This window comes from Streptomyces sp. NPDC001002 (assembly GCF_053599215.1).
This window is the reverse complement of sequence record NZ_JBSFLV010000040.1, coordinates 1-56876: the sequence shown is the minus strand read 5'-3', so window position 1 is coordinate 56876 and position 56876 is coordinate 1. Positions and strand designations below refer to the sequence as shown.

Sequence of the window (56876 nt, the reverse complement as noted above, 5' to 3'; positions counted from 1 at the left end):
TCCAGCATCGACGTCATACCGCGCCGCCGACGGCCAGGGCGGCGGTGTGGATCAGATCGGCGACCCGCTCCGGCCACACCAGCGTGGTGTAGTGACTGCCCGGCACATGCTCCACGGTCGCCTTCATCCGTGCCGCCATGTCGTTCTGGATCTCCGGCCGCAGTGTCCGGTCGTCGTCAGCGACCAGGTACCAGCTCGGCAGCGTCCGCCAGGCCGGCACACCGGTGGCCTCGGTGAAGATCAGGTTCTCGGCCCGCCGCCCCTCCGCCTCGACGATCTCCCGCTGCTCGGCCGACAGGTCCGGGCCGATCTCCGCCCAGAACTCCGGACCGGTCTCCGACTTCCAGTCGCCGTTCGGGCCGCGCCGCATGTACTTGGAGATCTCGGCGGGCTCGTACCGTTCCACGATCCGGTTGACCGTCTCGCCCTCGTCGGGCCCGAACGCGGCGATGTAGACCAGCCCTTGGACCCGTGGATCGCGCCCCACGTTCGTGATGACCGCACCGCCGTAGGAGTGCCCGGCCATCAGCACCGGCCCCTCGGTCTCGTCCAGTACGGACGCGGTGTTGGCGATGTCGTCCGTGAGGGAGGTCATCGGATTGGTGACCGTGAACAGCCGATGGCCGAGGGCGGTCAGCAGCGGCTGCACCGCCGACCAGGTCGTGGGCCGTCCGCCCGCGCCGTGGACCAGCACGATGTCCATCCCGATCATCCTTTCCGTATCCGCGGATCGAGGACCGTGTAGAGCAGGTCCACCGCGTGGTTGACGAGCGTGAACAGCAGGGCGATGGCGAGCGCGGCGCCCTGCACCACCGGGTAGTCGCGCTGCAGCACGCCCTGCACGAGCAGCCGGCCGACACCGGGATAGGAGAAGACCGTCTCGGTGATGACCGAACCGCCGAGCAGCGAGCCGAACTGCAGCCCCAGCACGGTGACGATCGGCAGCCACGCGTTGCGCAGCACGTGCCGGCGGACCACCACGCCCTCCGACAGGCCTTTCATCCGGGCGGTGCGCACGAAGTCGTCGTCGAGCACTTCCAGTACGGAGGCGCGCACGATCCGGGTGATGAAGCCGGCCATCGACAGCGCGAGGGTGACGGCGGGCAGGATCAGATGCTGGATCCATGGCCAGACCAGCTCGGGCCGGTCCTGGAGGATCGCGTCCAGCAGCACGAAGTTGGTGGTGGGGGTGTAGTCGAGGGAACTGGGCAGCCGCCCGAGCACCGGGAGCCAGCGCAGCCACACGCCGAACACCACGATGCCCAGCACGCCCAGCGCGAACCACGGCAGCGAGAAGCTGACGGTGGCCACGGCCCGGGTCGAGGTGTCGACCCAACTCCCCTTGCGCAGCGCGGCGATGACCCCGCTGAGCACACCGATCAGCACGGCGACGGTCATCGCCGCGAGGGTCAGCTCGACGGTGGCGGGGAGGGCGTCACCGAGCAGCCCGAGCACGCTGTTGGAGCCGTAGAAGGAGGTGCCCAGGCGCAGATGCACCAGGTCGTCGAGGAAATGGCCGTACTGCGTCAGCAGCGGCTGATCGAGGCCGAGCGCCTTGGTGACGCGTTCCTGGTTGATGTCGAACTGCTGGGCGGAGGTGGAGTTTCCGCCCGCCGCGAGCGAGGTCGCGGGGGAGCCCGGCAGCAGACGTACGGCCAGGAAGACGAGCGAGGAGAGCGCGAACAGGACGACCGGGATCACGGCGAGCCGGCGCAGGAACACCCACACCGACCCCGACAGCCACCTCGGGCGCGACAGCCTGGGCAGCCGCGGGCGTACGACCGTGCTCGTCCCGGCGCTCATGCCGTGCCCCGCGGGTCGAGGGCGTCGCGCAGGTCGTCGCCGACGAAGTTGCAGGCGACGACGAACAGCAGCGTGAACAGGGCGGGCAGGACCACCAGTCGGGGCGCCGAGAAGAGGAACTCCTGGCCCGCCTGCACCATGTAGCCCCAGTCGGGCGTCGGCGGCTGGATGCCGAGCCCCAGATAGGACAGTCCGGCCGCGAACCCGGCCGCGATGGACAGCGTCATGACGACCTGTGCGAGCAGCGGACCGCCGATGTTCGGGAGCAGTTCGCGGACGAGGATGCGGGGGACGCCGGTGCCGCCGATCCGGGCGGCGACGACGTAGTCGCGGGCGGCCTCGCGGGCGGTGAGCGCCCTCGCCAGCCGGGCGAGCCCCGGCGCGAGCGAGATGCCGATGCCGAAGACCAGACTGACCGTGCCCGGGCCGGCGGCGGCCACCAGCAGGATCACGAGCAGGATGGACGGGAAGGCGAGCGCCAGATCGACCAGCCGCATCAGCACCTGCTCGACGATCCCGCCCGCATACCCGGCCACCAGACCGATCAGCGTGCCGACCCCGGCGGCCAGCGCGGTCGCCGCGAACGACACCAGCAGCAGCGGCCGGGCCCCGTGCACCAGCCGGGCCAGCTCGTCGCGGCCCAGGTCGTCGGTCCCCAGCGGATGCCCCGCCGCACCGGGCGACAGCAGCGCCGAGGACGTCTGCCGCAGCGGATCGGCCGATACGAGGAGAGGCCCGACGAGCGCGACGAGGGTCAGCCCGATCAGCAGCAGCCAGGACAGCATGGCGGGCCAGGACCGGGCCAGCTTCCGCCCGCGCAGCGACCGGATCACGCTCCGGCCCGCAGCGCGTGAGGACGGGACGGGCGACGCCCCCACGAGAGGCGCCGCACCACCGGCCGTATCGCCTGCGGAGCCGGTCGTATTGCCTGCAGAGCCGGTCGTATCGTCTGCCGTGCCACCCGCCGCGACGGCGTCCGCCGCGGCCCGGGTGTCAGACACTGGCTTTCTCCATGTAGCAGCGGTGGTTGGCCAGCGCGTCGGTGTTCATGCCCTTCACGCGTGAGCCGCTGACGACCAGGTTGCTGAAGCAGGCCAGCATCGACAGGACCATGTACTCCTCGGCCCAGGTGCGCTGGATCCTCGTATAGGCGGCCGTGCGCTTCTTGGTGTCGGTGAGGTTCTTGGCCTCGTACAGGTCGTCGGCGAGCGAGGTCGCGCCCGCGAGGGTGTCCATGCCGGAGAGCTTGGAGCCGTAGATGCTGGTGGGGCTGGCCATGGCGCCGACCATGTCGTCGGGGTCGGGCACGTAGGTATTGCGTTCCCAGATCATCAGGTCGTGGTAGTCGTCGTCCTTGTCGAGCAGCCGGCTGAAGTAGGTGGCCGGGTCGACGGAGGTGGTGGCGACCTTGAAGCCGACGTCGGTGAGGTTCTGGGCGATGATCTGGGCCGCCTTGGGGTGCCACGAGTCACTGGCCGCCATGAGCCGGATCGTGCGACCGCTGGCGCCGGCCTCGGCGACGAGTCTCTTGGCCTGCGCGGTGTCCTGGGTGCTGAGGTCGGCGAGCGCGGTGTCGTAGCCGGCCTGGGCGGGCGGGATGGCGTAGCCCTTGGGTTCCGCGCCGACGCCGTAGAAGGCCTGCTGGAGGATGGCCTTGCGGTTGATGGCGAGGTTGATGGCCTTGCGCACCTTGAGTTCGGGGATGCGGCGGGCGTCGATCATCATGATCGCGTCGGCGTTCTGCGGGGTGTCGTACACCTTCACGGAGGTGTCCTTGCGCAGCTGCGAGACAGCGGAGTACGGCGCGAACTGCGTCGCGGAGACATCACCACTGAGCAGCGAACTGACGATCGTGGACGGGTCCTGGACCTGGCGCAGCACCAGCCGGTCGATGGGTGGCTTGCCGAGCCGGAAACCGTCGAAGGCCTTGAGCGTGATGGACTGCCCCGAGGCGGCGGTGGAGAACGCGAACGGCCCGGTGCCTACGAGGTGTTTGCCGATGTCGGCGCCGTACTTGTCCAGCGCGGCCTTCGAGATGACCCGCCCGCCGATGTCCGACAGCTTGCCGAGCACGGTTCGGTCGGGCTTCTTCAGGACCATCTTCACGGTCAGGTCGTCGGGCGCGGTGAGCGAGTCGACGTTGGCACCGAGACTGGCGAGCGGCCGGGTGGCGCCCTTGGGCAGCGTCTTGTCGTCGGGGTCGAACTGCCGCCCCAGGCTGGCCAGTACGTCGGCCGAGGTCAGCGTGGTGCCGTCGTGGAACTTCACGCCCTCGCGCAGGGTGAAGGTGTACGTCAGCCGGTCGTCCGACAGCGTCCAGCTCTTCGCCAGGTCGGGAGTCGGCTCGTTGGTCTCGAAGGAGATGAACGTCAGACCGCGACAGATGCAGTCGACGGCCATCCAGTCGCCCAACGACGTATAGAAGGCAGGGTCGTTGACGGCGCTGGTCGCATCGATGGCCAGCGTGAGCGTGCCGCCCTTGCCACCGGCCTGCGCGTCGTCGGCCGCGGCACCGCAGGCGCTGAGCAGGGCGGGCAACCCGAACCCCACGCCCACCCCGAGCAGGCTCGCCCCCCGGAGCATCGTCCGGCGCGATACCGCCTGCGAGGGCGATCCAGGTGATTGGTCGGGCATGGGAGCCTCCTCGGGCACCGAACCTGAAAGTGGATTTAATCTGCGCTGGATTGGATCCAAAATCATGCTCAGTGGTCCCGGATTCCCCCTCATGTCCCGCGAGTTAAAGCCGTGTGAACGGGGTGACGGGGGCGTGGAGGGTGCCGGGTGGCAGGGTGAGGCCTCTGAACAGGCCAGAGCGGGTGGCCTGTTCAGGCCACCCGCCCTGTCGTGCGTTCCGCGTCGGTCGCCTCAGCTTGTTCCTTGTCTTCCGTCCGCGTCGTAGGGCGGGGACGGAAGGTCCCAGACGGCATCTGACCGCTTGACGATCTTTCGAAGTTCGCGGGCGCTTCGTGGCGATAGGGCCTGCATCACGGTGTCGAGGAGGGCTCGGGCTTCGAGAGGGCTGCCGCAGCAGTACCAGTGGACATTGCCCCGCTCGAAGTCCTGCCACAGATCGCGCTCGGGCTGGTGGACGTAGTCCTTCCACAGGCCCACAGCCGCGCTGACGTCGCCTGGCTGCAGATAGTTGCGGGTGTGCTCGAGCCGGATGATCTCGGACAGCGCACGCGAAGACAGGCCGTCGATGACTGGACTCGCACCCGTCGTCCCGTGGGCGCCGGCACGGATCTGTCCTGGCCGTCTACGCGGCATGGACCTTTCGGTTCGTCGTCATGCGGTACATCGTGCCACGGTCTCGAACGGCGTTTCGAGCGGATTCGCCGGATCCGGGGAGGCGTAGGGCGCAGACTTGAGTCTCCCGCAGGGGGAGACGGGAGGGTGGGGTCATGGACGGCGGCACCCTCTATTCGATCGGTGAACTGGCCCGGCGCACTGGGCTGACGGTCAAGACGATCCGGTTCTATTCCGATCGCGGCATCGTGACGCCTGCCGACCGCACTCACACCGGCTACCGGCGCTACGCCCCGGAGGCCGTCGCTCGCCTTGCGTTCGTGCGGACACTTCGAGAACTGGGGCTCGGCCTCGACACGATCCGGCAAGTCGTGGATCAAGAACTCACGCTCGGTGAAGTCGCCGCGGAGCACGCCGCCGCACTGGACGTACAGATCAGCATCCTGCGTCTGCGACGGGCGGTGCTGACGGCCGCCGCCGAACGCGAGCCCACCCCCGAGGAGATGGAACTCATGCACCAGCTGGCCACGCTGTCCGAAGCCGAACGCCGACGCCTGATCGACGACTTCCTCGACAGCGTCTTCGGCGGCCCGCGCAGCGACTCCCGCCTTGCCGGAGCTCGGCGCTCCATGACACCCGAACTGCCCGACAACCCAACAGACGAGCAGGTCAGCGCGTGGGTGGAGCTGGCCGAGCTCTCACTGAACCCGGACTTCCGCGCCAGTGTGCGGCGTCTGACCGAAGACCATGTGACCGGCCTGCCCGACGGCGCCCCCACCCGACCGCGCCCGGACATCGTCGCCTTCACTCGCGATCTCGTCGGACCAGCCGTGGCGTCCCGCATCAGCCCGGATTCGCCCCAGGCCGATCCGGTCGTCGCGGCGCTGACCGCTCAATGCGCGCTCGTCCACGGCCGCCCCGACGACCTCACACCGTACGGGTGGCTGCTGCGCCGTCTGGAAGCCGCGAGCGATCCACGCAGGGACCGCTACCTCCAACTGCTCGCACTGATCAACGGCTGGCCGGCGCCGGACCGCCTCGCCCCGCTGATCGACTGGTCCGTCACAGCTCTGCGCACACGGGCGGCGTGATGACGCAACAGCCCCAAAGCCCCACACCGTCAGCCTCGGCCCTCATCCTGCGTCCTTGGAGCCTGGCGGATGCCGCCGAGCTCGTTGAGCTGTATCGCGATGACGTCCTGCGCCGTTGGACGAGCTCGGCTGTGAACGACGAGGCGAGCGCGGCGCGGTGGATACAGGAGCAGCAACGGGGAAGGGAGACGGGGGAGCGTTTCGGATTCGCCGTCGTGGAATCCCAAGCCACCGGTCATGAGGAGCAGTTGGCGGGGCACGTGGTCCTCAAGAACGTCACGCCGGGTGCTTCGTCCGCCGAGGTCGGCTACTGGACCGCGGCGCACGCGCGCGGCCGGGGTGTGGCGCCCAGAGCACTGCAGGCCCTCACGGACTGGGCCTTCACCGCCTTCCCCGGTGAAGGCGGTGAGGGACTGACGCGCCTTGAACTCGTGCACCAGTTGGACAACACGGCCTCATGCCGCGTCGCCCAGAAGAGCCGGTACGAACTGACCGCGCTCTTGCCTGCGGCCCCGCCGGCGTACCCCCTCGCCGGTCACGTGCACGTACGGACGCGTGAACTCTGACCGCTGCAGCGGGTGTTGGAGGCTCAGCCGCAGTTCCTCAGGCGGCCGGCGCGTCCAACGGCCGCAGTTCGTCCGCGTACGAGACGGAGATGCGGCGCATCAGCCCGTCCTCGGTGATGTCGTACTGGCCAAGACGCCACAGCGGCGGCGAGTACGCGTGGATGGACACCGCGTCGTCCGTCGCCCCGGTGAGGCGGTGGATGTGTTCCGGGCCGAAGCAGAAGGACTGGCCCGCGGGGACGGTGACGGACAGATGCGTGCCGCCGATGCGCGGGTTGGACTCGTTGAGCGCGCCCTGGACGACGCCGACGGCGCCGGAGGAGATGTCGTGGTCGTGCCACCCGGTGTCGTTCTGCCTGGTCCAGCAGAGCAGCCAGACGTCGACGTACTCGTCGCGGTACAGAGAGGCGTAGTGCCGCTGTTCGTCGGAGAACGCGACCTGCTCGCGCCACAGGTCAGGGCGCGCGGCGAGTTCGTCCACGAGCGCCTGGAGTTCGCGCTTGTCGAGTGAGCGGTCGGGCAGGGCGTCGTACGTCATCGGGTGGCTCCCTTCAGGAGGCGGGCGGGGTTGACGGTGCGCACGGCGTGGGCGGCGGCGTCCGCACCGAGGTCGGCGGGGGTGGCGTAGGGGCGGTCGCTGCCGGCGACGAGCACGTCGATGCCGACGGCCCGCACGAGCGCGTCCACCGCGCGCGTGCCGTACGACGAGGTCTCGTAGAACGCGTCGAAGTCCACCTCGCCGCGTCCGCCCCCGCGGGCTGCGAACCGTTCGCCGTGCAGCGGCGCCAGACCGGCGAGCGCGGCGAAACAGACACGCAGGCGCGGGTGACGTGCGCGGCCGAAGGCCCGGAAGGCGAACCAAGCCGCGTGCATCTGCTGGAGATAGGGGACCAGTGCGGCCCACCACGGGGGAGCGCCGGGCGTCGGCGGGGCGACTCCGGGGTGCACGAAGAGGGGCTTGTCGTGACGGGTGAGGACGTCCAGGAGCGGCGCGCAGTGCTGCCAGCCGGCCTCGTCCAGCAGTGCGGTGGCGGGGAGTTGGAGTCCCACGCAGCCGCGCCGGAGTTCGCGCTCGACCGCTTCCGGATCCGGCGTCGACAGGCAGACCGAGGCCCAGGCGCCGAACGGTGGCGGGAGCGCGAGGACGCCGTCGTGGAACGCCGTGAGCAGCGGCTCGGCCTCGGCGAGCGGCAGGTACTCGATGCCCAGCGCGCTCGAGAGCGACACCAGCGCCAGGTCGAGGCCGTCGGCGTCGGCCAGGCGGGTGCGGGTCGCGAGGTCGTGGTCCGCGGGGTCGACCTCGTACGGCGGCTCGCCCGTCAGGTGCAGGGTCCAGCCGTCGAGGTGCGGGGGTGTCGTGCGGGCGCGGAGCAGTTCGGTGAACTCGGGTGGCCAGAAGTGCTGGTGGACGTCGGTGGGCACGGGGCGGTCCTTGTGAGCGCGGCGTGAACGGGGCTCGGTCGATATCTAGTTAAGCGCTTCACTGATGCGGTTAAGTTAAGCGATTAACAAGAGTGTGTGTCAAGGGCACGAGTAGACGCGCGGGCGCGGCGGCCCGACCGGGCGGAACGGCCCCGGTAGGCTTCCGTACATGGCCAGGCCCGCAAAGCGCACCACCCTCCGGGAGGTGGCCGAGGCCACCGGTCTCTCCACCGCCGCCGTCTCCTATGCCCTGCGCGGCAAACAGGTCTCCAAGGAGACGGAGGAACGGGTCCGCAGGGCGGCCGCCGAACTCGGCTACGAGGCAGACCCCATCGCCCGCGCCCTGGCGAGCGGCCGCACCAGCATGGTCGGCGTGCTCGCGGGCGACCTCAGTGACCTGTGGCAGCAGCAGCTGATGGCCGCCATCGGCCGGGAACTGCTGGCCTGCGATCGCTACGCGCTGACCGTCGACGCGGGCGGCGACCCCCACCGCGAGTTGGCGCTCGCCAAGCAGTTGCGCGACCAGCGGGTCGACGCGCTGCTGGTGTCGCCGGTCGACCCCTCGGCCGAGGAGTGGGCCGCGCTGGCCGAGGCCCTTCCCGTGGTGGCCGTCGGCGACTCCCTCCAGAAGGCCCGCACGGCCGGGCAGGTCATCTTCGACAACCGCGCCGGCATCGACGCCGTCCTGGAGTACCTGCACGGACTCGGCCACCGCCGGGTCACCGTGCTGACCCCGACCCGCCCCAGCACCCCCGACCGGCCCGCCGACGTCTACGTCTCCGAAGCGGCCGAGCGCCTGGGCCTGCATACCGAACTCGTCCCCTGCCCCCAGGAGTTGGGCGAGGCGACGGCGGTGGCTCGCCGAGTGCTGGAGGGCCCGCGGCCCGCGACCGCCGTCTTCTGCTTCTCCGACTCCCTGGCCTACGGGGTCTACGCCGCCGCGGCCGAGGTCTCGCTGGAGGTCGGCCGTGACGTCTCTGTCGTCGGCTTCGACGACCACCCCGTGTCCCGCGTGCTGACCCCGCCGCTGACCACCGTCGGCTGGGGCCAGGCCGGCATCGCCGCGGAGGCGGCGCGGCTGACGGTCGCGGCGATCGAGGGGAAACGGGTGAGGCGGAAGCGGATCCTGTGCGCGCCGGTGATGAGCGAGCGGGGGTCGGCGGTGCGGATCTAGGCGACCCCGGTTGGCCCGCCCCGAATGACGCACGGTTGGATTGCGCGCGAAACGGATTCCGTGGACGGCCTCTTGTCGTGCCGCCACCGACTTCACCGCATCGCACCGCATCCAGGAGACACGCATGCCGCAGTTCGAAGTCGACGGCGCAGCCCTGACGTACGACGACGAAGGTCCCCGCGAGGGCGACGGTGTGCCCTTGGTGTTCGTGCACGGCTGGACGGCCGACCGGCATCGCTGGGACCACCAGTTCGCGCATTTCGCCGGGCAGCGGCGGGTCGTACGGCTGGACCTGCGCGGCCACGGCGAGAGCACGGGCGCGGGAGTGCGGACCGTGGCGGAGCTGGCGCGTGATGTCCTCGCCCTGCTCGACCACCTGGAGATCGACCGGTGCATCCTGATCGGCCACTCCATGGGCGGGATGATCGCCCAGACCATCACCCTGGACCACGCCGAGCGGGTCGAGCGCCTGGTGCTGGTCGACTCGATCAGCCGCATGACGTACAGCTGGGCCCGGGGCCTGCTGATGGGCGTGTCGACGCTCCTGCCCTTCAAACTGTTCGTCGCCACGAACATCCAGCGGGCCTTCGCCCCGGGCTACCCGCGCGAGGAGATCCGCAAGTACATCGCGGCCTCCGAGGCCACGCCCAAGGAGGTGGTGATGACGTTGTACGGCGCCATGCGCGCCTTCGACGTCCTCGACCGGCTGGGCGAGATCCAGGCGCCTACTCTCATCGTGCACGGCTACCACGACATCCAACTGCCGCTGTCGCAGATGCTCCGGATGGCCAAGGGCATCCCGGACGCGGTCGTCCGGATCATCGACGCAGGCCACGAACTGCCGGTGGAGAAGCCCGCGGAGCTGACCGCCGCACTCGACGCCTTCCTCGCCGACCGGGTCTGAGACGCCGACGGTCCGGCCACGCCCACCGCACCACGGACGGGTCATTACCGCTCGATCGGGCGTACTGGTGCTGGGATGGTCACGGCGGAAGGGGAAGGTGTTGGACGGTGACCGGATGGCCGGGACCGCGGCGGACGAGGCGGATCGATTCGCCCTCGCGCAGCGGGCCGTCGGCGTGATCGGAACGACGCTCGACGAACGCAGGACGGCGGCTGAGTGCGCCGGGTTCCTCGTCGAGGAACTGTGCGACGCGGCGGCCGTGGACCTCTTCCCCGACGAGTTCAGGGAACCGTTCGCGGACAAGCCCGCGCAGGAGGGCGACCGCGGCGCGCTGCGCGCCGTCGCGTCCGCGGGCCGCCGCACCCTCCTGGACAACCTCCAGCACGTGCCCCGCGGCGACATCCTGGTCCGGGCGCTGGACGCGGGCCGCCCCATCACGGCCTCGTTCACCCCCGACGACGAGGAACCCGTGGCCGCCCTGTCCGTCCCGCTCCTGGCCTGGGAACGGGCCTACGGCGCACTCCTCGCGGTCCGTACCGGCCCGGCCTTCGACGACGACGAGGCCGCCGCGATCCACTACACGGCCCGCCTGACCGCCGCCCACCTGCACCACGCGGCGGAACACCGACGCCTCAGGGACACGGCGTTCAACCTCCAGGAGGTCCTGCTCGCCGAACCCAGCCGCCCCCACCCCAACCTCGACATGGCCACCCGCTACCTGCCGACCGGCAGCAACGCCGTGGTCGGCGGGGACTGGTTCGAGACCGTACGCCTGCACTACGGCCGCACGCTCCTGGTGATCGGCGACGTCATAGGGCATGGCCTGGACGCGGCGGTCGACATGAACGCCTACCGCTCGATGCTGCGCTACGTCGCCTCCACCGACCTGCCCCCGCATCGCATCCTGCGTCAGATGGACGCGGCCATGTCCAAGGACGGCAACCGCCGCCCCGCGACCTGCCTGCTGGCCCTGGTGGACCCCGCGCGCGGCACGGCCGCCTTCGCCACCGCGGGCCATCTGCCGCCCGCCGTCTTCCACCGCGACGGCACCGGCGAGCTCATCACCCTGCCCGTCGGCCCACCGCTCGGCACGGGCTTCGCCGACTACGAGACCACCAGCCTCGCCCTCGCCCCCGACGACACCCTGGTGATGTTCACCGACGGACTCGTCGAACGCCGTGGCGAGGACATCGACGCCTCCCTGTCCCGCCTCGCCCACCTGCACCTGCGCCCCGGCCAGGACGTGACCGCGGTCCTCGACGAGATCCTCACCCACCTCGACGCGGACCGAGCGGACGACGACGTGGCAGTCATGACGGCCCGACTGCACCCTCGCCCGAGCTGAGCGCACCGACTGCCAGACCCCGGCGCGGGCGAGTCGCTCAGCGCCGGCCCCGTCCCCACGGCCTCCGCCGCGCCACCGGAGACACGCGCTCGCGCTCGTATCCCGTATGGGTGAGGAACGCCTCGATCACCTCGGCCGCGGTCCGATGGGGCGCCGCCGCCCTCAGCTCCGCGTCGTACCCGTCCGGCAACGGCGGTGCCACGAGGGCGACTTCGTCCCCGGACCGCAGCCGCAGCACCACCGCCCGCAGCCCCTCCGGATCACCCGGCACGGTACGCAGACGCGCGTGCAGCCGGTCCTGCGAGGGGGCGTACAGCCGCACCCTGGCCAGCAGCGCACCGGACTTGAACTCCGCCCAGCGGTCGAGGCCGAGATCGCGGAACGGCGGCTCCTGCCAAGGCCGTTGCGCGTCCAGGTGCGCCAGCAGTCGCCGCAGGAAGTCCCGGACGGACGGTTCGTCATGCGGCTGCCAGGACAGATCGTCCTCCCAGGACGCTGCCGTGACAGCCGCCTCGATGTCCTCGTACTGCTCCTCGGCGGTGAGGTCGTAGAAGGGCCGTTCCAGGATCATGCGCGCGATCCGCTCGACCTCGGCGTCGCTCAACTCCCGGCTGAACTGCACGCAGTAGAGGACCGCGACGACCACCCCGAGACGCATGCGCACAGTATGACCACGCCAGGCCCGCCGGTCAGGAGGTGAGGGCGTCGAGGAGTTCCGCGCGTGAGGGGCCCGGCGGCATGAGGCCCTTCGCCTCGGTCACCAGGCGGGCGACGGCGTCGGTGAGCGAGGGGGCGCGCAGTTCCTCGTGCGCACCGGGCAGCAGATGCGCCGCGGCCCGTTCGGCGCGCAGGGCGTCCGGGTCACGCTGGGCCAGCCGTCCCAGGGCCCGGGCGCGGACCCAGTCGGGGTGCTCGTAGGGCCGGCCGGCCTCGTGCGCGTCCATCTCGGCGAGCCGGTGCCGGGTGTAGGCGACGGTCTGCCGGTACGCCCGTCCCAGCCCGTCGTTCGTCGCCCTGCCGAACGCCGCCGCGAAGTCCGCCGGGTCGCCCGTGCCCGTCCGCTCGCGCAGCAGATCGCGCAGGATGACGCTGTGGTGCAGGCTCATCGCCAGACCGCGCCCGACCGTCGGCACGGTGAGGGCCCAGGCGTCCCCGATCGCCACCAGCCCGGTCACGAGGGGCTGTTCGACGTCGTACAGAGTCCGCCTGCGGTGGGTGAGGCGGGCCATGGTCTGTACTCCGTCGGTGATGGGCCGTCCCGCCAGCCACGGACCCGCGCCCGGGAACAGGCGTACCGCCGCCGTCCACGCGGCCTCGTCGCGCAGCAGCTCGCGCAGTTCGTGGTCGTCGGTGCGGCTGATGAGGCCCAGCGAGTACGTGCCGTGGTCGGCGGGGATGCGCAGGAGACCGAGCGAGCCGTGCTCGACGACCAGCGGGAACGTGTCGGCGGGCAGGGCGCCGTCTGGGGAGCGGAAGTAGCGGCTGTGATACGTGAATCCGCGCTCGCCGGACTCCTCCAACGCCCCCGGCACGCCGATCTCCCGCAGTCGGGCGGGGAGCCGGGACCTGCGCCCGGTGCAGTCGACGACCAGATCCGCCGGCATCCCGCCCACGGTCGTCTCCACGCCGGTCACGTGCGGTACCCGACCGCCTTCGGTGGCGCGCAGCCCGAGCCAGCTGACACCCCACCGGATCCGGATGCCGGCCGCCTCGGCCGCGTGGAGAGCCGCGGACTCCAGGAGCGGACGCCGGGCGGCGAGGGTGTCGAACCGCGCGTCGTCCGCGCGCAGCCTGCCGTCCAGACCGGGCTCGGGCGCCACCACGTTCATGCGCACCGCGCCGGCAGCGGTCATCCGCTCCACCAGGTCCGGCAGCTGCGACTCGGCCTGCTGAAGCCAGCTGGCGAGCGGGAGATGGACGAGGCGCAGTTGGGGGATGCCGGGGCGCTCCCACTGGGACCACCCCGCCTCCGGGTCCGTCGGCGGTGGCTGCGGATCGCGTTCGAGGACGGTCACGTCATGGCCGTCCTGGGCCAGGAGCAGGGCTGTCTGCAGGCCGCCGAGGGCGGCGCCGAGTACGACGATCATCGACACGAGGACATCTTTTCCCGCGCGGGCACGGCTTGGCGCATGGTCGGACGCCGCGCCCCTCTTCGGGGTTGCTCCCGGACTCCGGAAGGGCCCCTGACCGGCTCCTCAAACCGGTCGGGGACCAGTGAGCTCCATCGGCCCGTCGTCCCCGCCCGCTAGGCCCCGGCGCCCTCCCGGCCGACCGTCTCGCTCCACAACTCCAGGGCCTCCTCGGCCGCTCCCGGTGCGACCAAGAGCAACGGCTCGTCGTAGGACGGGAGTTGGGGCACCGCCACCGCGCCCGCCTCGGTGGCGATGAGGAGAGCGGGCAAGCCGTCCACCGGGTGGAACTCGCCGATCGCGGCGGCCGTCGCGCGGCCTGCCGCGACCTGGGCCAGGGAGAGGGCGGTCGAGCCCATGACGCGGGCCGTGCAGAGGCGGGCCGAGAGCCGCGCGAGCAGGGTGTCCAGGCCGGGCCAGTGCGCGTGTGCCGCCCACTCCGTCATGAAGACATGGCCGGTCAGCGTCGTGTGGTCCGCCGCGTGGATCGGGACGCCGTTGAGGTGGGCGCCGCCGCCCCGGACCGCCGTGAACACCTCACGCCGCCAGGGGTCCGCCACCACGCCCAGCAGCGGTGAGCCGTCCGGCTCCGCCAGGCCCAGCGAGAAGGAGCACCAGCCGAGCCCGTGGGCGTAGTTGGTCGTACCGTCCACGGGGTCGATCACCCAGTGCGGCGCGCCGGACGCGCCCTCCTGGGCGCCGTACTCCTCGCCGTCGATGCCCCACTCCGGGTACTCCCGCCGCAGCACCGACCGGACGTGCGTCTCCACGGCCTCGTCCGTGTCCGTCACGATGTCCGCCGGGCTCGCCTTCTGCCGGACCGGGCCACCGGCACCGCCGTTCCCGCCGCGGATCGCGTCCGACGCCCACTCGGCCAACTCCACGGCCACCCGCAGGGCTCCGTCCAGGTCATGCCCGGTCACAGCTGTCCACCACCTTGCTCACGTCGTCGCTGCCGTCTCGGCCGGTATGGCCAGGGACATCGGACACGTGTCGGACCCGAGTCCGTCGTCCCCACGGCATACATGACCGGAACGATGGGTCAACAACCAGGGCCGAGCGCGCCCCGCACTGAGAAGATCTGTCCATGACGCGATCCGTTCGATCCCAAACAGCCGGCGGCCGCCCCGGCTCCGGTTCCCGGCTCTCCCTCTGTTCGAAGAACTCGGTGCTGTCCATCGGCTCGGTGGACTCGTTCATGTGCATCGGCTCCGCCTCCTCGGTGCTGTCGATCGGGTCGGCCGCCTCCGCGTTGTCGGTCGGGTCCGCCGCCTCCCTCCTCTCCCTCGGCTCCGCCACCAGCGTGCTGTCCATCGGATCCGCGCTGTCGGCCGGCTCGGTGCTGTCGTTCGCCTCCGTGGGCTCCCGGCTCAGCTTCGGGGCGTACTTCGCCGAGCGCCCCTCCCGGGCCCTGGCGACCGGCGCGCTCGCCGTCGGCGTCGTCCTGGCGTTCTCGACCGCTCAGGTTGCCCGCGGACGCCGTCGCCACCCGTAGGCCGGCGGAACCATGGGAAAATACCGCCGGGTCGTCGCGCGGCCCGTCCTACTGTGGCGCGATGACGACTCAGGTGATCGTGTTGAACGGCGGCTCCAGCTCCGGCAAGTCCGGGATCGTACGGTGCCTGCAGGCGGTGCTGCCCCAGCCGTGGCTGGCGTTCGGGGTGGACGCGCTGGTCGACTCGATGCCCGCGTCCCTGACCACCTCGGCCGCGGGCATCGAGTTCGCGCCGGACGGCGGGGTGATCGTGGGCCCGGAGTTCCGGACCCTGCAGGCGGCCTGGCGGTCGGGCGTCGCCGCGACGGTCCGCGCGGGCGCCCGGATCGTCGTGGACGACGTCTTCCTCGGCGGGGCGGCCTCCCAGGAGGAGTGGCGCACGGCCTTCGAGGGGCTGGTCGTGCTGTGGGTCGGCGTGCAGTGCGACGCCGACATCGCCGCGGGCCGCGAGATCGCGCGCGGGGACCGGGTGCGGGGGATGGCCGCCGCTCAGGCGGAGTCGGTCCACCGGGGCGTGGAGTACGACCTGGAGGTGGACACCTCGCACACCGAGTCCCTGGAGTGCGCGCGCATCATCGCCGCCCGGGTCAAGTGAGGTGCGGGGATTCGTCAACCTCGCGCGTCCGGGCGCAAATCCGGTGAGCCGGGCGGCCGCCACTTGTTAGGTTCACCGCAGGCCCACCCACAGGCCGCCCCGAACTCCGCTCGCCCTCCGGAAAGAGCACCATGCCGACGCCCGCAGACCCCGCCACCCTCGCCGCACACCTCGAACAGGCACGCCGTGACTACGCCGATCTCCGCGACCGCAAGCTGTCCCTGGACCTGAGCCGGGGCAAGCCCTCGCCCGAACAACTCGACCTTTCCGCCGAGCTGTTGTCCCTGCCCGGCGACCGGTACACGGCCGCCGACGGCACCGACTGCCGCAACTACGGCGCCCCGCTGGGCCTGCGTGAACTGCGGGAGATCTTCAGCCCGTTGCTCGACGTGCCGACGGACCGGCTGCTCGCCGTCGGCAACTCCAGCCTGGAACTCATGCACGACTGCGTCGTCCACGCCCTCCTGGGCACCACCCTGCCGGGCGCGCAAGGACGTTGGGTCGACGAGGGCCGTATCGCGTTCCTGTGTCCCGTGCCCGGATACGACCGCCACTTCGACCTGTGCGAGCGGTTCGGCATCGACATGATCCCCGTACCGCTCACGGAGACGGGCCCGGACATGGAGGTCGTGGAGGACCTCGTCCGCACCGACCCGCGGATCAAGGGCATCTGGTGCGTGCCCAAGTACAGCAACCCCTCCGGCATCACCTACAGCGACGACACCGCCCGACGCCTCGCCGAGATGCCCACGGCCGCCGCCGACTTCCGCATCTTCTGGGACAACGCCTACGCGGTGCACCACCTCACCGACGAGGAGACCGGGGTCGCCGACATCCTCACGGCGTGCGCGGAGGCCGGTCATCCGGATCGCGCGTTCGTCTTCGGCTCCACCTCGAAGATCACGTTCGGCGGTGCCGGGGTCGCCTTCTTCGGCTCCTCGCCGGCCAACGTCGACTGGCTGCGCGGGTACAGCGCGAAGCGGTCCATCGGACCCGACAAGGTCAACCAGCTCCGGCACGTGCTGTTCCTGAAGGACACCGACGGAGTGCGCCGCCACATGCTCAAGCACCGCGAGATCCTGCGGCCCAAGTTCGACACCGTGGACCGCGTCTTCACCGAGCAGCTCGACGGCACCGGACTCGCCGACTGGGCGCGGCCCAAGGGCGGTTACTTCATCACGCTCGACGTCCTGGAAGGCTGCGCGCGGGAGGTCGTACGGCTGGCGAGCGAGGCCGGCATCGCGCTGACGCCCGCCGGAGCCACCCACCCCCATCGCGAGGACCCCCGGGACAGCGTGATCCGGATCGCGCCCACTTTCCCGACCGCCGACGAGGTCGGACAGGTCGCCTTCGCGGTGACGGTGTGCGTGCGACTCGCGGGCTACGAGAAGCTGGTGGGCGAGGCCGAGCCGGGGCGGACCGGCCCGCACTGACCCGCGCCGGTGTCAGGAGGAGACGTCCTTGTCGAGGTGCCGGCGCAGTTCCGCCGTGACGGCCGGGATCTCGCGGCGGAAGGCAGCCTGATCCAGGCCCTCGTCCGTCACGACCGCGAGCAGCGCCCGGTCGCCGACGGCCGTCACGATGACATGGCCGGTGCTGCAGCGCGCGCTGATCTCGCGGAGCTGTCCGGTGCCGCCCTGGTCGGCGAGCCGGTGGCCGAGGGAGAGCGTCGCCGCCGCCACCGCGGCCATGGACTCGGGGTGGGTCTTGTTGACGTCACTGGCGACGACGAGCCCGTCGACGGTGGCCAGAGTGCTTTCGGTGACGCCCATGACGTTCTCCCGCAGGGCGGTGAGAAGGTCGATCACTGGGTCGCTCATGGCGTCTTCTTCCTGTTGCGGGCGGACGGTTCAGTCCTGAGGCCGATGCGCCGGCGAAGCGGTGCGGCCGGGGCGGCGACGCGGGAGCGATACGGGAGCGGGTGCGGCGGGCGTCGACGCGGAGGGTGCGCCGCGGGCCGCCGTACTCGGTCTGGTGGCGGGCGAGGGCGTGCGCGGTCGGACGAGTCCGCGGTCCAGCAGGTGCCGTAGATCCATCATCACGGCGAACAGACCCCGGCCCAGCGCGAAGGCGATGTCCCGCGCTGTCTTGCGGCCGTCCGCGTGGGCCAGGACGTCCTGGTGCCGAGCGGGGAGCGTGCCGACCGCTCCGGGGAGGTCGGCGGCGGACGCCGTCTCCACGCGTGTGCGGGCGAGCGCCGCCACCGAACCGGGTTCTCCGGCAAGGAGGTTGACACGGCGCGACACCTCGCCGAGGAGTCGCTCGGGGGTGACCCCGGTGTTGCGGTACAGCGTCGGTACGGGATCGGTGACCTCCCAACTGTCGGGTGTGGCGAGGGAGAGCGCGAACGCGGCGTCGAACAGCGCGCTCAGGCTGACGACTTCGAGTTCGCCGGCGCCGACGAGTCCCCGGTGCACCAGCTCGGCGGCGAGATGTTCGTGCGAGGTGTCGGCGGCGCGGACCGACGACCATGCCTCCTCGCTGATCCGGCCGGACCTGAGGAGCAGGCCTTCGACGCTCGGCGCGCCAGGGGTCTCCATCGCGACCACGAGGCCGTCGCGCACATGGATCGAGCCGCCCGGGGAGCCGGCGACGACCACGGTGCAGGAACGGGCCTGACTCCGCAGCGCCGACAGCAGTGCGGGGATGTTCCGGGAATCGGTGCGCGGCTGCGAGGGACCCTCGCTCATGCGAGCAACTCGTCGGCGTACCGGGTCAGTTCGCGCAGCGCCCAGGTGAGGTTGGTGCGTTCACGGTCCACGGTCGCACACAGCAGCAAGGGATCGCCCTGCCGAGGGAGTTGGATCGTCACGATGTGCTGGGTGGAGGTCGTCACGATGACGTTCTCCAGGTCGCCCGACGCGCCCGCCCGCGCGAGCCGGGTACGGGCGAGTTCCGCTATCTCGCAGGAATCCCGACCGGCGCCCACCTCGCCCAGCTCCGCGTAGGAGAGGCCGGTGACGGCGTCGAGCAGTGCGGCTCCGCTGATACCGGGCGTGTTCAGGGCACGGCTGAGCGCAGCGTCGAGCGATGACAAAGGGCCCCCCTTCAGTCACTCTGGCGAGCAGACTACTTTATTTGCCAACTATCGCAACACTGACCAAAGAATGGTGTTGTCTGATCCCGCACGGCTCGCATTGAGACCGTTTTCGGGGCGAGATCCTCAGTCTTGCCCGGTCGTGAAGGAAACGAGGCACCACGTGAACATTGAGGCGACACTCAAGGAAGCGATGACTATCGACGGGGCCCTGGGGGTGTCCCTGGTCGACTACGAGAGCGGCATGACGCTCGGCGTGCTGGGCGGTGGGCCGAATCTCGACCTGGAGGTCGCGGGGGCGGGCAACACCGAGGTCGTGCGCGCGAAGCAGCGGACCCTGAAGTCCATCAACCTGGACGACGAGATCGAGGACATCCTCATCACCCTCGGTCGGCAGTACCACCTGATCAGGCCGCTCACGCAGACGAGCGGCTCCCTCTTCCTGTATCTGGCACTGGACCGCGGGCGCAGCAATCTGGCACTGGCCAGACACCACCTCAAGCGCCTTGAGTCCGGCCTGGAGATATAAACGCCTTCTGGCATATGACAATTGGGTAGTCGCGAGGCCGGTCGGTCTCGGTGCGTAAATGTGCGCCGAGGTCGACCGGCTCTTCGGAATGCCTTATTCCGGCCGCCGTGCGACGGGTCAAACGGCGTTAATTGTCTAGGCCACAAATGTCTAGTCCACTTTCCTCATCCCGCTCAATCAACGGGACCGGCCGCAAAGGCCAGCGGAGGCGCAATTGCCTGGACGTCCGCTCCCTCGCCCACCCACAGGGCGATGAATAGGGCCGCGGTCGCCTCCAGCAGCCCCGCCCTTTCGAGACCGCCGCCGGCCACGGGCGAGCAGCCGACGTCCCGAACCAACTCGCGCACGCACGCGAGGGCAACCTCGTCGTCCCCGCAGAGCGGTACGAGCAGGGGCCGACCGTCGAAGACGGGCGGGCGCATCCGCCACACGTCCTCGTGACAGAGGTTGAACGCCTTGACCACATGGGCTCCCGGTGCCGCCACGGCCAACTGCCGTGCGGCCGAAGGGCCGCCCTCGGTCAGGAGCCGGAACCCCGGCCCGACCGGATTGACGCAGTCGACCAGCACCTTGCCGTCCAATGCCTCCCGCAACTCACGCACCACATCGACCGCCGCGCCGAACGGCAGCGCGACCAGCGCCACTTGACCGAACTCGGCCGCCGCCCGCAGTCCGCCTGACCTCGCGCCGTACCCGATACGCCCCGCGAGCCGCTCCGCCCTGCCCACGTCCCGTCCGCCGACCGTCACCTCGTGCCCCGCCCGCGCCCAGTGGGTGGCGAGCGCGTCCGCCATGTTGCCCGTTCCCAGCACGCCGATTCTCATCACGCGATCCCTCTCCGTACCCGCTACGACTGTTCGGGACTGTTCGGGACGACGCTAGGTCGAGTACGAACTCACCGCGCTGGGACGGACGTTGCTCGCGCCCATCGACGCCGTCGGAGCATGGGCGTTCGAACACGGCGACGAGGTCTTGGCCGCCCAGGAAGCGGCGTGCACCGGCGCCATCGCCCGACGGCCTCCTCGTTCGGGCTGACCGGATCAAGGGGGTGGCTGCACCAACTGCCGTTTCTCTAGGATGGTGGGTCCGGCGGTCGGTCCGTCGGGGCGGTGCGGAACTGGGGGAGACGATGGAGTCCGAGAAGCGGTTGTCCACCAAGATCGATGCCACGGTACCGACGGCCGCGCGGATGTACGACCACTATCTCGGCGGCAAGGACAACTACGCCGTCGACCGGGCCGCCTGCGAGGAACTGGACAAGGTGGTGCCCAGCACTCGCGCGCTGGCGCTGAACAACCGGCGCTTCCTCCAACGGGTGGTCAGGACGCTCGCGGGGGAGTACGGCATCCGGCAGTTCCTCGACCACGGCTCAGGCCTGCCGACCCAGGACAACGTGCACCAGGTGGCGCAGGGTATCGATCCGGCCTCGCGCGTGGTGTACGTGGACAACGACCCGATGGTTCTGGTCCACGGCCGCGCCCTGCTGGAGCAGAACGAACGCACCGCGGTCATCCAGGCCGACCTGCGCGAGACCGAACAGATCTTCTCCCACCCCGACACCCAGCGGCTGATCGACTTCTCGCAGCCGGTCGCGGTGCTCTTCAACTCGGTCTTCCACTGCATCCCCGACAGCGACACCGAGGGACCGCTCTCGGTGATCGGCCGGGTCGTCGAACAGCTCGCGCCCGGCAGCTGTCTGGTGATGTGTCAGCTGGTCAGCGAGGACGCCGAGGTGCGGAAGTTCGTCACCGACTTCATGGACCAGGCGACCCAGGGACACTGGGGCCGGGTGCGCGAGCAGAAGGACGTCGCGGAGTGGTTCGAGGGGATGGAGATCCTCGACCCGGGGCTGGTGGAGGTCTCCACCTGGCGCCCCGACAGCGAGGTGGCACCACGTCAACTCACCCAGGAATGGATCGAGTTCGGCGGAGTGGGCCAACTCCGCTAGGCGGCGACTCCCCAGGGCCAGGCGGCGACTTCCGCGGTCACGCCTCGCCCCTGGTCAGGCTTCCGGGTACCGGCTCTCCACGGTCTCCCGGAGGCGGGCCAGCGATTCGCGCGGGTTGAGCGCCTCGTCCGCGAGCCGGTCCAGCACCACCCGGTACTCCTCCGTCTCGTCGCGATCCTCCAGGAACGTGGCGCTTCTGATCTGCTCCAGATAGACCACGTCGGGCAGGTCGAGGCCGCCGAAGCGCAGATAGGTGACCGGGATGTTCGGCGCGGAGGCGTTCGTGACGTCGAGCGGCACGATCTGGACCGTCACATGCGGCAGTTGGGCCATCGCCACCAGGTGCTGCAGTTGCTCGCGCATCACCTCAGGGCTGCCAAGCACACGCAGCAGCACCGACTCGTCGACGACCGCCCACAGCTGCGGCGCGTTCCCTCGCTCCAGCAACTCACGGCGCCGCATGCGCAGTTCGACCCGGCGCTCGATCTCGCGGGCCGGAGCCGAGGGCAGCCCACGCTCCACGACGGCGCGGGTGTACGCGGGAGTCTGCAGCAGTCCGGGAACGTACTGGATCTCGAACGTACGGATGGCGGCGGCCGCCTCCTGGAGTCCCACGAGCCGGTCGAACCATTCCGGCATCAGCCGCTTGTCGAAGCGCTGCCACCAACCCGGCTCACCGGCCCGGCGCAACAGCTGCAGCAGGACCGAGGTCTCGTAGTCCTCCGTCTTGTACAGCTCCAGGAGGGCGCGGACATCGGCTTCGGTCGGCGGCTTGCGTCCCTTGCCGGCTTCGATGCGGGACAGCTTCGCCGGGCTGAACCCCACTGTGCGGGCCGCCTGTTCCTGCGCGTATCCGGCGTCCTCGCGGATGCCCGCCAACTGGACCCCGACCAGCATCTTCAGCAAGGTCGGGGCGGGCTCGGTGCGATTCAGATACGGTTCGAGGCGGGAGACGCGCGGTGACTCGGAGGGCATCCTGGCTCCCGGTGGGCAGGGGACGACAGCTCGCATTATCGCATTCCGGCCACCGTCGGCGCATCCGTCGGCCGGAGATCTCACAGCAGGTGGTCGAACTCGCCGTCCTTTGCGCCGGCCAGGAACGCGGCCAGCTCGGCCGGTGTGTAGATCAGCGCCGGGCCGTGCGGATCACGGGAGTTGCGCAGCGCGACACCTCCCTCGGCCAGGGCGGCGACCTCCACACAGTTGCCCTCGGCATTGCTGTGGCGGCTCTTGATCCAGTGGACGCCCAGTGAACTCGCTCGCACTCCGTTGGGAACTGCTGCCACAGCACTCTCCTTGCACGTGTTCCGCCACAGCGACCACCCGCCGACCACAGGTCAGACACGTTTCGCGTGACGTCGACTCCCTTGACTCGTACGCAATTTCTCGTGAAATTGCACAGAGTCGCTCTCGTCGTGGATAATAACCAAGGCGTCAACCTCCGTGTCGACGCCCGGTCCTGACATCACCTCAGGGAGGCGCCGTGCCGTTGCCCGCACACGCAGCACCCTCGTTGGGCCCGTCCGTGTCGCCCGCGGAGCGGACCGCACCCGCCGGTGTCCCTCCGCGCAACGCACCGAAGACCGCCACGCTCCGCCTCTCCGGCACCGACCAAGGGCGCGTCCAGGCCAGCGAGTTCGTCGAACGCACCCTTGACGACTGGCAGTTGGACCGCTGCCGTGAGGACGCGCTGACCATCGTCACCGAACTGGCCGCCGGAGCCGTGCGGGACACCCTCGCCGACAATCCGGGCGAGGAGACGGCCCCCGAAGTGTGGCTGAAGCTCACCCTCCGCCCCGCCCACCTCGTGTGCGCCGTGACCGACCGCAGCCGCAGCCTGCCCCGATACCCGTCGGCGACCGGCCCGCTCCAGGAGCACGGCCGCGGACTGCACCTCGTCGAGGCTCTGTCCGAGCACTGGGGCTGGACCCGAAGCGCCCCCACGGGCAAGACCGTCTGGGCCATGCTGCCCACCCGGCCCCGCACCTGAGATGACGGAACGGCGAACACCCGCAGCGATGACCGCACTTGAGAAGAGAGGCGAACCGTCCGCGACACTCGGGGACGTCGGGCATGTGCCCTGGCGTGACATCAAGGACGCCACCGGCTCCGCCGCCGCCATCCCCTTCCTGCTCGCCGCCATCGCTTCCGGCGACCCGGCCGCCGCCACCACCGGCCTCGACCGGTTGCAGAACCGCATCTGTCAGTACGGCTTCGTCGTCGGCCAGGCCACGGCCGTCACAGTCCCCTTCCTGTGGGACCTCGCCCAGCGCCCACAGGTCACCTGCCGGGTGCAGATCCTCCACCTGCTGCGGAACATCGCCGGCGCCCGGCAGTGGGGCACCACGGCCGCCGCCTACCCCAAACTCCGCAGCCACCAGGACAATTACGTCGAGTGGGAGTCCGCGGCCCGCCGCGCGGTGCACGCCCACGGCGGCGCCATCCCGCGCCTGCTCAGCGAACGGGACACCGCACTCGTCCACGCCACCGAGGAACTCGCCGGCGCGCTGGCCGAGTGACAACGCCCTTGTGCGGCGCCCGAGTCATACGCGCTTGGGCAGAGCCGCGTCGATCAGGACCGACGCCGCCGCCCGGGCGGTCGCGCCCGCCGAGGGGTCCCGGTCCATCCGGGCCGACAGCCCGCCTCCGTCGTACAACAGGTGCAACTGGCGGGCCAGCGACTCCGGTTCGGAGGCGCCGGCGTTCCGGGCGAGTTCGGTGAACAGGGTCCGGATGGCGGCGCGGTAGGCGTCGGTGGTCTCTTCGATGGCGCTGCCCTGCTTGGCCTCCGCGCTGGCGGACACGAAGGCGCAGCCGTGATAAGTGGGTTGGGCGAACAGCTCGCTCTGTGCCTCGAAGACCGCCAGAAGTTTGTCGCGCGGGTCGTCGACGCGGTCGATGGCGCGCAACAGCCGACGGGTCACCGAGGCGTGACGTGACTCCAGATACGCGCGGATGAGCTGCTCCTTGCCGCCGAAGGTGTTGTAGAGCGAGGCCTTGGCCACCCCGGCGTGCTCGATGATCCGGTCGATCCCGACCGTCTGCACACCCTCGGCGTAGAACAGTTCGCCCGCGGCCGAGAGCAGTCGCTCCCGTGCCGTCGGAGCCTGCGCGGTCCGCGTCTTCGCCATGCCGCTCACCTTCTCGACAGATAGGTCAAGTCTAACTCGTGACCAGACAGGTCTACTCAATCTCCGCGAGCGCCGCCCGGGCCCGCGCCGCCCGCACGGCCGCGGACAGGGAGGCGACGTCGTACGCGCCGTAGTGCCGTTTGCCGTTCACGAAGAACGTCGGTGTGCCCGAGACGCTGCTCAGATCCGCGGACTCGACATCGTCGGCCACCCGCTCCGCGCCGGCGCGCATCCGCAGATCCCGCCGGAAGGCGTCCACATCGAGTCCGATCTGCTCGGCGTAGGCCAGCAGATCCTTCAGCCGCAGATCTCCCTGATGGGCCATGAGGATGTCGTGCATCTCCCAGTAGCGGTCCTGCAGAGCCGACGCTTCGGCTGCTTCGGCGGCTAGTTGGGCGTTGGGGTGGACGTCCGTGAGGGGCAGGTGCCGCCAGACGTAGCGCAGATCGTCCCCGAAGTCGGCGAGCAGTTCGCGGACCACCGGTTCCGCGAGGCCGCAGTACGGGCACTCGTAGTCCCCGTACTCGACCACGGTCACCGGCGCGTCCAGCGGTCCGCGCACGTGGTCGCGTGCGGTGTCGACGGGCTCGCTGAGATCGACGATGGGCTGGCCCCGGCCGAGCAGGGCGCGGGTGCGGGCCGGCCCGGGCAGCAGCGCGATGACCCACGTCACCACCCAGGTGATCAGGAAGGAGGCAACGACGGCCGCCAGAATGCCGATCTTCGCCTGTTCCAGCCGTGGTCCGTCGAACGCGAGCGTGGCGATCAGGAGGGACACCGTGAAGCCGACGCCGGCGAGGGTTCCGCCCGCGGTGACCGCGCCCCAGCCGACCGCCGGGCGCAGCCGCCCCCGGCCGAGACGGGAGGCGATCCAGGTGGCGCCGAGGATGCCCACCGGTTTACCCACGACGTAGCCGAGGAGGATGCCGAGCGTGATGGGTGAGGTGAAGGCTTCCTTGAGTGCGTGGGCGCTGATCGTGATGCCGGAGTTGGCCAGGGCGAAGAGCGGCACGATGACGTAGCTCGTCCAGGGGTGGAACATCCGCTGGAGGCGCTCGTTGGGCGACAGCGCGGTGGCCAGGCCGCGGCGCAGGGTGCGTTCCAGCTCGGGCGTCGGCTGTTCCCGGAAGCCCAGGAAGAGCCGGCTGACCCGTTCCAGCGCACTCCGCTCGGCGGGATGGGCGTACGTGAGCAGGCCCATGGCCAGGCCGCTGACCACGGGGTCGACCCCCGACCGCAGCAGCGCGCCCCACAGCGCGATGCCCAGCACCGCGTACACCGCGCCGTTGCGTACACCGGCGCTGCGCACCGCGAGCAGGACAGCGAAGATGCCGACCGCCGTCAACAGCGCGGGCAGGTAGACCGAGCCGCTGTAGGCGAAGGCGATGACGGCCAGGGCCAGGAAGTCGTCGGCGACCGCCACGGTGAGCAGGAAGACGCGCAGCCCGCTCGGCAGCCGCGAGCCGAAGACAGCCAGCATGCCGAGGGCGAAGGCCGTATCGGTGGACATGGCCGCGCCCCACCCGTGCACCGAGCTCTCGCCGGCGTTGATGGCGAGATAGATCGCGACGGGTACGAGCATGCCGCTGACGCCCGCGACCGCCGAGAGCATCACGCGCCGGCGCTCACGCAGTTCACCCAGGTCGAACTCCCGGCGGGCCTCCAGCCCGACGATGAAGAAGAAAAGCGCCATCAGCCCGCTGTTGACCCACTCGCGCAGATCCAGGGACACGCCTTCCGAACCGATACGGAACGACATCGCCGTCCGCCACACCGACTCGTACGAGTCCGGGGCGGCGTTGGCCCAGACGAGCGCGGCGACCACCGCACTCAGCAGGACCGCGGCGCTGCCGGTCTCGGTCTCAAGGAAGGCACGCAGCGGACCGTGCGATCCCTTCGGGCACTCGGTCTGCCCGGTCATGGGGTCGTTGGTGGAGCCGTTCGCGGAGCCGTTGATGGACGACGCGGTCGTCCCTGGCGCTTCGTCTTGCACGCGCATCCCGATCACTCGTCGTGTCTGCGTCAGTGTAGTGAGCAACGGTTCAGGACACGCGTTCCGCGTTCTCCGCCTCCGGCCGACGTCCGGTGACCGCGGGTCCGGAGGCCACTGTCAGCCCGCGGACGGGCTGCGGCCTGCCGCGCAGCAGCAGAGCCACGAGGGCCAGCAGCGCGAGGACGATGACCAGTGCGCCGTACTCCTCCGAGGTCTGGATCAGGCCTCCGCCGTGGACGACCAGGATGCCCGCGACGACGGAGGGGATGCCCATGCCGAGGTAGGAGGTGACGAAGAGCAGGGACAGGACGCCGGAGCTCTCGTGCGGCCGGGTCAGCGGAAGCACGGTGCGGATGCCGCCCTGGAAGCCGCTGCCGAAGCCGAGGCCGGCCACGGCCGTGCCGACGAAGAACAGGGTGGGCGAGCTCTGGTGGATGGCCAGCAGCGTGAGCGCCACGCCGGCGACGAGTGCGCCGATGCCGGTGTACATCACCGTGGTGGTCTGCGCCTTGCGCAGGGCGAGGACGGACATGGCCGCGACGATCGCGAGGACGAAGAGGCCGAGGCCGCCGTAGACGGCGGAGCTGGAGCCGACCAGGGAGCGGACCAGGGCGGGGCCGAGGGAACCGTAGAACCCGGCGAGTGCCCAGACGGCGAAGATGACGGGAGCGGCCGCCAGGACGGCGCCGCGGACCGTGCGCGGGAGCTTGATCTCGGGCACCAGGCTGGCCAGGGCGCCGCGCTCACGGGCGACGGTCTCGTCGATGAGCGAGACGGCGATCGCCTGGAGGACGAACACGGCGAGCAGGCCGAGGTAGATCGCGTGGGTCGGAGCGGGCAGGTACTGCACGACGAAACCGCTGACCAGGGCGCCGGTCGCGGTGCCCAGGCCGGGGACGAAGGCGTTCGCCATCGTGCCGCGCGGCCGGTCGATGTCCATCATCGCGGCCCCGACCGCGCCCAGCGCGGCTCCGGTCGACAGGCCCTGGATGACGCGGGCGAGGAGCAGCTCGTCGACCCCGCCGGCGGTGGAGAACACCACCATCGCCACGGCCTGCGCCGCGATCGCGCCGATCAGGACCGGACGGCGACCGACGTGGTCGGAGAGCTTTCCGAAGACCAGCAGGCTCGACAGGACGGCGATCGCGTAGATGCCGAACACGACCGTGGTGGTGATGGGGGTGAATCCCCATTCGGCCTGGTAGGCGGCGTAGAGCGGGGTGGGTGCGCTGGAGGCGGCGAGAAGGGAGATCACGATGGAGGCGAGGACGTAGAACGCGGCCCGGGGAGGTATGGGGCGGCTCGACGTCGTGGTGCGGTCGGATGATTCGACGGGGTTCATCGGAGGCCCTTCGCGAGGACGAAGACGTGGATCATCGGAGTCCTGGGCTGTCTGCGCGGCGGTGAGTAGACAGGTCTGTCTGTGTTGCCGGGCAACAAGGTAGACAGCTCTGTCTATTCCCGTCAATGTCCGTGGGTGCGCGCCGGTGTGCCCTCGGCGTCGTCCCGCGGCTCCGGTTTCAGCGAGCGGGCCTCCCGGTTTCAGCGGGCGAGCCTCGCTGTTTCAGTGGGCGGGCTCCCCTGAGAACAATCTGAAACCGCGCTGAATCCGTGGTCGGTCACGCTCTGCCGCATGAAGACGACGTCCCCGCCGGGGGCAGCGGTCAGGGAGGGGGTCACCATGAATAGCCTGAGACTCGTCCGTCGGCACGCGGCGGCCTTCGGGCGCTTCGCCGGGCTGGGCTGCGGGGTCACGCTGGCGGCCTCCGCGGCACTGGTCCTGCTCGCGCAGTGGATCCCGTGGATGGCGGCGAACGCGCTGACCACCGTCGCCTCCACCGTGCTCGCCACCGAGTTGCACGCCCGCGTCTCGTTCGGCCACGGACGGCCGGGCCTGGCCGGCCATCTGAAGAGCGCGGCCACCATGGTCGCCGGCTGGCTGGTCACGTCGGCCGCGGTCGGCGCGCTGGACGCGTTCCGTCCCGGCAGCGGACTGGTCCTGCAGCAGGCGGTGTACCTGTCGGCAACCGCGCTCGTCGGGATCGGGCGCTATCTCGTGCTGCGGCTGGTCGTGTTCGCGGAGCGTGACCCGCGACCGCCGAGTGGTGGTGTCCGGCTGCGGGTCGCGTACGACGCGGCCGCGTGAGGGGCGGTGCTGTGTGAGGGGCGGCGCCGCGTGAGGGGTAGCCGCGTGAGGGGCGGCGCTGCGGAGGTGCGGCTACGTGCGGGGCGGTGCTGCGTGGGGGCGGCTGCGTGAAGGGTCGCCGCGCAACTGGCTTGGCTCGCCGCTCACTTGAGGCGCTGGGGGCAAGTCTCGGCAAGTTGGTCGGCCACCTCCTGCATGTTCATGACGCACGACTCTGGCGACTCCGAGATCTCCTGGGCTACCGTCGGTAACACCTGGCTGCCGCAGCAGGCTCCCGTGCATCTCCCACCCCCCTCACCTCCTCTGGAAGGCAGTCCATGGAGAACTCGTCAGCCCCTGCGGCGATCACCCGTCGGCACGCCCTGACCGTCACGGGCGGCGTCATCGCCGGTGCCGCCCTCGCCGCCAACGCCGTCCCCGCCTTCGGCGCCGAGTCGCAGGACGCCGACGCGATCGTCGTCGGCCACGGACTCGCCGGACTCGTCGCGACCTCCGAACTCGTCGCCGCAGGCCGCAAGGTGCTGCTGCTGGACCAGGAACCCGAAGCGAGCATCGGCGGCCAGGCCTTCTGGTCCTTCGGCGGGCTGTTCTTCGTCAACTCCGACGAACAGCGCCTGATGGGCGTCACGGACACCTATGACCTCGCCTGGCAGGACTGGCAGGGCGCGGCCGGCTTCGACCGCGGTGTCGACGACCCGAACGGCCAGGACTACTGGGCCGCCAAGTGGGCCAAGGCATATGTGGAGTTCGCGTCCGGCGAGAAGCGGTCCTGGCTGGCCGGACTCGGCGTGCAGTGGTTCCCCATCGTCGGCTGGGCGGAGCGCGGCGGCGGCCTCGCCACCGGACACGGCAACTCCGTACCCCGCTTCCACGTCACCTGGGGCACCGGCCCGGCCGTGGTCGAGCCGTTCGAGAAGAAGGTGCGCGCCGGCGTCGACGCGGGCAAGGTCACCTTCAAGTTCCGCCACCGCGTGGACGAGTTGGTCACCACCGGCGGAGTCGTCACCGGCGTCCGCGGCGCTCTCCTGGAGCCCTCCACCGCGGCCCGCGGCACCTCCAGCTCCCGCACCGTCGTCGGCGACTTCGAACTGCGCGCCCCGGTCGTCGTCGTCACCTCCGGCGGCATCGGCGCCAACCACGACCTCGTCCGCCAGAACTGGCCCGCCCGGATGGGCACTCCGCCCAAGTTCATGGTCACCGGCGTTCCCGCGCACGTGGACGGCCGGATGCTCGGCATCACCCAGAAAGCGGGCGGCCGGATCGTCAACCCGGACCGCATGTGGCACTACACCGAGGGCCTCAGGAACTACGACCCGATCTGGCCCAACCACGGCATCCGCATCCTCCCCGGCCCGTCCTCGATGTGGTTCGACGCCACCGGCAAGCGGTTCGACTCACCCGACATCCCGGGCTACGACACCCTGCACACCCTGAGATCGATCACCGCGTCCGGCTACGACTACTCCTGGTTCGTCACCACCCAGAAGATCATTGCCAAGGAGTTCGCGCTCTCCGGCTCCGAGCAGAACCCGGACCTCACCAACAAGAACATCTGGCAACTGCTGTCCCGGATCTGGCAGACCCCGGAGCCGATCGAGAAGTTCAAGAACAAGGGCGCGGACTTCGTCGTCGCCACCACGCTCACCGACCTCGTCACCGGCATGAACAAGCTCACCGGCGACAACCTGATCGTCCTCGACGACCTCAAGCGCCAGATCGAGGCCCGCGACCGGGAGATCACCAACTCGTACTCCAAGGACGCCCAGGTCATGGGCATCCGCAACGCCCTGAATTACACGGGCGACTCCCTCAGCCGTACGGCGGCCATCCACCGCATCCTCGACTCCAGCGCAGGGCCGCTGATCGCCGTCCGCCTCAACGTCCTCACCCGCAAGACCCTCGGCGGCCTTCAGACCGACCTCTCGGGCCGCGTTCTCAACGCCGCGGGCAGCCCGATTCCCGGTCTGTACGCGGCCGGTGAGGTGGCGGGCTTCGGTGGCGGCGGTGTCCACGGCTACCGCTCGCTGGAGGGCACCTTCCTCGGCGGCTGCCTCTTCTCCGGCAGAGCAGCGGGACGGGCCGCCGCGGCGGCGACCGCGACCTGACCGGGGGACTGCTCGACACCGGCGGACAGCTTGTCACTGGCGGACTGCTCGTCTCCGGCGGACTGCTCGTCGGGCGCGCCCACTTGGCCCACGTGTTCTTCGTGGCTAGGCGCGCTCGACGAGCAACTCCGCGAGGTTGTCCACGAGTTCGGTGATCAGGTCCAGCAGCGGGCCGCCGCGGGCCACTCGGAATCCGTGGCGGCGGGCCCAGAACGCGGCCTGGACAGCGTGGAAGTGGGCCCAGCGCCGGACGCGTTCGCGGTCGAGTTCCGCCGTCTCGGCGAACATGTCCAGGATACGGTGGACTGCCTTGCTGCGGTCGTCCGCTTCTACGATGCCGAGCGCGCGCGACTTGAGCAGGGCGCCACTGTCATAGGCGGGGTCTCCCACATAGCCCTTGGGGTCCACGGCCAGCCAGGGTTCCCGCTCGGCGCGCAGGATGTTCCTGCCGTGCAGGTCGCCGTGGACGAGGAGGTCGGGCTGGTCGCGGCCCACCTCGCGTACGGTCGCCACGGCGGCGTCGACCGTTCGTCGCGACAGCGCGTCGCTGAACTCCTCTGCGTCCGTGCGCAGTTGCTGTTCCCAGGCGTCGGCCTGCTCCCGCAGTCGGGGCAGTTCGGGCGGCGCGGGAACGGCGAGGCGTCGATTGGTCCGCCCGGCGACCGACACCACCTCGTCGCCGTCCTCGACCTCCGCGAGCGTCGACGTGTGCACCCGCTCCAGCAGCATCGCGAAGCGCTCGTCGTCACGCGCGTACAGGAGGACGGCCCCGCGCCCTTGCCAAGCGTCGAAGGCGTCCGGCTCATGGACGTTGCCGGGGTGCGGGAACGACACCTTCATCACCGCCGGCGACCGGTCCGACCGTCGCGCCGGGACGATGACCCCGACACCGCCGTGCATGACCTGGCCATCCCGCGTACAGCCCCAGATCAGCAGCAACTCGTCGACGATTCCGGGCAGTTCGGCGAGCCAAGCGGCCCCCGTCTCGCCCTCACGCTCCACCGTGCTCCGCGCGAACGTCTCCGGTACCTCGATCATCCGGGAACCCTACGCGCGGCCGGCGCCCGCCGTCTCCTGGACCGGGCGACGAGGCCCGGCCAGGAGACAAGGGGAATGATCAGGCCTGCGCCTTCTCCTCCGGCGCCAGCAGGATCGCGGCGTGGCTGGAGTGGGCGACGGCGTCGCTGACCCGCGGGTCGAAGAGCGCTTCGATGGAACCCCGGTGGTGCGGGGTCAGGACGATGAGGTCGGCGCCGAATTCGTCGGCCGCCTCGGAGATGGCGGCGGCGACCTGGGTGGTCAGACCCCGGGCCAGAGCAGGCTCGGCCTTGATCCCTTGGTCCCGCAGGGTGGCCACGGCCTCGTCGAGGATGGCCTTCGCCTCGGAGTCGTCCTCCAGCGGAACCACCGCGGCGAGGTTCGCGGCGGAGGCGACGACATGCAGGACCCGGACCTCGGCGTCCGTCAACTGGGCCAGCTCACCCGCCAGCCGGAGGGCGGACTGCCGGGCGGGGCTGGGATCGACGGCGACCAGAATGCGCTTGAACATGGCTGTTTGTTCCCCTTCTAAGAAGGCCGGGGCCTTCGCTGTGATCAGGGACGCCGAAAACCGGTGTCATACACATCAACATTCGAGGCGGCGCAAGCCTTCCCGAAATCCACCACGTGATCGTTCTGTCCGCTGATCACCGGATCGGAGTCGAGGTCCGTCGAGGTCTACGGTTCTCTCATGCACGATGAGGCCCCGCACTGCGAACTGATCCGACGTCTGCACAGCGACCTCCCCGATGGGCGCGTCGTCACCGACCCCGGCGTGATGGCGGGGTACGCGCACGACGAGGCCGAGTGGGCGCCGTACGGGAAACCGGCGGCGGTGGTGCGGCCGCGGACCGCCGAGGAGGTGCAGCGAGTTGTCCGCGCCTGCCTCGATCACGGGGCTCCGGTGGTCACCCGCGGTGCCGGGACCGGTCTGTCAGGCGGGGCGAACGCGGTGGACGGTGCGGTGGTGCTGTCCACCGAGGCCATGACGGCCATCAAGCAGATCGACCCGCTGGAGCGCCTCGCGGTCGTCGACCCCGGGGTCGTCAACGACGATCTCCGCGCGGCCTGCGCCGAGCAGGACCTGTGGTACCCGCCGGACCCGGCCAGCGCCCCCTGGTCCACGATCGGCGGGAACGTCGCCACCAACGCGGGCGGGCTGTGCTGCGTGAAGTACGGGGTCACCCGCGACTACGTCCTGGGGCTCCAGTTCGTCACTGGGACCGGCGAACTGGTCCGGGTCGGACGTCGTACGGCCAAGGGTGTGGCCGGCTACGACCTGACCGGTCTGCTCGTCGGATCCGAGGGAACGCTCGGGGTCATCACCGAGGTGACGGTGCGGCTGCGTCCCAGCCGCGCCCCGGAACACACGGTGGCCGGCTACTTCTCGTCCATCGTGGACGCGGGGCACGCCGTGGCCGCGGTGGCCGCCGCCGGGGTGGTGCCGTCGGCGCTCGAACTGATCGACCGGTACTGCCTCGAAGCCGTCGACGCCTGGAAGCACATGGGCCTCTCGGCGGAGGCGGACGTGGTCGTACTGGGGCGGACCGACGCGCCGGGCAAGGCGGGGGAGGAGGAGGCCGAGACCATCCGCCGCTGCTTCGAGGGAGCCGGCGCCACCTGGGCGGTCCGGTCCACCGACCAGCAGGAGGCGGACGCCCTGTTCGCGGCGCGACGCCTGGCCTATCCGGCGCTGGAACGGCTCGGCCCGGTCCTCACCGAGGACATCTGCGTACCGAAGTCCGCCGTGCCGGAGATGCTCGGTCGCATCCACGCCATCGCCGAACGCCACGAGACGCTCATCGCGAACATCGCGCACGCGGGCGACGGCAACCTCCACCCGCTGCTGATCACCCCGCCCGACGACGAGCCCGCGCGGGCCCGGGCCCAGGCCGCGTTCCACGACATCATCGCCGAGGCCCTCGCCCTCGGCGGCACGGTCACCGGCGAACACGGCGTGGGCCTGCTCAAGCGCGAGGGCCTGCGCGCCGAGGTGGGTCCTGAGGTGATGGCGCTGAACCGTGCGGTCAAGGACGCGCTCGACCCCAGTGGCCTGTTCAACCCGGGCAAGGTGCTGGGAAGTTGAGATGCGGAGACCCGACGCAGTGCCTCGTATCAGAGACAGGCACCGACTCCGCCAAGGGGGACGTCCGCGGTCTCCCGGTCGGGCCGCATTAATGTCGTAGGCATGACCGACAACTCTCTGCGCACTGTCACCGTCGAGCGGACCGCCCCCGGACGCTTCGTCGCGACCAACGCCCACGGCGGCACGATGACCTTCGGCACCGGCTCCGATGCCGACGACGCCGCGTTCACCCCCGTCGAACTGCTCCTCGCCGCGCTCGGCGGCTGCACCGCGGTGGACGTCGACGTCGCGACCAGCCGGCACGCGGAACCCACGAAGTTCACCGTCACGGTCAATGGCAACAAGGTCAGCGACGAACTCGGCAACCGCATGACCGACCTCGCGGTCGCCTTCTCCGTCACCTTCCCGGACGGCGAAGGCGCCGACCGCGCCCGCGCGATCCTGCCCCGCGCGGTGAAGACCTCCCACGACCGACTCTGCACGGTCAGCCGCACGGTCGAGATCGGTACGCCGGTCACGTCTACGGTCGAGGACGTGTGACGGTGCCAGGAGCGGCCTGACTCGGGTGGCCGTCCTTCTTCGATCACCAACACTCAGACCAACCAGTGGGCGGCCAAAAGCAGCCGGAGTGCGAGGTATGGGCGGGTGCCTTGAACCATGCCGACCTCAACACCCTCAAGCAGCGAGTGTTCGAGACGCCATGGCGCGAGTGGAACGCGGTCCAACTCTCGGTGATGGATCAGGAGGAAGCGGTGCTTCCTCGAACTGGGCTGCAGTCTGATATGCCTCGGCCGCCGGCGAACCTCATTCTGAAACGATCAGTAAGTCTCCCGGAGCACAGCGAGCGGGCGCGGGGGCCGGGCGGCCGCGAGGAGCATCAGGACGCGGCCCGCCCCTACATCGCATCAGGGATGAACAGCTGCCTTCCGGCCATCGTTTCGCAGACCTGTCGGAAGGTCTGTTATGTGGCCCTGACAGTCGCTAGCCCGTCCCGTAAGCTTCCGGCTACGGTGTGCCACCGCAGGGGGACATTGGGGGGCTTTCGTGCTCGATGCGAAGCAGCATCAGGGCAAGTTCGGCGAAGACTACGTCCGTGTGCTGGCCTCTGCGGCAGGGCTGATCGTCGTGCAAGGCGATCTTGACGTGGACGGGGTCGACCTCGGGTTCCGCGCCACCGGCCGCTACGGACGGACGATGTCACCCACTGTCGAGGCTCAGATCAAGACATGGTCGAAGCCGTCCGTATCGTCCGGCCACCTGAACTTCCGCGGGCTCAACGAGCGGCAGTTCAACAAGCTAGCCGGTCCCGACTTCACCGTGCCCCGGTTTCTGTTCGTCATCTGTGTCCCCGCCGACAAGCAGGCGTACGCGGCCATGAGCACCGACGGTGTGCTGCTCCGTCACCTCGGCTACTTCGTCTCGCTCCGCGCCGAGGAGCCGATCAAGGACCCCGACCGAAACCGAAAGCGTCCGGTCAGAGTTCCGACAGCGAACGTGCTCACCGCCGCCTCACTGCGCCGGCTCGCCGAGACGCAGTCCGACTGGTAGGGGAACCGATGACGATTCCGCTGAAGGTCGACGACATCGCCAGCTATCTGGCGGAAACGGGCTGGGAGCGGGATCCGCAAGGCTGGCGCGGAGCGAGTGTGTGGCAACACCCGGGAGACTACGAGGTGTTGGTACCCGCTCGCGACGGCATGGGCGACAGCGACCGCCGATTACAGGAGATCCTGCGCTGTCTGTGCGCGCTGGAGGACCGGCCGGCGAGCGACATCGCCCTGGAGATCGCCAGACCGCAGCTGGACAAGCAGTCCTTCCGCACGTTTCCCACCGGCCACGACCCCGGCTACACCTCACTGCTGCTGGGTACGCAGACGGTGCTGGGTGTCCGCAACCTCCTGACGACGGCGGCGCGCACCGTAGTGCAGGGTCCGCACTTCGCCTTCGCCGGCCGGCAACCGGGCGTGGTGGGCGACCTCTTGCGCGCGGCCGAACTCGGCCCCTCCCGCGCCGGGAGCTACGTTGTCGAGATCCGGGTGGCGGCGGACGCGACGGCCTGGACCCCGAGCGGGGAGCAAGTCACCGGTCGGGCCGTGCTGGTTCAGATGCTGGAGGCGGTGAGCGCGGCCCAGGCAGCCGTGGCGGCGGACGCGCCCGCCGCCTTCGACGAGACCGTCACGGCCGGCGTCTCCGCGGATCTGTGCAAGGCGCTCAGTGAGCTATCCGGTTTCAAACGGAGCGAGCCCTTCGAGATCGGCTTCCGGTGGGCGCGCTCGCAGCCACTCGATGTGCCGTCACACGTCGTCGCGTTCCCGGAGACCTCGGGATCGCTACTGCACGCCGCGTCCCTGCGGCTTCGCGGCCTCAACGCCACCGGTGCCGCGACGCTCTCCGGTGTGGTCGAGGGGCTGCACGACGACTCCTCCGGCAACGACCGGTGGCGGATCAAGGTCCGCGGTGAGTTGCGCACCGAGCACGCCGAACTGGTCCGGCGGGCCGTCTGGGTGCGGCTCCCGGACCAGGCCTCGTACGACCGCGCGATCACCGCGCATCGGGAACGGCAAGTGATCACCGTCATGGGCGAGTTGTCCAGCATGACCGGCCGGGTGGAACTGGTGCCCGGGCGGGGGTTCGACATCTGACCGGATTTCGGCTCATCGAGGAGGGGTACTGTGCCGACGGAGTTGGCTGTACGGGATCATGCATCGCTGTTCGCCCTGATGGTGGTCGCACGGCCGGTGACCAACCGTGAACTGCGCGAACTCGCCGGCCTGGAGATCACCGCGGCGGTGCGACGGCGAGTGAACCAGGATGCCGAGCGGATCGTGACCAGGAAGCACGGTGCGGTCAACACGCACCAGCTCACGACCGCGGGCCGGACCTGGTGCGAGTCCGCTCTGGTGGCCGGACGCCCGGACGGAGCGAAGTTTCCGGCCGGGGTGCTTTATGCGGTGCTAGACAACGTCGGACAGTACCTGGCCCGCTCGGGCACCAAGTTCGGCGAGTTCTTCCAGCCCGATGCCGAGGCCTGGATCCGCGCGGTCTACACGGAACTCACCGTCCGCCGGAAACCGGGCAGTTGGGTCAGACTGTCGGCGCTGCGCCCATGGCTCGAGGACCTGCCGCGAGGGGCCGTCGACGCCGAACTCGACCGGATGATCGAGCAGACCGACGTACAGCTGATGGGCGAGCTCAACCAGCGCACGCTCAGTGACGAGGACCGCAAGGCCGCCGTCGACATTGGTGGCGAACCCCGCCACCTGCTGCGGATCGGACCGGCGTGAACGGGGAACTCGCCGCCCTGGAGACGCTGTACATCAACACCGCGCTGACCCAGGAAGAGATCTGGACACCAGTGACCTCTTACCACGTCGACGGCCTTCATCCTGAGGTGTTCCGGCGGCTGGGGAGGGCGATCAGCGCCGTCGAGCGTGCCCACTCGCCGGTTGCGGCCGTGGTGCGTGGCGAGAGCGGCTCGGGCAAGACGCATCTGCTCGGCTGGACCCGCCACGAGATCCAGGAGCGCGGCGGCTCCTTCTTCTACATCAAGCTTGTCACCGGCCGGAACTTCTGGGAGAGCGCCGTCGACAGTCTCGTCGACAGTCTCTACCGGCGGGACGAGGGCGGCCAGGAACAACTGAGTCGCCTGCTCGACGAGCTTTCGCGCCGGGCTCGCCTCGACCCGGACACCCATACCGCCGTCACTGGCCGGCGCGAGTTGACGCGCGCCCATGTCGATGCGTTCGTTCGGGGGATCCGGACCATCGACCGGCAGGTGGGCAACGAGGCCGCGGACACGGCCCGCGCGCTGGCGCTCCTGGCCTCCGCAGGCGATCCCGTGGAGATCGGCAGGGCCTACTTCGCGCTCAACGACGACGACGGGGACAAGCGCGCCGCCTGGGGGATGTCGCCGGGCGGGCGACAGGCCCAACTCGTCCTCCGCGATCTGACGCGCCTGTTCGCCCTGGCCGGACCGCTGGTGTTCGCCTTCGACCAGCTCGACACCCTGGTGTCCGCCGCGGAGACGTCGTCGCTGACGTCGGCCCCTTCCGGCGAGGGCCGGGCCGCCAAGCGGCTGAGCAGTGAGATCGCCACCGGCCTGATGCAACTGCGGGAGGAAGCCCGCCGGACCCTGATGGTCGTGGCGTGCCACGAGGACACCTGGGAGCAGATCTCCCGGGAGGCGGTCCGGTCCGCCCTGGACCGGTTCGACGTTCTGCCGACACTCGGCGCGATTCCCGACGAGGCCACCGCCGCCGCCATCGTGAGCTGCCGCTTTCGGGCCTCCTACGAGTCGATGGGGTTCGCCCCGAGATATCCCACCTGGCCGGTCACCTCGGCGGCGCTGGCCGAAGCCCCGCACCGTTACACCGCACGGCGGCTGCTCATCCGGGTCCAGAAGCACATCGAGGCGTGTCTGCAGACCGGCAAGGTGGCCGAACTGCTCTCCCTGGCAGGCGCAGAGCCCACGGCGGCCGCACCGCCCGCACCGGCGAGGGCCGTCAACCTGAGCACCCTGACGGAATCCTTCGACAAGCTCCGTGCCGAGGCGGACGACCTCGGGCCGCTCGACCCCACGACCGAGGACGGGTTGATGCCAGCTCTGCTGGGCGCGGGGCTGCGGAGTCTGCTCAGGGAACTGGGCGCCGACGAGACGCGGTTCTCGATCGAGACCGACTTCGGCCGCAAGGCGGCGTTGCATGCCCGGTTGCGCTATGTCGTGGACGAGGCCAGCGAGAACGAATTCCACTGGTCCTACCGGGCGATTGCCGCGAACAACGCCATCGCCGCCCAGAACCGGATCCGTAACGCGGCCGTGGAGGCCGGCCTGACGGCCGACCTGGCGAGCCGCCGGCTGATCCTGCTGCGGAACATGCCGTACCCGAGCGGCCCCAGGACCAAGGACATCAAGGACGACTTCGAGGCGCGGGGCGGGGTGTCGTTACCGATCGGCGCGGCCGACCTCCGGACCCTGGCCGCCCTTCGGGCCATGTTCGACGACCGTACGTCAGGCCTGGACGAATGGCTGCGACGGGAGCACCCCGCTTCCCGCATCGAGGTTTTCGCGCCGGTGCTGGGAGACCTGCGGCACCATCTCGGCATCGCGACCACAGAAGTCGGCTCCGGGGTGGCGGTGGATGCGGCGGGCACACCGGAGGACGCCGCCGAGCCCGCTCGTACCGAAATCGTCGTCGGAACCACGGTCCGGGGAGGCCGTTCGTTTGCGGTACCCATGGAAAAGCTCCGGATGCACACCGCGGTGGTGGGCGCGGCGGGATCGGGCAAGACGGTCCTGATCAAGCGACTTGTGGAGCAGTGCGCTCTGCGCGGCGTCTCGGCGATCGTGCTGGATCCGAACGACGACCTCGCACGGCTCGGCGACCCCTGGTCGCGCCCGCCGAAGGGTTGGACGGACGACCATGAGCGCGACGCCCGACGCTATTTCACGGATGTCGAAGTGGTGGTGTGGACACCGGGCCTGAACCGGGGACGTCCGATCTCCTTCCACCCGCTTCCCGACTTCGGTCCCGTCCTTGACGACGAGGACGACTTCCCGCGTCTGGTCAGGTCGACCGTGAACTCACTCGCGCCACATGCCGGTGTACGCGGCGGCAGTGCTCGCGCGATCCAGCAGCTGGGGGTCCTCAAACGTGCCCTCGAACGGTACGCGCGCGACGGCGGCAAGAACCTGGCCGGTTTCGTCGAGCTGCTCGCCGAACCCCCGAGTGACATCGTGAACAGCAGGACCAGTCGCTTCGCGGTTCAGATGGCGGACACGCTGGAAGCCGCGATGGAGACCGACCCGCTGTTCGGGGAGTCCGGCGCACCCGCCGATCCCGGCATGCTCCTGATCCCGTCGCCGGGGAAGGCCGCCCGTATTTCGGTGATCAGCTTCGTCGGCCTGTCCGGCGACGGACCGGCCCAATTCGTCAGCCGCCTCCAGGCGACCTTGTTCTCATGGTTCAGGGCACACCCGGTCGGCGACCGTGCCCTGGGCGGGCTGCTGGTGATGGACGAGGCGCAGAACTTCGTGCCCTCCGGCGCATCGAATCCGAGTACGGAGAGCACGGTCGAACTCATCCGCCAGATACGCAAGTACGGCCTCGGGATAGTCCTCGCCTCACAGCTCCCCAGGGGGATCCACAACCAGGCGCTGGGCAACACCGCGAACCAGTTCATCGGCCGGCTCACAGCAGTCGCCCATGTCGAGGCGGCCACGGCCATGGCCCAGGCGCGGAACGCGGTCCTCGACAACCTCGCCGGTCTCAAGGCCGGTATGTTCAACGCGGCAGGCGAGGGGACCGGATTCAGCAAGATCGAGGTGCCGATCTGCCTCAGTCACCACGATGTGCCGCTCACGGAGGACGAGATCGTCGAGCGAGCCCGCCGGGGTACCTGAGCGGTCGCGAGGTGGTGAGCGCGTCCTGGCCCGTGCCGAAACCCTGACCTGCACGCGCCGGATCGCCTCAGCCGGCGCTGCCTGAGGGCTGTCCCGCAAGGATCCTGACTCCGAGCTGAGCTGACGGGCGATAGGTGTCACAAAGGCGGGCTTGTTGTCACCGAGGTCGGCGGCCGCTCTCCCTTTACGGAGAGTCTTGACCGCTGAATTCGGAGTCGTGTCCCCCCGGCGGGCCGATGTGGTCGGCGTTCCGGAAGCCGTGTGATCGCGGCACTCACTGCCAGCCCGAGCGTGACACCGACAGCGGAGCCAACGCTCTGCGCCCAGGCATCGTCGAGGGAGCCGGGCAGGACGGCTCCTGTGAGCCGGCCGGCTGCCGACAGGACTGCTAGCGCGGCGAGTGTGGCCGTCCAGCGGTATCGCACCCCGTCGATGATGTCGCCATAAAAGAGGAGCAGCAGTGCCATGCCGAACTCAGCATCCCAGCCGATCGCGGTGAGTCCGGCCCCGAAGGCAAGCACGCACGCTCTCAACGCGCTTGAGGAGTTTGTGATCCCGGACGACGGCGTGGTCCTGCAACCCCGTCGTGTCTACCTGGGGACCACGGTGGAGGAGGTCGGCGGCTCGGAGTTCGCGGCTGACCCTGGTGGTCGTGAGGCCGTCACCTCGGCCGATCGTCAAGCCGCCTGGTGCTCCTCGTGTCGCCAGAATCCCGAGAAGGTGATGCGTTCCTTCGGCAGGCCCGCCCGCCGCAGGTGCCGGCGGCCCTCGGTGGCCAGCGTGGACTCGCCGACGACGAAGGCGTAGCCGGTCTCGTCGGCGGGGGAGTGGCGCAGTAGTTCGCCGAGGGCCGCGGTGCCGGGTACGGCGGTGGGGTTCTCGCGGACGATCCAGGTGACGGTGACTCCGGCCGGGGCGTCGAGGGCGCGGCAGTCGTCCGCGGTGGGCACTTCCTGGATGATCCGGCCCACCGTCTCGCGCGGCAGGGAACGCACGATGCCGGTGGTGGCCGGCAGTCCGGTCTCGTCGGCGACGACCAGGACCTCGGAGGCGTCCGGCGGGCAGTCGAACAGGAGCCCCTGGTCGAGCACCGCGAGGGCGTCGCCGGGACGGGCGCTGCAGGCCCAGATCGCCGCTCGTCCCGCGAGTTCACCGGTGGGGCCGTGGTGCACGACGAAGTCGATGTCCATCTCCGCCGCCTCGGGACGGAAGTCGGCGACGGTGTAGTTGGCGCAGTGCGGCCGCACCTCTTCCGGCATAGCCAGGTAAGGCGGCCACCAGCGCGAACCGGTGAACTCCGGCAGGTGCAGCCGCTCTTGGTGCGGGAGTTGGAAGAAGAGACGGAACCAGTGGTCGTAGCCCTGCCAGGGGAACTCGGAGAGTTCCGCCCCCGTGACCGTCACGCGGTGGACGGAGGGGGTGACACGCTGGGTGCGCGCGACTTCGGCGCGGAACATCCCGGGCTGCTGCGGGACCAGTCTGCGGATCTTCGCCATGCAGGAAGGTTAGCCTAACCTTCCTGGGTCGAGTCCATCCCTGCTGACCTGGCACCCCCTCCGGTGCCCTGTGGACACTAACGCTAGTTAGGTTAGGCTAACCTTCGCTCGTGAGTTCTGGTGAAGAGACGAGCGAGCCCTCCCGTCTGCGCGGACACGAGTTGATCGCGCGGGACGTGACCGTGGCGTACGACGGAACGGACGTCGTGCACGAGGCGGCGATCACGCTCCGTCCCGGGCATGTGACCGCGCTCGTCGGCCCCAACGGCAGTGGCAAGTCGACGCTGTTGCGCACGCTGGCCCGATTGCAGCGCGCCCGTACCGGCGCCCTTGTGCTGGGTACCGAGGGTGGCGACACCGCCGACGGACTCGCTCTGACCGTCCGTGAGTTCTCCCGCCGGGTCGCGCTGTTGACCCAGGGCCGTACCGCCCCGAGCGGCCTGACCGTGCGGGACATCGTGGAGTTCGGCCGTTATCCCTACCGGGGGCGCTGGGGCAGGGTGGACCCGGACGGAGCGGCGGCCGTGCGGCGGGCGCTCGCCCTGACCGATGTGGAGAGCCTCGCCGACCGGGGTGCCGAGCACCTTTCGGGCGGTCAGCTCCAGCGCGTCTGGCTCGCGAGCTGCCTCGCGCAGGACACCGGAGTCCTCCTGCTCGACGAACCCACGACCTACCTCGACCTCCGCTACCAGGTCGAACTTCTCGATCTCGTACGGGACTTGGCGGACGTTCACGGCATCGCCGTCGGTGTCGTCCTGCACGACCTGGACCAGGCGGCGGCCGTCGCCGACTGGATCGCCCTGCTGCACGCGGGGCGGATCGTCGCCGACGGCGCGCCCGAGGACGTACTGACCGCCGAGCGCCTCACCGAGACGTACGGCATCCGTATCGAGGTCGACACCGACCCGCTGACCGGCCGACTGCGCACCCGCGCGATAGGCCGCCATCACGCACGTACCGAAAGGCTCAGCACCACCTCATGAGACGTTCCCTCGCAGCTTTCGCCGCCGTGTCCGCCGCTGTCGTGCTGGCCGGGTGCGGGACGACCGAACCCGCCGCCGACAGCTCGGAGCCGAGCGCGAAAAGCATCACCCTCACCGACGCGAGCGGCGCGAAGGTCACGCTCGACGGGCCCGTGAAGAAGGTCGTCGGCACCGAGTGGAACGTCGTGGAGAGCCTCGTCACGCTCGGCGTCGACCCTGTCGGAGTCGCCGACGTCAAGGGTTACAAGACCTGGGACACCGCGGCCCCGCTGAAGAACACGCCCAAGGACATCGGCACTCGCGGCGAGCCCAGCATGGACACCATCGCCGCGCTCTCGCCGGACCTCATCGTCGCCACCACCGACCTGTCGGCCGCAGCCGTCAAGCAACTGCGCAAGATCGCACCGGTGTTGGAGGTGCGCTCCGCCAAGTCCGCCGACCAGATCGGGCAGATGGAGGAGAGCCTCGACCTCATCGCCGAGGCGACCGGCGCCACGGACAAGGCCGTCGCGGCGAAGAAGGCCTTCGACGCCAAGGTCGCCGAAGGGAAGAAGGCGCTCGCCGAAGCGGGTCTGGCCGGCCGGAAGATCGCGTTCGCGGACGGTTGGGTCGCGTCGAACCAGGTGTCCGTGCGTCCCTACACCAGCGGTTCGCTCCTCGGTGCCGTGAACGAGGCGATAGGGCTCAAGAACGCCTGGACCCTCAAGGGCGACGCCGCTTACGGTCTGGCCGCCACCGATGTCGAGGGCCTGACGAGCCTCGGTGACGTCGAGTTCGCGTACATCGGCAGCAAGGCCGAGAAGGCCAGCGATCCCTTCTCCAACGACCTTGCGAAGAACGCCGTTTGGAAGTCGCTACCGTTCGTGAAGAAGGGGAACGTACACCGACTGCCCGACGGCATCTGGATGTTCGGCGGTCCGCAGTCCATGCAGGCGTACGTCGACGCAGTCGTCGCCGCTCTCACGAAGTAGCGCCATGACCGTCACCGCACCAGCTCCCACCACCGGCACGCCCGCTGTCAGTTCAAGGATGGGCGCGACCGCGGTGACGGCCGTGCTCGTCCTCCTCGTCGCGGCCCTCGCGGTCGTCGACATCACCCAGGGCACGGCGGCCGTCGGCCCCGCCGAGGTGTGGAAGGCGCTCACCGGCCACGCCGACTCCGCCGACGCGTCCGTCGTGATCTCCTCGCGGCTGCCCCGCATGACCGCAGGGCTGCTGGTCGGCGCCGCACTCGGCATCGCGGGCGCGGCCCTGCAGTCCGTCACCCGCAATGTGCTCGCCGCGCCCGACACCCTTGCCGTGAACGCCGGTTCCTACCTGGCGCTTGGCCTGCTCAGTGTCACCGGCGCCTCGCTGCCGTTGCTCGCCTCCTCCAGCGTGGCGTTCGTCGGAGGGCTCGGCGCGGCGGCCGTCGTCCTCTCCCTGTCCGGCCTCGGCACGGGCACCGTCCGCCTCGTCCTGGCCGGCAGCGCGCTGACACTCGGCCTTTCGGCGGTCACCGAGGGACTGCTCCTCCTCTTCCCCGAGCGGACCCAGGGCCTCTACCAGTGGAACCAGGGCAGCATCGGCCAGAACGGCTACGACGGCGTGATGCAGATGGCGCCCGTCGTCCTGGCCGGACTCGTCGGACTGCTGCTGGTGGCCCGCCGCGTGGACGCCCTGGCCCTCGGCGACGAAGCAGCGCGCGGCATCGGGGTCCCGGTCCGGGCCACCAGGATCACGGTCGTGGTGCTCGCCGCGCTGCTCTCGGCGGCGGCCGTCACCCTCGCCGGACCCATCGGCTTCGTCGGCCTGTGCGCACCCGCCCTGATCCGGCCGCTCGCCCGCTACATCCGTCCCTTCGTCCGCACCCGGCTCAGCCTGCCGGTCGCCGGACTGGCCGGTGCCGCCCTGGTGCTCGGCGCGGACGTCCTGCTGCGCGCCCTCGTCTCTGCCGAGTCCGCGGTCGCCGTACCCACCGGAGTCGTCACCAGCCTCCTCGGCGCGGTGTTCCTCATCGCCATGGCCCTGCGGGTACGCGACACCACCACCGCGACCGGGCCGGAACGCCTGCGGATCCCCACCAGAGCCGTGTTCCTCACGACGGTGACGGCACTCGTCGCCGTCCTGATCGCGGTGGCCGTCGCCGGAGTCCTGCTGGGCGACACGAAGTTGCTGCTGGGAGATGTGGCCAACTGGGCCCAGGGCAGGGCCGCGCAGTCCGTCTCCTTCGTCCTCGACACCCGCGTCCCGCGCGTCCTCGCCGCCCTCCTCGCGGGCGCCGCACTGGCCCTGTCCGGCACCCTGGTCCAGGCCGTCACCCGCAACCCGCTCGCCGAACCCGGCACGCTCGGCGTCCTGGGCGGCGCCGCCTTGGGCGCGGTCCTGCTCGTCACCACGGCATCGGCGCCCGGATCCTGGGGCGTGGCGGGCGCAGCTTTCGCGGGCGCTGCCCTCACCGCGGTCCTCGTGTTCGGACTCGCGGCCCGCGGCGGATTCGGGCACAACCGGCTGGTCCTGGTGGGCATCGGCGTGTCCGCCGCCACGACCGCGCTCATCAGCCTCCTCATCGTCCTGACGGACCCCTTCAACGCCACGAAGGCACTCACCTGGCTGTCCGGTTCCACCTACGGCCGCACCCTGCCCGACACCCTCCCGGTCGCCGGCGCCCTCGTGTTGGGCCTCGCGGTGGCCGTCGCGCGACGCACCGAGCTCGACCTCGTGTCCCTCGACGACGACACGCCCGCCCTGCTGGGCCTGCGCCTCGCACCGGCACGGCTCGGATTCCTGTTCGTCAGCGTCCTGTTGAGCGCCACCGCGGTCGCCGCCGCGGGCACGATCGCCTTCGTCGGCCTGGTCGCCCCGCACGCGGCCCGCACCCTTGTCGGCCGCCGCCACGCCCGAGTCGTACCGGTGGCGGTACTCCTGGGCGCGGCCCTCGTCGGCACGGCGGATCTCCTCGGCCGCACGGTGATCGCACCGGCACAGCTGGGTGCGGGCCTGATGACGGCGGTCATCGGAACGCCGTACTTCCTGTACCTGCTGGTCCGGACTCGGCGCTAGGCCCTAGGTCGCGAGTGGCAGCCCCCAACGGGGCGCGTCCTCGTTCGGCTGTACGGGGGTGACGGTCAGGTCGGGCCGGTCGCCCCGGGCGGTGATCAGCGCCGACTCGCCCTTCCGCAGGGCGACTTGGATCGCGCCGTCGCCCGCGTCGGAGTGGCGGAGGGTACGGCCGTGCCCGTCCCGAACGTCGATCGGTCCCGTCAGCCCGTGCCGTACGACGCAGGGGGCGCCGGCCTCGCTGACCAGCCGGACCCAGCGGGTGGTACCGCTGCGGCGACGGGCGCTGAGCAGAAAGGCGCCCTGCGTACGGAAGTTGTGCACGGCGAGGTCCGCCCAGGCGGCGGGCAGAGCGGGGAAGACCCGGATGACTCCGCCCCACGACTGGCACACCATGTCGTGCAGGGACTGTGCCGCCGACAGGGGTGTCTCGATGACCGGCCCCGACTCCTTGTACATGGTGTTGGGCTGGATGAAGCGGGTCATCAGCTCACCGAGGTACTTCAGCGCGTCCTCGCCCTTGCCGAGCAGCGCCGAGATCGAGGCGGCGCCCGTGAAGGTGTAGCCCTGGAGGGCGCCTTCGAAGCCCACCCAGTGGGCCAACGACCGCTCGATCAGGGCGCGTTCGTCGGGGGTGCGGCCGGTCACCTCGTACAGCGGGTAGACCGCGAGGAGGTGCGAGTAGTGGCGGTGCGACTTCGCGAAGGGGATGTCCGCGCCGATCATGAAGCCGTTCGCGTCCGTCGGATAGGGCACGCGCTTCGCCAGTACTTCGCGCCATCGCGGGGCCAACGGGTCCTGGACGCCGAGGAGTTCGGCGGATTCGAGGAGGGTGCGGCAGCCCCAGGTCAGGAGCATCAGGTCGTAGTTGCAGTCGCGCGAGTTGCCGCCGTACTCGGGGGAGAACGTGGCGGGTAGATGCAGCTTGCCGTCCGGGCCGGGTTCGAGGAAGTGCAGGTAGTAGTTGATCGCCTTGCGCAGGAGTGGGAAGAGGACATCCCGGAGGATCGACTTGTCCATCGTGTGCCGGTAGCTGAGCCAGACGTTGTGCAACGCCCAGGTCAGGTCGCCGACTTCGGGGGTGGGTGGGTCCTGGCCGGGGATGCCGACGCCGTAGCCGGTGAGGGTGCCGGCGGCGCCGTTGACCAGGTGGGGGTCGGTGGTGCGGGGGATGCCGAGCGAATCGTTCCGGTAGGGCTGGGCCACCTCCTTGGCGAGGTTGTCCCGGAACTCGCTCAACGCCCGTGTGATCGCGTCGAGTTCGAGGTGGTTGGAGCCGTGGATGAGCCAGTACTCCAGCTGGGCGTTGAGGTTCCACCAGGTGTTGGGCCAGGGTGTGGGCTCCAGCCAGGGGCCGCTCGTCGCCATCACCGGGGCGTCCCGTCGGGCCGCGGAGGCGGTCTTGTAGAGCTGGATCCAGTAGAAGCGCTGGATCCGGGCGTCGGGAAGGGACAGGAAGCTCTTGCGGTAGTAGGCGTGCCACCAGGCGCGGTGGTCCACCGCCAGGGCCGAGTAGGGGAGACGTGCCGCGGTGCGGACGGTCTTGAGGGCCCTGTCCAGGGCGGTGTTGCGCGGGTACGAGTGTGCGACATGCACGTACAGCGTGCGGGTCCGGCCCCTGGACTGTTCTCGCCACGCGGTCACGTGCTGCCCGCCCGAGAGGAGCGGTTGCACGGCGGCGGTCACTCCGTCGTGGTCGGCCACCTCGGCGGGCGGGTTGCCCTGGTAACCGTCCGGCAGCGGCTTGAAGGCGGCGCGCGGACTGATCGCGTCGGCGGGGTGGAACACCCAACGGAAGTCGCGCTCGCCCGCGGTCGGCGTCACCTCCACGGCGAGGACCGAGCGGTCGTTGTGGACCAGGGCGCGGAGGGCCAGGCTGCCCTTCTCGGTGGTCAGCGTGCCGGTCAACTCGGCGTCGTGAAGCGACAGTCGCCAGTCGAGACCGGTGATCGTGCCGACCGGTTCGAGCGTGAAGTACCCGATGGGCAGCCGCGCCAGGCCGAACAGCGAGCCGAACTCGGGGCGGTGGTCCTGTACTTCGGAGTGCTGGACGTTGAAGCGCACGGCGGTCGAGGCGGAACCGGGCTCGGCGTAGATCCCGGAGCCGAGGAAGCCGTTGCCGAGGAAAGGGCCCTCGTACCAGGTCGTCGGCATGCGCTGCCAGACCGGATCGGCGTCGTCCAGAACGGTGCGCCAGGGGTCGGCCGGATGTCCGGCCAGGTGCTCGGCGGGGTGTCCGGCAGCGGGTTCGGCGCGATCGGTCGCGCTCGCCTGCGTGGTCGTCAGGCCCGTGGCGAGGAGGGTGCCGCCGAGGGCGGATCCGGTAGCGAGGACGGTACGTCTGGACGGGGCGTGCTCGGAGGGATTGGGCATGGTGCCTCCAGGCGGCTCGGATGATTCATCGGATCTATCCCGTGACGCAACATAGAGATGGGGGTGACGCGAGTCAATGCGGAGGGATTGATCCGATGTGTTGATTACCCGGGAGCCAACGGGCCACCCCGCCAAGCGGGTTGAGGAGGCTCAGTCCGACTCGGCCGTTGCCTGGTCCGTCAGCATCCAGGCCCGCGTCCCGAACGAGCCGGACGCCCGCGAGGCCACCAAGGCCGCGTCTCGGAGTGCTTGCGTGAAGCCCTCCGACGTCAGGGTCAGGCGCCCGCCCTCAGCCTGAGCCGCGAGGTAGTAGGCAAGCGCTCCGTGCAGCACATCCCCCGCGCCCAACGTGTCCGCCACCCGGACCGCGGGCACGTCCACCGTGCCACCGCTCTCGGGCCCCGCCCACAGGATCGGCTGCTCTCCGCGGCTGACCGCCGACCACGCGACCCCGTGCTCGCCCAGGAACCTCAGCGTGTCCGCCGGGGTGCTCACGCCGGGCGGGTGGAAGTCGGCCGAACAGACGGCGACGTCGATCCACTGCAGTAGGTCCGGCGTGCCGTCCTTCCAACTGCCCCCGTCGAGAAGGGTCGTGCATCCGGCGGCGCGCGCCGCACGGGCCACGGCCACGGCGAGCTCCATGTGGTGGCCGTCGAACTCGACGACATTGCGCCCCGCCACCAACGCGTCGAGGTCGTCCGGCGGGGTCAGTCGGTGAGCTGTGGCGTTGGTCGAGGCGACGGCGCGGTCCCCGGTGGACGCGGTCACCAGGATGGAGGACACCGCGGGTGGCTCCACCGTGTCCGACGCGAGATCCGAGACGGTGACGCCCAGCCGGTTCAGGTCGGTCGTCACTCCGAGGCCCAGGGGATGGGAGCCGATCGCGGTCAACAGCTCGGCCGTGCCGCCGAGATGGCTGAAGGTCACGGCCGCGTTCGCCGCCGGACCTCCCGCGGCGAGGGTCTGCTCACGGGCCGTCAGTTTCTCGTTGGAGGCCGGTACATGGTCCACGAGCTGGATGACGTCCAGCGTGCACAGCCCCACGAACAGCCCGACCGGGCAGTTTCCTCGTTCCGTCGTGCTCACGTGCCGGCACCTTCCTCTGCCCGGAAGCCTGATTCGCTACACCCGCCCCAGTATCAACCAGAGGCCCCTTCTCCTCGTCGTTCACCGCTGCTTCACTCGCGTTCACCTGCGCCACCCAGGCTTTGCCATGGGCATGTCGTGCAGCGGGTTCGTCGACATGCCTTTCACCTTGCGACCCACCTTGCAGCGATCAGGAAGGGCGACCTGATGAGGCCAACTCAGCGGCGAAGACGGCAAGATGACGGACTGGGGCTGCATGTCACGGGCCGCCTCGTAGGAGTGGTCCTCACTGCCCTCCTGCTCGTCAGTGGCAACCTCACCACCGCCTACGCCGACACGGATCCGGAGGAGCGCGCCTCGGATCGGGACAGGTCCGCGGGGGCCACGAGCCTGCCCACCCTCACCCCGGGCGAGGGGTCCTACCTGGAGGGCACGCAGAAGGTCGCCGCCGTGCCGACCCTCGCCGGTGACTCGGTGACAAAGCTCGCGGTCGACGGCAAGGCGATCGACGCCGAGCGGACGGTCGGTGTCTCCCGGCTGAGCTTCGACGTCGGCTCGAACTCGACGGAGGCCCGCTACCACAACTACGTGCTGGTCAACGGCGACTACCGGATCGACATCGGCGATCTCGTCAACCAGCGCGGCACGCTGGAGATCCCGAACCAGAAGCTGGTCAAGGGCGAGAACCGCATCGAGATCTTCGCGGGCACGGTCGACAGCTCCTGCGGCGTCAACTACGACGACTTCGTGCTCTCCGACATCAGCCTGGACCTGCTCGGCGAGGTCGCGGACGGTGAGGAGAACGAGTACACCTACTCCTTCGGCGACGGCAGTTGCGGTACCAACACCTCGCTGCTGACGAAAGCGACGCTCAGCTTCTTCGTGCTGGGCGACCCGCAGGGCACCACCGGTCTCACCACCGACCTCGACTCAACGAAGCTCACCAACGGGCAGCACACCCTGTCCGCGACGACCACCTCGGGCAAGTCCGTCAAGAACAAGGTGACGGTCAACAACGCCCCTGCCGGAGCACCGCGGTTGCTGCCCAAGGACGGCACGCTCGTGGCGGGCCGTCAGTCGGTGTTCGCGAACTTCCCGGCCGGCACCGAGGGTTCCGTCGACGCGCTGACCGTGGACGGCGCCGCGCCCGCGGCCTACCCGCAGCTCGGCAACGGCGCGGCCACCTTCTCCTTTGACGTCGGCGCGAACTCCATCGACGACCGCTACGACAACTACCTGCTCGTCAACGGCAAACGCATCGACCTCGGCGGCACGTGGGTCAGCCAGCGCGTCGACATCGCGATCCCGGCGCGTTTCCTGGTGCCCGGCGACAACGTCATCAAGGTCGTCACCAGCCCCTATAAGGAGAGCTGCGGCAACAACCGCGACGACTTCGACATCGCACATCTGGCCCTCGCCCTGGACGGCGCCACCGTCACCGGCCACGACATCGCCGACACGTACGCCATGGGTGACGGCACCTGTGGCACCACCGACACGCGCCTGCGCGAGGCGGAGCTGCGCTACACGATCGACGCTCCGGCCGTGCCCGTCACCGAGACCCTCGGCTCCGGCAACGCGACGCTCGGCTTCACCGTCGGCAGCAACTCGATCGAGGCCCGCTACCAGAACTACCTCCTGATCAACGGTCAGAAGCACGTCCTGGACGGCGACTTCGTGAGCCAGCACGTCGATCTGGCGCTGCCGAACGAGTGGCTCGTCCCCGGCTGGAACACCGTCGACTTCGTCACCGGCACCTACGCGACCTCGTGCGGCGACAACCGCGACGACTTCGCCCTCTCCGGCATCACGCTCACCCCGGCGAGCGGCACCGCTGAGGGCCGGATGCTGAAGGGGTCGTACAGCTTCGGTGACGGCAACTGCGGTGACAACGTCAATCCGTTGACGGAGGTCGACCTGGAGTTCTTCGTCGACGGTCCGGCCCAGGGGCTGCGCGCCGACCTCGACACCAAGAAGATCGCCGACGGTGCGCACACCCTCGCCGCGACCTCGAAGAGCGGCAAGACCGCGACCCGTGTCCTCGCCACCGACAACTCGGCGCCCCGGGTGGCCTCCAGCACCCCGGCCGCCGGGCAGAGGATCACCGCTTCGGTCGTCCTCGACGTCCGGATCGACGACCTGTCCGGCGTGGTCAGCGGGCCCGACGTCAAGCTCGACGGCCGCCCGATCCAACCCGGCGCCTCCGTCGGCCCGGGCCTGTCGGCAGGCGAGCACACCCTGTCTGTGTCCGGTACGGACAGTCTGGGCAACTCCGGTATCAGAGAAGTGAAGTTCAGCTCCGCCGGTATCCCCGACGCCCCCGCCGACCTCACCCCGAAGTCCGGCACCACCGACGCCGGCAAGAACGTCACCCTCTCCGCCAAGGTCGCGGAACCGGACGGCGGCAAGGTCAGCGCCACCTTCTCCGAGGCCGAGATCCTGACCCCGGGCCGGGTGTACCAGGGCACGGCACCGACCGTCCCAACGACCCTCAAGGTCAAGGGCGAGCGCAGGGTGAAGGCCTCCGGCCTCGAACCCGCCGACGGCAAGACCCTCGACGCGCCGGCCGCCGAGGACGTCACCTTCCAGCGCTTCGACGTCGAGGTGAACGGCCATGTGGACGCGCCGGTCCTGCGCTGGGAGGGCGTCATCGACCCCGAGCGGCTCGCCGCCCTGCGCGTGTGGAACACCGCCGCCAAGCGGTGGGACGTCCTGACCAGCACCCGCGGCGCGGCCGACGGCGAGACCGTCCTGACGACCGTCGTCGACCGCAAGTACATCGACCGCAAGCAGATCCACGTCATGGTCACCGGCGAGGACCCGTTCGCCGACGACATCGACGCCGGCGACCCGAACTCCTTCGCCGACCCGGACTCGTACGACTTCTCGATCGTCCACTACACCGACACGCAGTACCTCTCCGAGGGCGCGGTCGAGCAGGAGACGCCCGAGGAACGTGCCGTGTGGGAGAAGGCGTACGGGGATGTCTCGCGCTGGATCGTGGCCAACAAGGACCAGCGGAAGATCGCGTACGTCGCTCACACCGGCGACATCATCGAGAACAACATCCGCAAGCCCGCCGACGAGGCGACCCAGAAGCAGGTCGTGGGCGAGATGGAGGTGTCGTCCGAGCAGCAGAAGATCCTGGACGACGCGGGCGTGCCCAACGGTGTGATCGCGGGCAACCACGACAACCAGTCGGGCACCGAGAACGGCCCGGACGCCATCTACAACCAGTACTACGGCCCTCAGCGCTACGAGGCACTGTCCAAGGGCTGGGAGCACGCCGAGTACGGCGGCCCGTGGCGCGCGGGCGACAACCAGAACCACTACGACCTGTTCTCGGCCGGCGGCCTGGACTTCGTCGTGGTCGGCCTGTCGTACGGGGTGACGCGCGAGGAGGCCGAATGGGCCGACTCGATCTTCAAGCGCTACCCCGACCGCAACGGCATCCTGCTCTCGCACGACTACCTCGCCCCGAGCAACAACCCCGACGGACGCGGCGCCGCGTTCTCCCCGCCCGACGGCTCGATGCTCTACAAGACGGTCGTGCAGAACAACCCGAACGTCTTCTTGATCCTCGCCGGTCACGAGCACGGCGTCGGCACGAACGTGAAGCCGCGGGTCGGCGAGGTCGCGCACGACGTCGTCGAACTGCTCGCGGACTACCAGTTCTACACGGTCTCCGCGGACCGGCTCGGGCTCACCGAGATCGGCGGCTACCAGCCCGACACCCAACTCCAGTTCGGCGCCAGCTTCTTCCGGATGCTCCAATTCAACGTCAAACGCGCCGAGTTGACCGTGGACACCTACTCCCCGCTGCTCGACGAGTTCGGCTCCACCGAGTACGACACCCTGCACCGGTACGACGGCACCGAGGACAACATGGTGCTCCCCGTCGACCTCAGCAGCCGCACGACGACCTTCCAGACCGACTCGCTCGCGCTCTACAACCCCGTGAGCGTCATCGGCAGGGCCAAGGTCGACTCCGGCAAGGTCGCCTCGGTGACCTGGAAGGGACTGCGGCCCGGCTCGACCCACGCCTGGTTCGTCACGGCACGCTCCACCGGCGGCGGCGTGACCGCCTCCCAGCCGAGCGTCTTCGTCACCAAGGACGCCCACGGCCGCCCCGGCACGTGGGGGCCGGACGTACCCGGCTACGAGTGGTTCACGTCGTCCGAGGATCAGCAGTGACGGCGTCTTCGAGGCCGGCGCGCCCGTTCACCTCGCGGGCGCGCACCGCGCTTCTCACGGTCGTGGCAGCCCTGTTGGCCGTGCTCACCGCCGGCCTCGTCGATCCCGCCCCGGCCGCCGCACACGACCTGACCTCGACTGCATACGCGGAGGTGACGGGCAGCGGAGCCGGCGTGAAGGCGGACCTCGAACTCGAATACGACCTGCTGATGAAGTCGGCCTGGCTGTACGCCGAGGCGTACGAGGCGAAGGGGCGCACCGCACAGCGGCACCAGCTCCGGATCAACGCCGAGGCGGTGACGGAGTACGTCACGGCACGCTTCGCCCTCACTCACGACGGCAAGCCCTGCACGCCTCGGCTCGCTCAGGACGCCGATGTCCGCACCCGCGGCACCAAGCCGTTCGCCGTCCTCAGTCTGGTCTATAACTGCCCTGGCACCGGCGGCACTTACGCGATCTCCAGTGCGCTGTTCCCCGACGCCGAGAGCTTCGTCCACAGCACCCAGACGATCGTCCACTACGACCTCGACGGCCGGCGTGGCTCCCAGGTGCTGACGGCCGGTGACCCGACCGTCGAGACCGGTGGGCACCACGAGTCCCACCAGATCGCGGAGTTCTTCCTGCTCGGCACCGAACACCTGCTGTTCGGCCTGGATCACATCCTCTTCCTGCTGTCCCTGCTCATTGGCGCCCGGACCTTGCGCGAAGTGCTCCTGACGGCGACCGCCTTCACCGCCGCGCACAGCGTCACGTTCCTGCTGGCGGCGACGGGTGTGGTGCACGTGCCTGCGGCGTTCGTGGAGCCGGTCATCGCCGCGTCCATCGCGGTCGTGGCCCTGGCCGGCATCCTCCTGCGCGACCGCGAGGGGAGCGGACGCTGGCGGCTGCCGACGGTCTTCCTCTTCGGCCTCGTGCACGGTCTGGGTTTCGCCGGGGCGCTCGGCATCGACGAACGCTGGTCCTGGGAGCTGCTGTTGTCGCTGCTGAGCTTCAACGTCGGTATCGAAGCGGTGCAGTTGGGGATCATCGCCGTCGTCTTTCCTCTGCTGCTGCTCCTGCGCCGGACCACCGTCCACCGCTGGGTGCTGCCCGCGCTGACCGCGCCGATCGTGGCGGTGAGCCTGTACTGGTTCTGGGACCGGGTGCCGTTCGGGGGCGTGCCTTTCGCCTCTTAAACTGTCCTCAATTTCCCCTCCTAGTGTTTTCCGTGTCGCAGCCGAACGGCTTCGACAAAAGGAACTAGGCAGCGATCGAGCTGCACATGGAGGAACCGTGGCTTTCACGAAGGTCGTTCCGGTCAAGTCCACCAAGCCTGCGAAGCCCGCGAAGGGCAAGCCGGCCAAGCCGGCGAAGCCGCGTAAGACCCGGCCGGTCAAGTAACGCAAACTGTTGAGGCGGGCCCGCGATATTCAGTCGCGGGCCCGCTTTTCCATACCTGCGCATCTCTTATGTCCCCCACAAGAAAGTCCTCTACGGTGACTTCGTACGACGACCGGCAGACAATGCGGCTGCGGTTGCGCCCGGCGCCGCACGTCCCAGGGCGCCACCGTAGGACGACGGCGACAACAACCACGTCGGCGGTCGGCTTGACGGCACGTCAGGCATTCGCCCGTTTCTGGCCGTTGACGAAGGGCGACCGCCACCGGCTGGCGCTGATCTGTCTCTGCGTCACGGTCTCGGCCCTGTGCGAGACCGCCGCCATCCTGCTTTTCGGTGAACTCACCGACCATGCCCTGCGGAAGGGCTCGTTGGGAGCCTTCTGGGGACCGGCGGGAAAGTGGCTGGGCGTCGCGGTGATCGGGGCTGCGGTCGGCTACTTCGGCAACTCCCTTGCCGTATGGACCGCGGAGCGATTCGTCATGCGGCTGCGCGCCCATGTCTTCGGACATGTCCAGGGTTTGCCGCCCGACTTCTTCCAACGGCATCGCCAGGGCGATCTGGTCGAGCGGCTCACGGGAGATGTGGAGGCCATTGAGGAGATGGTCGTTTCGGGCGTCGTCGGCACCATTTCGTCCGCCTGCAATGTCGTCCTGTTCTCGGCCGCCGCTCTCTGGCTGCGCTGGGATCTCGCGCTCGCCACCTTCGTACTCGTGCCGGTGCTGTGGCTGACCGTGAGGAGATTCTCCGGGCCGTTGAAGTCCGTGGCCCGCGACGAGCGTGTCGCCGACGGGGCGATCACGTCCGTCGTGGAGGAGGCCCTCGGGAACGTCGTCCTGACCCAGGCCTACAACCGGAAGGCAGCCGAGGAGAACCGGCTTCGCCGGGAGGCCCGGGCGTGGATGCGGGCTTCCGTGAGCGGAGCGCGCATGAGCGAGCTCTACGAGCAGTTGGTGGAGGTGATCGAGACGCTGTGCGTGCTCGGCGTCATCGGGCTGGGCGCGTGGGAGATCTCCGAGGGCCGCATGACGCTGGGTCAACTGCTCTCCTTCTCGGCCTTCTTGGGCTACCTTTATCCACCGCTCCGCGGTCTCGGCCAGCTCGGACTCACCGTCACCGCCGCCACCGCGGGTGCGGAACGGCTCCTGGAGATCCTCGACGCCGAGGCGGCCGTCTCCGACCCGGCACCGCACCGGACCGCCCCGCCGTGGCGGGTCCACGGCACGCTGCAACTGGACCGGGTGGGCTTCCGCTATCCCGGACAGGGGTCGGCCACTCTCAGCGAGGTGTCCCTGACGGCCCGGCCCGGCGAGTTCGTCGTGGTCACCGGCCCCAGCGGCGCGGGCAAGTCGACGATCGCCAAGCTGCTCCTGCGCTTCTACGACCCGACCGAGGGGCGCGTCCTCCTCGACGGCGTCCGCCTGGACGAGGTCGCGCTGTCCTTCCTGCGCGAGCAGGTCACGCTGTTGCCGCAGCAGACGCTGATCCTGCACGACACGATCCGAGAGAACATCGCCTGCGGCCGTCCCGGATCCACCGGCCAGGACATCGAACAGGCGGCGCGAGCCGCGGCCGCCCACGACTTCATCACCGCTCTTCCGGAGAGCTACGAGACACGGATCGACCCGCACACCGCCCAACTGTCAGGCGGCCAGCTCCAACGCATCGCGATCGCCCGTGCGATGCTGCGCGACGCGCCGGTACTGATCCTCGACGAGCCCACCACCGGGCTGGACGCCCTGGCCGCGCGGCGGATCATCGGCCCCCTGCGTCGGCTGATGTCGGGCCGAACCACCCTGATGATCACCCACGACCTGCGACTCGCTCCGGAGGCGGACCGCATCGTCGTACTCGACCGGGGGAGGATCGCGGAATCCGGAACTCATCACCAACTCCTCGCCCTGCGTGGGGTGTACGCGGAACTGCTGGGCGCACCGCGAGGCGTCCGCTTCGGCAAGACCGAGCCGGGTTTCTGAGAACCCGTCTTTGAAGCTGGGTCATGCCCCCAGCTCTTCCGTCACGGGCAGGCACTCGGCGAGCAGGTCGACGACGTCGCGCCAGGCTCGCTGCGCGTGCTGTGGGTGGTAGCCGACGCCGGGGACCGTGGGGTGGTCGACCGGCGGATGGTGGAAGGCGTGCAAGGCC

51 protein-coding genes and 2 pseudogenes (1 of these 53 running past the window's edge) are annotated in these 56876 nt (G+C 69.9%); 27 read left to right on the top strand and 26 right to left on the bottom strand.

The window, feature by feature from the left end:
• The 6 genes from ACWDR3_RS19970 to ACWDR3_RS19945 form a co-directional block, all read right to left on the bottom strand.
• Window positions 1-8 carry the 5' end (the start) of an ABC transporter ATP-binding protein gene (locus ACWDR3_RS19970; RefSeq protein ID WP_450353824.1) on the bottom strand. Its footprint begins 1018 nt before the window's first position, so the window shows 8 of its 1026 coding nt (coding positions 1-8); the start codon lies at window positions 6-8; its stop codon lies beyond the left edge, outside the window.
• 5 nt (window positions 9-13) lie between these two features.
• Entirely contained in the window at window positions 14-703 is a 690-nt protein-coding gene (locus ACWDR3_RS19965) for an alpha/beta hydrolase (protein WP_450353823.1), read from the bottom strand.
• A 5-nt stretch (window positions 704-708) separates the two neighbouring features.
• Window positions 709-1803 carry an ABC transporter permease gene (locus ACWDR3_RS19960; protein ID WP_450353822.1) on the bottom strand — a complete coding sequence of 365 codons (1095 nt, stop codon included), beginning with the start codon at window positions 1801-1803 and terminating at the stop codon, window positions 709-711.
• Window positions 1800-2636, bottom strand: coding sequence for an ABC transporter permease (locus tag ACWDR3_RS19955; protein WP_450353821.1), 837 nt, complete (start codon window positions 2634-2636; stop codon window positions 1800-1802). The genes ACWDR3_RS19960 and ACWDR3_RS19955 overlap by 4 nt, the downstream gene beginning before the upstream one ends.
• Window positions 2637-2796: 160 nt before the next feature.
• Window positions 2797-4437 carry an ABC transporter substrate-binding protein gene (locus ACWDR3_RS19950; protein ID WP_450353820.1) on the bottom strand — a complete coding sequence of 547 codons (1641 nt, stop codon included), beginning with the start codon at window positions 4435-4437 and terminating at the stop codon, window positions 2797-2799.
• A 231-nt stretch (window positions 4438-4668) separates the two neighbouring features.
• Window positions 4669-5070 (bottom strand): hypothetical protein, encoded by a 402-nt coding sequence (locus ACWDR3_RS19945; RefSeq protein ID WP_450353819.1) that lies wholly within the window; start codon window positions 5068-5070, stop codon window positions 4669-4671.
• Window positions 5071-5204: 134 nt separating this feature from the next.
• On the opposite strand from ACWDR3_RS19945, the gene ACWDR3_RS19940 reads away from it, so the two are divergent.
• Both ACWDR3_RS19940 and ACWDR3_RS19935 read left to right on the top strand, forming a co-directional pair.
• Window positions 5205-6140 (top strand): MerR family transcriptional regulator, encoded by a 936-nt coding sequence (locus tag ACWDR3_RS19940; protein ID WP_450353818.1) that lies wholly within the window; start codon window positions 5205-5207, stop codon window positions 6138-6140.
• Window positions 6140-6706 (top strand): GNAT family N-acetyltransferase, encoded by a 567-nt coding sequence (locus tag ACWDR3_RS19935; protein ID WP_450353817.1) that lies wholly within the window; start codon window positions 6140-6142, stop codon window positions 6704-6706. The genes ACWDR3_RS19940 and ACWDR3_RS19935 overlap by 1 nt, the downstream gene beginning before the upstream one ends.
• Before the next feature lie 37 nt (window positions 6707-6743).
• Here the strand turns inward: ACWDR3_RS19935 and ACWDR3_RS19930 are convergent, their stop codons facing one another.
• Window positions 6744-7244 (bottom strand): cysteine dioxygenase, encoded by a 501-nt coding sequence (locus tag ACWDR3_RS19930; protein WP_401724631.1) that lies wholly within the window; start codon window positions 7242-7244, stop codon window positions 6744-6746.
• A complete protein-coding gene (locus ACWDR3_RS19925; RefSeq protein WP_450353816.1) occupies window positions 7241-8128 on the bottom strand; it encodes an amidohydrolase family protein in 888 nt (295 codons plus the stop codon). The genes ACWDR3_RS19930 and ACWDR3_RS19925 overlap by 4 nt, the downstream gene beginning before the upstream one ends.
• A 169-nt stretch (window positions 8129-8297) precedes the next feature.
• Here ACWDR3_RS19925 and ACWDR3_RS19920 point away from each other — a divergent pair, with 169 nt between their 5' ends.
• The 3 genes from ACWDR3_RS19920 (at window position 8298) to ACWDR3_RS19910 (ending at window position 11551) form a co-directional block, all read left to right on the top strand.
• On the top strand, window positions 8298-9302 hold the full coding sequence (locus tag ACWDR3_RS19920) for a LacI family DNA-binding transcriptional regulator (RefSeq protein ID WP_401724626.1): 1005 nt from the start codon (window positions 8298-8300) through the stop codon (window positions 9300-9302).
• A 124-nt stretch (window positions 9303-9426) separates the two neighbouring features.
• The gene (locus ACWDR3_RS19915; protein ID WP_450353815.1) at window positions 9427-10206 is read left to right on the top strand and encodes an alpha/beta fold hydrolase; all 780 of its coding nucleotides are present in this window, start codon (window positions 9427-9429) and stop codon (window positions 10204-10206) included.
• 115 nt (window positions 10207-10321) lie between these two features.
• Window positions 10322-11551, top strand: coding sequence for a PP2C family protein-serine/threonine phosphatase (locus ACWDR3_RS19910; RefSeq protein WP_450353814.1), 1230 nt, complete (start codon window positions 10322-10324; stop codon window positions 11549-11551).
• 37 nt (window positions 11552-11588) lie between these two features.
• Here ACWDR3_RS19910 and ACWDR3_RS19905 read toward each other — a convergent pair whose 3' ends face one another.
• From ACWDR3_RS19905 to ACWDR3_RS19895, 3 genes are all read right to left on the bottom strand, one after another.
• Entirely contained in the window at window positions 11589-12209 is a 621-nt protein-coding gene (locus ACWDR3_RS19905) for a hypothetical protein (RefSeq protein ID WP_450353813.1), read from the bottom strand.
• Between the two features lie 31 nt (window positions 12210-12240).
• On the bottom strand, window positions 12241-13638 hold the full coding sequence (locus ACWDR3_RS19900; protein ID WP_450353812.1) for an FAD-dependent oxidoreductase: 1398 nt from the start codon (window positions 13636-13638) through the stop codon (window positions 12241-12243).
• Window positions 13639-13796: 158 nt separating this feature from the next.
• Window positions 13797-14603, bottom strand: coding sequence for an inositol monophosphatase family protein (locus ACWDR3_RS19895; RefSeq protein ID WP_450353811.1), 807 nt, complete (start codon window positions 14601-14603; stop codon window positions 13797-13799).
• 164 nt (window positions 14604-14767) lie between these two features.
• On the opposite strand from ACWDR3_RS19895, the gene ACWDR3_RS19890 reads away from it, so the two are divergent.
• The 3 genes from ACWDR3_RS19890 to ACWDR3_RS19880 all read left to right on the top strand — a co-directional run bounded on the left by ACWDR3_RS19890 (window position 14768) and on the right by ACWDR3_RS19880 (window position 17203).
• Complete coding sequence (locus tag ACWDR3_RS19890; protein ID WP_450353810.1) at window positions 14768-15175, top strand: hypothetical protein; 408 nt, start codon at window positions 14768-14770, stop codon at window positions 15173-15175.
• Between the two features lie 61 nt (window positions 15176-15236).
• Window positions 15237-15770: a chloramphenicol phosphotransferase CPT gene (gene cpt, locus ACWDR3_RS19885; protein ID WP_450353809.1), complete on the top strand. Its 534-nt coding sequence runs from the start codon at window positions 15237-15239 to the stop codon at window positions 15768-15770.
• A gap of 131 nt (window positions 15771-15901) precedes the next feature.
• Window positions 15902-17203, top strand: coding sequence for an aminotransferase (locus ACWDR3_RS19880; RefSeq protein ID WP_450353808.1), 1302 nt, complete (start codon window positions 15902-15904; stop codon window positions 17201-17203).
• A 12-nt stretch (window positions 17204-17215) separates the two neighbouring features.
• On the opposite strand, the gene ACWDR3_RS19875 is transcribed toward ACWDR3_RS19880, so the two are convergent.
• The 3 genes from ACWDR3_RS19875 to ACWDR3_RS19865 are packed head-to-tail and all read right to left on the bottom strand — an operon-like array spanning window position 17216 to window position 18807.
• A complete protein-coding gene (locus ACWDR3_RS19875; RefSeq protein ID WP_450353807.1) occupies window positions 17216-17590 on the bottom strand; it encodes a roadblock/LC7 domain-containing protein in 375 nt (124 codons plus the stop codon).
• 30 nt (window positions 17591-17620) lie between these two features.
• Window positions 17621-18460 (bottom strand): hypothetical protein, encoded by an 840-nt coding sequence (locus tag ACWDR3_RS19870; RefSeq protein WP_450353806.1) that lies wholly within the window; start codon window positions 18458-18460, stop codon window positions 17621-17623.
• Window positions 18457-18807, bottom strand: a complete 351-nt coding sequence (locus ACWDR3_RS19865; RefSeq protein ID WP_450353805.1) for a hypothetical protein — start codon at window positions 18805-18807, stop codon at window positions 18457-18459. Before ACWDR3_RS19865 ends, ACWDR3_RS19870 begins: the two co-directional genes overlap by 4 nt.
• 163 nt (window positions 18808-18970) lie before the next feature.
• Between ACWDR3_RS19865 and ACWDR3_RS19860 the strand changes: the two genes are divergently transcribed.
• Entirely contained in the window at window positions 18971-19336 is a 366-nt protein-coding gene (locus ACWDR3_RS19860; RefSeq protein ID WP_124004550.1) for a hypothetical protein, read from the top strand.
• Between the two features lie 173 nt (window positions 19337-19509).
• Here the strand turns inward: ACWDR3_RS19860 and ACWDR3_RS19855 are convergent, their stop codons facing one another.
• Complete coding sequence (locus ACWDR3_RS19855) at window positions 19510-20160, bottom strand: NADPH-dependent F420 reductase (RefSeq protein WP_450353804.1); 651 nt, start codon at window positions 20158-20160, stop codon at window positions 19510-19512.
• A 58-nt stretch (window positions 20161-20218) separates the two neighbouring features.
• Between ACWDR3_RS19855 and ACWDR3_RS19850 the strand changes: the two are divergent.
• Both ACWDR3_RS19850 and ACWDR3_RS19845 read left to right on the top strand, forming a co-directional pair.
• A pseudogene (locus ACWDR3_RS19850) lies at window positions 20219-20371 on the top strand (winged helix-turn-helix transcriptional regulator); the annotation flags it as partial.
• A 94-nt stretch (window positions 20372-20465) separates the two neighbouring features.
• Complete coding sequence (locus tag ACWDR3_RS19845) at window positions 20466-21284, top strand: SAM-dependent methyltransferase (RefSeq protein WP_450353803.1); 819 nt, start codon at window positions 20466-20468, stop codon at window positions 21282-21284.
• Between the two features lie 54 nt (window positions 21285-21338).
• On the opposite strand, the gene ACWDR3_RS19840 is transcribed toward ACWDR3_RS19845, so the two are convergent.
• Window positions 21339-22259: a helix-turn-helix domain-containing protein gene (locus ACWDR3_RS19840; RefSeq protein ID WP_450353802.1), complete on the bottom strand. Its 921-nt coding sequence runs from the start codon at window positions 22257-22259 to the stop codon at window positions 21339-21341.
• Between the two features lie 80 nt (window positions 22260-22339).
• Complete coding sequence (locus ACWDR3_RS19835; RefSeq protein ID WP_450353801.1) at window positions 22340-22570, bottom strand: DUF397 domain-containing protein; 231 nt, start codon at window positions 22568-22570, stop codon at window positions 22340-22342.
• Window positions 22571-22767: 197 nt separating this feature from the next.
• On the opposite strand from ACWDR3_RS19835, the gene ACWDR3_RS19830 reads away from it, so the two are divergent.
• Window positions 22768-23274 (top strand): ATP-binding protein, encoded by a 507-nt coding sequence (locus ACWDR3_RS19830; RefSeq protein ID WP_450353800.1) that lies wholly within the window; start codon window positions 22768-22770, stop codon window positions 23272-23274.
• A gap of 28 nt (window positions 23275-23302) precedes the next feature.
• Entirely contained in the window at window positions 23303-23803 is a 501-nt protein-coding gene (locus tag ACWDR3_RS19825; protein ID WP_450353798.1) for a hypothetical protein, read from the top strand.
• Between the two features lie 24 nt (window positions 23804-23827).
• Here ACWDR3_RS19825 and ACWDR3_RS19820 read toward each other — a convergent pair whose 3' ends face one another.
• The 3 genes from ACWDR3_RS19820 to ACWDR3_RS19810 form a co-directional block, all read right to left on the bottom strand.
• Window positions 23828-24415 (bottom strand): TetR/AcrR family transcriptional regulator, encoded by a 588-nt coding sequence (locus ACWDR3_RS19820; protein ID WP_450353797.1) that lies wholly within the window; start codon window positions 24413-24415, stop codon window positions 23828-23830.
• 52 nt (window positions 24416-24467) lie between these two features.
• Window positions 24468-26336, bottom strand: coding sequence for a Na+/H+ antiporter NhaA (nhaA, locus tag ACWDR3_RS19815; protein WP_450353844.1), 1869 nt, complete (start codon window positions 26334-26336; stop codon window positions 24468-24470).
• A gap of 121 nt (window positions 26337-26457) precedes the next feature.
• Window positions 26458-27750, bottom strand: coding sequence for an MFS transporter (locus ACWDR3_RS19810; RefSeq protein WP_450353796.1), 1293 nt, complete (start codon window positions 27748-27750; stop codon window positions 26458-26460).
• A 339-nt stretch (window positions 27751-28089) separates the two neighbouring features.
• Here ACWDR3_RS19810 and ACWDR3_RS19805 point away from each other — a divergent pair, with 339 nt between their 5' ends.
• Together ACWDR3_RS19805 and ACWDR3_RS19800 are read left to right on the top strand one after the other, a co-directional pair.
• Window positions 28090-28554: a hypothetical protein gene (locus ACWDR3_RS19805; protein ID WP_450353795.1), complete on the top strand. Its 465-nt coding sequence runs from the start codon at window positions 28090-28092 to the stop codon at window positions 28552-28554.
• Window positions 28555-28871: 317 nt separating this feature from the next.
• On the top strand, window positions 28872-30659 hold the full coding sequence (locus ACWDR3_RS19800; protein WP_450353794.1) for an FAD-binding dehydrogenase: 1788 nt from the start codon (window positions 28872-28874) through the stop codon (window positions 30657-30659).
• A gap of 105 nt (window positions 30660-30764) precedes the next feature.
• Here ACWDR3_RS19800 and ACWDR3_RS19795 read toward each other — a convergent pair whose 3' ends face one another.
• Complete coding sequence (locus ACWDR3_RS19795; protein ID WP_450353793.1) at window positions 30765-31697, bottom strand: aminoglycoside phosphotransferase family protein; 933 nt, start codon at window positions 31695-31697, stop codon at window positions 30765-30767.
• A gap of 79 nt (window positions 31698-31776) precedes the next feature.
• A complete protein-coding gene (locus ACWDR3_RS19790; protein ID WP_450353792.1) occupies window positions 31777-32208 on the bottom strand; it encodes a universal stress protein in 432 nt (143 codons plus the stop codon).
• 267 nt (window positions 32209-32475) lie between these two features.
• Between ACWDR3_RS19790 and ACWDR3_RS19785 the strand changes: the two genes are divergently transcribed.
• The 6 genes from ACWDR3_RS19785 to ACWDR3_RS19760 all read left to right on the top strand — a co-directional run bounded on the left by ACWDR3_RS19785 (window position 32476) and on the right by ACWDR3_RS19760 (window position 40183).
• Window positions 32476-33783 (top strand): FAD-binding oxidoreductase, encoded by a 1308-nt coding sequence (locus ACWDR3_RS19785; protein ID WP_450353843.1) that lies wholly within the window; start codon window positions 32476-32478, stop codon window positions 33781-33783.
• A 102-nt stretch (window positions 33784-33885) separates the two neighbouring features.
• Entirely contained in the window at window positions 33886-34323 is a 438-nt protein-coding gene (locus ACWDR3_RS19780) for an OsmC family protein (RefSeq protein ID WP_450353791.1), read from the top strand.
• A gap of 504 nt (window positions 34324-34827) precedes the next feature.
• On the top strand, window positions 34828-35331 hold the full coding sequence (locus ACWDR3_RS19775) for a DUF4365 domain-containing protein (protein WP_450353790.1): 504 nt from the start codon (window positions 34828-34830) through the stop codon (window positions 35329-35331).
• Between the two features lie 8 nt (window positions 35332-35339).
• A complete protein-coding gene (locus ACWDR3_RS19770) occupies window positions 35340-36425 on the top strand; it encodes a hypothetical protein (protein WP_450353789.1) in 1086 nt (361 codons plus the stop codon).
• Between the two features lie 30 nt (window positions 36426-36455).
• Window positions 36456-37067, top strand: coding sequence for a hypothetical protein (locus tag ACWDR3_RS19765; protein WP_450353788.1), 612 nt, complete (start codon window positions 36456-36458; stop codon window positions 37065-37067).
• Window positions 37064-40183, top strand: coding sequence for an ATP-binding protein (locus ACWDR3_RS19760; RefSeq protein ID WP_450353787.1), 3120 nt, complete (start codon window positions 37064-37066; stop codon window positions 40181-40183). The genes ACWDR3_RS19765 and ACWDR3_RS19760 overlap by 4 nt, the downstream gene beginning before the upstream one ends.
• A 677-nt stretch (window positions 40184-40860) precedes the next feature.
• Here ACWDR3_RS19760 and ACWDR3_RS19755 read toward each other — a convergent pair.
• Window positions 40861-41679 carry a siderophore-interacting protein gene (locus ACWDR3_RS19755; protein WP_450353786.1) on the bottom strand — a complete coding sequence of 273 codons (819 nt, stop codon included), beginning with the start codon at window positions 41677-41679 and terminating at the stop codon, window positions 40861-40863.
• Window positions 41680-41789: 110 nt separating this feature from the next.
• On the opposite strand from ACWDR3_RS19755, the gene ACWDR3_RS19750 reads away from it, so the two are divergent.
• Genes ACWDR3_RS19750 through ACWDR3_RS19740 form a run of 3 tightly spaced genes read left to right on the top strand, consistent with a single transcriptional unit; the run spans window position 41790 to window position 45704 of the window.
• Complete coding sequence (locus ACWDR3_RS19750; RefSeq protein ID WP_450353785.1) at window positions 41790-42662, top strand: ABC transporter ATP-binding protein; 873 nt, start codon at window positions 41790-41792, stop codon at window positions 42660-42662.
• A complete protein-coding gene (locus tag ACWDR3_RS19745) occupies window positions 42659-43633 on the top strand; it encodes an ABC transporter substrate-binding protein (RefSeq protein WP_450353784.1) in 975 nt (324 codons plus the stop codon). Before ACWDR3_RS19750 ends, ACWDR3_RS19745 begins: the two co-directional genes overlap by 4 nt.
• Window positions 43634-43637: 4 nt before the next feature.
• Window positions 43638-45704, top strand: coding sequence for an iron ABC transporter permease (locus ACWDR3_RS19740; protein WP_450353783.1), 2067 nt, complete (start codon window positions 43638-43640; stop codon window positions 45702-45704).
• A gap of 3 nt (window positions 45705-45707) precedes the next feature.
• On the opposite strand, the gene ACWDR3_RS19735 is transcribed toward ACWDR3_RS19740, so the two are convergent.
• Together ACWDR3_RS19735 and ACWDR3_RS19730 are read right to left on the bottom strand one after the other, a co-directional pair.
• Window positions 45708-48074, bottom strand: a complete 2367-nt coding sequence (locus tag ACWDR3_RS19735; protein WP_450353782.1) for a glycosyl hydrolase family 95 catalytic domain-containing protein — start codon at window positions 48072-48074, stop codon at window positions 45708-45710.
• A 150-nt stretch (window positions 48075-48224) separates the two neighbouring features.
• Window positions 48225-49160, bottom strand: coding sequence for a PfkB family carbohydrate kinase (locus ACWDR3_RS19730; RefSeq protein WP_450353781.1), 936 nt, complete (start codon window positions 49158-49160; stop codon window positions 48225-48227).
• A gap of 279 nt (window positions 49161-49439) precedes the next feature.
• Here ACWDR3_RS19730 and ACWDR3_RS19725 point away from each other — a divergent pair, with 279 nt between their 5' ends.
• The 3 genes from ACWDR3_RS19725 to ACWDR3_RS19715 all read left to right on the top strand — a co-directional run bounded on the left by ACWDR3_RS19725 (window position 49440) and on the right by ACWDR3_RS19715 (window position 56707).
• Window positions 49440-53354 carry a metallophosphoesterase gene (locus ACWDR3_RS19725; protein WP_450353780.1) on the top strand — a complete coding sequence of 1305 codons (3915 nt, stop codon included), beginning with the start codon at window positions 49440-49442 and terminating at the stop codon, window positions 53352-53354.
• On the top strand, window positions 53351-54529 hold the full coding sequence (locus tag ACWDR3_RS19720; RefSeq protein WP_450353779.1) for a HupE/UreJ family protein: 1179 nt from the start codon (window positions 53351-53353) through the stop codon (window positions 54527-54529). The genes ACWDR3_RS19725 and ACWDR3_RS19720 overlap by 4 nt, the downstream gene beginning before the upstream one ends.
• 327 nt (window positions 54530-54856) lie before the next feature.
• A complete protein-coding gene (locus ACWDR3_RS19715; RefSeq protein ID WP_450353842.1) occupies window positions 54857-56707 on the top strand; it encodes an ABC transporter ATP-binding protein in 1851 nt (616 codons plus the stop codon).
• 21 nt (window positions 56708-56728) lie between these two features.
• Here ACWDR3_RS19715 and ACWDR3_RS19710 read toward each other — a convergent pair.
• Window positions 56729-56876: pseudogene (locus ACWDR3_RS19710) on the bottom strand (dienelactone hydrolase family protein); the annotation flags it as partial.

Coding starts and splice junctions, on each gene's coding strand:
- ACWDR3_RS19770 (WP_450353789.1), top strand. CDS start 35,340: ATGACGATTCCGCTGAAGGTCGACGACATCGCCAGCTATCTGGCGGAA.
- ACWDR3_RS19940 (WP_450353818.1), top strand. CDS start 5,205: ATGGACGGCGGCACCCTCTATTCGATCGGTGAACTGGCCCGGCGCACT.
- ACWDR3_RS19915 (WP_450353815.1), top strand. CDS start 9,427: ATGCCGCAGTTCGAAGTCGACGGCGCAGCCCTGACGTACGACGACGAA.
- ACWDR3_RS19960 (WP_450353822.1), bottom strand. CDS start 1,803: ATGAGCGCCGGGACGAGCACGGTCGTACGCCCGCGGCTGCCCAGGCTG.
- ACWDR3_RS19755 (WP_450353786.1), bottom strand. CDS start 41,679: ATGGCGAAGATCCGCAGACTGGTCCCGCAGCAGCCCGGGATGTTCCGC.
- ACWDR3_RS19905 (WP_450353813.1), bottom strand. CDS start 12,209: ATGCGTCTCGGGGTGGTCGTCGCGGTCCTCTACTGCGTGCAGTTCAGC.
- ACWDR3_RS19935 (WP_450353817.1), top strand. CDS start 6,140: ATGACGCAACAGCCCCAAAGCCCCACACCGTCAGCCTCGGCCCTCATC.
- ACWDR3_RS19785 (WP_450353843.1), top strand. CDS start 32,476: ATGGCGGGGTACGCGCACGACGAGGCCGAGTGGGCGCCGTACGGGAAA.
- ACWDR3_RS19810 (WP_450353796.1), bottom strand. CDS start 27,750: ATGAACCCCGTCGAATCATCCGACCGCACCACGACGTCGAGCCGCCCC.
- ACWDR3_RS19745 (WP_450353784.1), top strand. CDS start 42,659: ATGAGACGTTCCCTCGCAGCTTTCGCCGCCGTGTCCGCCGCTGTCGTG.
- ACWDR3_RS19945 (WP_450353819.1), bottom strand. CDS start 5,070: ATGCCGCGTAGACGGCCAGGACAGATCCGTGCCGGCGCCCACGGGACG.
- ACWDR3_RS19890 (WP_450353810.1), top strand. CDS start 14,768: ATGACGCGATCCGTTCGATCCCAAACAGCCGGCGGCCGCCCCGGCTCC.
- ACWDR3_RS19965 (WP_450353823.1), bottom strand. CDS start 703: ATGGACATCGTGCTGGTCCACGGCGCGGGCGGACGGCCCACGACCTGG.
- ACWDR3_RS19855 (WP_450353804.1), bottom strand. CDS start 20,160: ATGAGAATCGGCGTGCTGGGAACGGGCAACATGGCGGACGCGCTCGCC.
- nhaA (WP_450353844.1), bottom strand. CDS start 26,336: ATGACCGGGCAGACCGAGTGCCCGAAGGGATCGCACGGTCCGCTGCGT.
- ACWDR3_RS19840 (WP_450353802.1), bottom strand. CDS start 22,259: ATGCCCTCCGAGTCACCGCGCGTCTCCCGCCTCGAACCGTATCTGAAT.
- ACWDR3_RS19795 (WP_450353793.1), bottom strand. CDS start 31,697: ATGATCGAGGTACCGGAGACGTTCGCGCGGAGCACGGTGGAGCGTGAG.
- ACWDR3_RS19735 (WP_450353782.1), bottom strand. CDS start 48,074: ATGCCCAATCCCTCCGAGCACGCCCCGTCCAGACGTACCGTCCTCGCT.
- ACWDR3_RS19820 (WP_450353797.1), bottom strand. CDS start 24,415: ATGGCGAAGACGCGGACCGCGCAGGCTCCGACGGCACGGGAGCGACTG.
- ACWDR3_RS19825 (WP_450353798.1), top strand. CDS start 23,303: ATGACCGCACTTGAGAAGAGAGGCGAACCGTCCGCGACACTCGGGGAC.
- ACWDR3_RS19740 (WP_450353783.1), top strand. CDS start 43,638: ATGACCGTCACCGCACCAGCTCCCACCACCGGCACGCCCGCTGTCAGT.
- ACWDR3_RS19800 (WP_450353794.1), top strand. CDS start 28,872: ATGGAGAACTCGTCAGCCCCTGCGGCGATCACCCGTCGGCACGCCCTG.
- ACWDR3_RS19930 (WP_401724631.1), bottom strand. CDS start 7,244: ATGACGTACGACGCCCTGCCCGACCGCTCACTCGACAAGCGCGAACTC.
- ACWDR3_RS19790 (WP_450353792.1), bottom strand. CDS start 32,208: ATGTTCAAGCGCATTCTGGTCGCCGTCGATCCCAGCCCCGCCCGGCAG.
- ACWDR3_RS19880 (WP_450353808.1), top strand. CDS start 15,902: ATGCCGACGCCCGCAGACCCCGCCACCCTCGCCGCACACCTCGAACAG.
- ACWDR3_RS19805 (WP_450353795.1), top strand. CDS start 28,090: ATGAATAGCCTGAGACTCGTCCGTCGGCACGCGGCGGCCTTCGGGCGC.
- ACWDR3_RS19920 (WP_401724626.1), top strand. CDS start 8,298: ATGGCCAGGCCCGCAAAGCGCACCACCCTCCGGGAGGTGGCCGAGGCC.
- ACWDR3_RS19845 (WP_450353803.1), top strand. CDS start 20,466: ATGGAGTCCGAGAAGCGGTTGTCCACCAAGATCGATGCCACGGTACCG.
- ACWDR3_RS19950 (WP_450353820.1), bottom strand. CDS start 4,437: ATGCCCGACCAATCACCTGGATCGCCCTCGCAGGCGGTATCGCGCCGG.
- cpt (WP_450353809.1), top strand. CDS start 15,237: ATGACGACTCAGGTGATCGTGTTGAACGGCGGCTCCAGCTCCGGCAAG.
- ACWDR3_RS19870 (WP_450353806.1), bottom strand. CDS start 18,460: ATGAGCGAGGGTCCCTCGCAGCCGCGCACCGATTCCCGGAACATCCCC.
- ACWDR3_RS19875 (WP_450353807.1), bottom strand. CDS start 17,590: ATGAGCGACCCAGTGATCGACCTTCTCACCGCCCTGCGGGAGAACGTC.
- ACWDR3_RS19780 (WP_450353791.1), top strand. CDS start 33,886: ATGACCGACAACTCTCTGCGCACTGTCACCGTCGAGCGGACCGCCCCC.
- ACWDR3_RS19715 (WP_450353842.1), top strand. CDS start 54,857: ATGCGGCTGCGGTTGCGCCCGGCGCCGCACGTCCCAGGGCGCCACCGT.
- ACWDR3_RS19910 (WP_450353814.1), top strand. CDS start 10,322: ATGGCCGGGACCGCGGCGGACGAGGCGGATCGATTCGCCCTCGCGCAG.
- ACWDR3_RS19900 (WP_450353812.1), bottom strand. CDS start 13,638: ATGATCGTCGTACTCGGCGCCGCCCTCGGCGGCCTGCAGACAGCCCTG.